49 protein-coding genes, 1 riboswitch and 1 other annotated feature are annotated in these 57,671 nt (G+C 59.8%); of the genes, 22 read left to right on the top strand and 27 right to left on the bottom strand.

Going from position 1 to position 57,671, the window contains the following annotated elements:
• The 4 genes from BUB60_RS17155 to ald all read left to right on the top strand — a co-directional run.
• The coding region (locus BUB60_RS17155) for a sugar ABC transporter ATP-binding protein (RefSeq protein WP_073081934.1) at window positions 1–1,053 on the top strand (1,053 nt) is incomplete at its 5' end.
• Between the two features lie 12 nt (window positions 1,054–1,065).
• The gene (locus BUB60_RS17160; RefSeq protein ID WP_073081937.1) at window positions 1,066–2,058 is read left to right on the top strand and encodes an ABC transporter permease; all 993 of its coding nucleotides are present in this window, start codon (window positions 1,066–1,068) and stop codon (window positions 2,056–2,058) included.
• A 240-nt stretch (window positions 2,059–2,298) separates the two neighbouring features.
• On the top strand, window positions 2,299–2,760 hold the full coding sequence (locus tag BUB60_RS17165; protein WP_073081940.1) for an Lrp/AsnC family transcriptional regulator: 462 nt from the start codon (window positions 2,299–2,301) through the stop codon (window positions 2,758–2,760).
• 18 nt (window positions 2,761–2,778) lie between these two features.
• Entirely contained in the window at window positions 2,779–3,915 is a 1,137-nt protein-coding gene (gene ald, locus BUB60_RS17170) for an alanine dehydrogenase (RefSeq protein WP_073081945.1), read from the top strand.
• A 299-nt stretch (window positions 3,916–4,214) separates the two neighbouring features.
• On the opposite strand, the gene BUB60_RS17175 is transcribed toward ald, so the two are convergent.
• The 13 genes from BUB60_RS17175 to BUB60_RS17235 form a co-directional block, all read right to left on the bottom strand.
• A complete protein-coding gene (locus BUB60_RS17175; protein ID WP_084726583.1) occupies window positions 4,215–5,498 on the bottom strand; it encodes an MFS transporter in 1,284 nt (427 codons plus the stop codon).
• A 2-nt stretch (window positions 5,499–5,500) separates the two neighbouring features.
• Window positions 5,501–6,334, bottom strand: a complete 834-nt coding sequence (locus BUB60_RS17180) for an alkaline phosphatase family protein (protein ID WP_073081948.1) — start codon at window positions 6,332–6,334, stop codon at window positions 5,501–5,503.
• A 196-nt stretch (window positions 6,335–6,530) separates the two neighbouring features.
• Window positions 6,531–7,931: an NAD(P)/FAD-dependent oxidoreductase gene (locus BUB60_RS17185; protein ID WP_073081952.1), complete on the bottom strand. Its 1,401-nt coding sequence runs from the start codon at window positions 7,929–7,931 to the stop codon at window positions 6,531–6,533.
• A gap of 222 nt (window positions 7,932–8,153) precedes the next feature.
• Window positions 8,154–9,203 (bottom strand): XdhC family aldehyde oxidoreductase maturation factor, encoded by a 1,050-nt coding sequence (locus BUB60_RS17190; RefSeq protein ID WP_073081955.1) that lies wholly within the window; start codon window positions 9,201–9,203, stop codon window positions 8,154–8,156.
• Complete coding sequence (locus BUB60_RS17195; RefSeq protein WP_143162398.1) at window positions 9,200–10,531, bottom strand: DVU_1553 family AMP-dependent CoA ligase; 1,332 nt, start codon at window positions 10,529–10,531, stop codon at window positions 9,200–9,202. Before BUB60_RS17195 ends, BUB60_RS17190 begins: the two co-directional genes overlap by 4 nt.
• A 2-nt stretch (window positions 10,532–10,533) precedes the next feature.
• A complete protein-coding gene (locus BUB60_RS17200; protein ID WP_073081958.1) occupies window positions 10,534–10,938 on the bottom strand; it encodes a DVU_1555 family C-GCAxxG-C-C protein in 405 nt (134 codons plus the stop codon).
• 18 nt (window positions 10,939–10,956) lie between these two features.
• The gene (trsM, locus tag BUB60_RS17205) at window positions 10,957–11,622 is read right to left on the bottom strand and encodes a DVU_1556 family methyltransferase (protein ID WP_073081961.1); all 666 of its coding nucleotides are present in this window, start codon (window positions 11,620–11,622) and stop codon (window positions 10,957–10,959) included.
• Window positions 11,619–12,920, bottom strand: coding sequence for a radical SAM (seleno)protein TrsS (gene trsS / locus BUB60_RS17210; protein ID WP_073081966.1), 1,302 nt, complete (start codon window positions 12,918–12,920; stop codon window positions 11,619–11,621). The genes trsM and trsS overlap by 4 nt, the downstream gene beginning before the upstream one ends.
• A 46-nt stretch (window positions 12,921–12,966) precedes the next feature.
• On the bottom strand, window positions 12,967–13,164 hold the full coding sequence (locus BUB60_RS17215) for a DVU_1557 family redox protein (RefSeq protein ID WP_073081969.1): 198 nt from the start codon (window positions 13,162–13,164) through the stop codon (window positions 12,967–12,969).
• 3 nt (window positions 13,165–13,167) lie between these two features.
• On the bottom strand, window positions 13,168–14,190 hold the full coding sequence (locus BUB60_RS17220; RefSeq protein WP_073081972.1) for a heterodisulfide reductase-related iron-sulfur binding cluster: 1,023 nt from the start codon (window positions 14,188–14,190) through the stop codon (window positions 13,168–13,170).
• Window positions 14,187–15,428: an NAD(P)-binding protein gene (locus BUB60_RS17225; RefSeq protein ID WP_073081977.1), complete on the bottom strand. Its 1,242-nt coding sequence runs from the start codon at window positions 15,426–15,428 to the stop codon at window positions 14,187–14,189. Before BUB60_RS17225 ends, BUB60_RS17220 begins: the two co-directional genes overlap by 4 nt.
• 87 nt (window positions 15,429–15,515) lie before the next feature.
• Window positions 15,516–18,347 (bottom strand): molybdopterin-dependent oxidoreductase, encoded by a 2,832-nt coding sequence (locus tag BUB60_RS17230; RefSeq protein WP_073081982.1) that lies wholly within the window; start codon window positions 18,345–18,347, stop codon window positions 15,516–15,518.
• Window positions 18,348–18,721: 374 nt separating this feature from the next.
• Window positions 18,722–19,843 (bottom strand): DVU_1551 family NTP transferase, encoded by a 1,122-nt coding sequence (locus BUB60_RS17235; protein WP_073081986.1) that lies wholly within the window; start codon window positions 19,841–19,843, stop codon window positions 18,722–18,724.
• A 103-nt stretch (window positions 19,844–19,946) separates the two neighbouring features.
• On the opposite strand from BUB60_RS17235, the gene BUB60_RS17240 reads away from it, so the two are divergent.
• The 13 genes from BUB60_RS17240 to BUB60_RS17300 all read left to right on the top strand — a co-directional run bounded on the left by BUB60_RS17240 (window position 19,947) and on the right by BUB60_RS17300 (window position 32,522).
• Window positions 19,947–20,384, top strand: a complete 438-nt coding sequence (locus BUB60_RS17240) for a GNAT family N-acetyltransferase (RefSeq protein ID WP_073081989.1) — start codon at window positions 19,947–19,949, stop codon at window positions 20,382–20,384.
• 53 nt (window positions 20,385–20,437) lie between these two features.
• Window positions 20,438–20,959, top strand: a complete 522-nt coding sequence (locus tag BUB60_RS17245) for a transposase (protein ID WP_073081992.1) — start codon at window positions 20,438–20,440, stop codon at window positions 20,957–20,959.
• Window positions 20,960–21,058: 99 nt separating this feature from the next.
• Window positions 21,059–21,706, top strand: coding sequence for a helix-turn-helix domain-containing protein (locus BUB60_RS17250; RefSeq protein ID WP_073081994.1), 648 nt, complete (start codon window positions 21,059–21,061; stop codon window positions 21,704–21,706).
• Window positions 21,707–21,755: 49 nt separating this feature from the next.
• Window positions 21,756–22,007: a binding site (T-box leader), on the top strand.
• 90 nt (window positions 22,008–22,097) lie between these two features.
• Window positions 22,098–23,561, top strand: coding sequence for an anthranilate synthase component I family protein (locus tag BUB60_RS17255; protein ID WP_073081997.1), 1,464 nt, complete (start codon window positions 22,098–22,100; stop codon window positions 23,559–23,561).
• On the top strand, window positions 23,558–24,142 hold the full coding sequence (locus BUB60_RS17260) for an anthranilate synthase component II (RefSeq protein ID WP_073082000.1): 585 nt from the start codon (window positions 23,558–23,560) through the stop codon (window positions 24,140–24,142). Before BUB60_RS17255 ends, BUB60_RS17260 begins: the two co-directional genes overlap by 4 nt.
• A complete protein-coding gene (gene trpD / locus BUB60_RS17265) occupies window positions 24,135–25,163 on the top strand; it encodes an anthranilate phosphoribosyltransferase (RefSeq protein ID WP_073082003.1) in 1,029 nt (342 codons plus the stop codon). The genes BUB60_RS17260 and trpD overlap by 8 nt, the downstream gene beginning before the upstream one ends.
• Window positions 25,150–25,929, top strand: a complete 780-nt coding sequence (trpC, locus tag BUB60_RS17270) for an indole-3-glycerol phosphate synthase TrpC (RefSeq protein WP_073082006.1) — start codon at window positions 25,150–25,152, stop codon at window positions 25,927–25,929. Before trpD ends, trpC begins: the two co-directional genes overlap by 14 nt.
• A gap of 449 nt (window positions 25,930–26,378) precedes the next feature.
• Window positions 26,379–27,017, top strand: a complete 639-nt coding sequence (locus BUB60_RS17275) for a phosphoribosylanthranilate isomerase (RefSeq protein ID WP_073082009.1) — start codon at window positions 26,379–26,381, stop codon at window positions 27,015–27,017.
• 21 nt (window positions 27,018–27,038) lie between these two features.
• Complete coding sequence (gene trpB, locus BUB60_RS17280; RefSeq protein ID WP_073082013.1) at window positions 27,039–28,220, top strand: tryptophan synthase subunit beta; 1,182 nt, start codon at window positions 27,039–27,041, stop codon at window positions 28,218–28,220.
• Complete coding sequence (gene trpA / locus BUB60_RS17285) at window positions 28,213–28,992, top strand: tryptophan synthase subunit alpha (protein WP_073082017.1); 780 nt, start codon at window positions 28,213–28,215, stop codon at window positions 28,990–28,992. The genes trpB and trpA overlap by 8 nt, the downstream gene beginning before the upstream one ends.
• A gap of 2 nt (window positions 28,993–28,994) precedes the next feature.
• Window positions 28,995–30,011 (top strand): 3-deoxy-7-phosphoheptulonate synthase, encoded by a 1,017-nt coding sequence (gene aroF, locus BUB60_RS17290; protein WP_073082020.1) that lies wholly within the window; start codon window positions 28,995–28,997, stop codon window positions 30,009–30,011.
• A gap of 217 nt (window positions 30,012–30,228) precedes the next feature.
• On the top strand, window positions 30,229–30,948 hold the full coding sequence (locus BUB60_RS17295) for an ABC transporter ATP-binding protein (protein ID WP_073082023.1): 720 nt from the start codon (window positions 30,229–30,231) through the stop codon (window positions 30,946–30,948).
• Window positions 30,948–32,522 carry a putative ABC exporter domain-containing protein gene (locus BUB60_RS17300; RefSeq protein ID WP_073082026.1) on the top strand — a complete coding sequence of 525 codons (1,575 nt, stop codon included), beginning with the start codon at window positions 30,948–30,950 and terminating at the stop codon, window positions 32,520–32,522. The genes BUB60_RS17295 and BUB60_RS17300 overlap by 1 nt, the downstream gene beginning before the upstream one ends.
• 562 nt (window positions 32,523–33,084) lie before the next feature.
• On the opposite strand, the gene BUB60_RS17305 is transcribed toward BUB60_RS17300, so the two are convergent.
• Both BUB60_RS17305 and BUB60_RS17310 read right to left on the bottom strand, forming a co-directional pair.
• Window positions 33,085–33,456 carry a hypothetical protein gene (locus tag BUB60_RS17305; protein WP_242941235.1) on the bottom strand — a complete coding sequence of 124 codons (372 nt, stop codon included), beginning with the start codon at window positions 33,454–33,456 and terminating at the stop codon, window positions 33,085–33,087.
• Window positions 33,453–33,758, bottom strand: a complete 306-nt coding sequence (locus BUB60_RS17310; protein WP_073082029.1) for a DUF2089 family protein — start codon at window positions 33,756–33,758, stop codon at window positions 33,453–33,455. Before BUB60_RS17310 ends, BUB60_RS17305 begins: the two co-directional genes overlap by 4 nt.
• Window positions 33,759–33,934: 176 nt before the next feature.
• On the opposite strand from BUB60_RS17310, the gene BUB60_RS17315 reads away from it, so the two are divergent.
• Window positions 33,935–34,633 (top strand): hypothetical protein, encoded by a 699-nt coding sequence (locus tag BUB60_RS17315; RefSeq protein WP_073082032.1) that lies wholly within the window; start codon window positions 33,935–33,937, stop codon window positions 34,631–34,633.
• A 300-nt stretch (window positions 34,634–34,933) separates the two neighbouring features.
• Here BUB60_RS17315 and BUB60_RS17320 read toward each other — a convergent pair whose 3' ends face one another.
• The 5 genes from BUB60_RS17320 to BUB60_RS17340 all read right to left on the bottom strand — a co-directional run bounded on the left by BUB60_RS17320 (window position 34,934) and on the right by BUB60_RS17340 (window position 42,588).
• Window positions 34,934–39,031: an S-layer homology domain-containing protein gene (locus tag BUB60_RS17320; RefSeq protein WP_073082036.1), complete on the bottom strand. Its 4,098-nt coding sequence runs from the start codon at window positions 39,029–39,031 to the stop codon at window positions 34,934–34,936.
• 18 nt (window positions 39,032–39,049) lie between these two features.
• Window positions 39,050–39,598: a DUF1697 domain-containing protein gene (locus BUB60_RS17325; protein ID WP_073082039.1), complete on the bottom strand. Its 549-nt coding sequence runs from the start codon at window positions 39,596–39,598 to the stop codon at window positions 39,050–39,052.
• A gap of 174 nt (window positions 39,599–39,772) precedes the next feature.
• Window positions 39,773–40,621, bottom strand: coding sequence for a pyridoxamine kinase (locus tag BUB60_RS17330; protein ID WP_073082043.1), 849 nt, complete (start codon window positions 40,619–40,621; stop codon window positions 39,773–39,775).
• A 171-nt stretch (window positions 40,622–40,792) separates the two neighbouring features.
• Window positions 40,793–42,076, bottom strand: a complete 1,284-nt coding sequence (locus BUB60_RS17335; RefSeq protein WP_073082046.1) for an O-acetylhomoserine aminocarboxypropyltransferase/cysteine synthase family protein — start codon at window positions 42,074–42,076, stop codon at window positions 40,793–40,795.
• Window positions 42,077–42,204: 128 nt separating this feature from the next.
• Complete coding sequence (locus BUB60_RS17340) at window positions 42,205–42,588, bottom strand: RidA family protein (protein WP_073082048.1); 384 nt, start codon at window positions 42,586–42,588, stop codon at window positions 42,205–42,207.
• Window positions 42,589–42,738: 150 nt separating this feature from the next.
• Between BUB60_RS17340 and BUB60_RS17345 the strand changes: the two genes are divergently transcribed.
• Window positions 42,739–43,857, top strand: coding sequence for a M20/M25/M40 family metallo-hydrolase (locus BUB60_RS17345; RefSeq protein WP_073082050.1), 1,119 nt, complete (start codon window positions 42,739–42,741; stop codon window positions 43,855–43,857).
• A 557-nt stretch (window positions 43,858–44,414) separates the two neighbouring features.
• Window positions 44,415–46,352 carry an NAD(+) synthase gene (locus tag BUB60_RS17350; protein WP_073082053.1) on the top strand — a complete coding sequence of 646 codons (1,938 nt, stop codon included), beginning with the start codon at window positions 44,415–44,417 and terminating at the stop codon, window positions 46,350–46,352.
• A 428-nt stretch (window positions 46,353–46,780) separates the two neighbouring features.
• Here the strand turns inward: BUB60_RS17350 and msrB are convergent, their stop codons facing one another.
• The 6 genes from msrB to cbiB all read right to left on the bottom strand — a co-directional run bounded on the left by msrB (window position 46,781) and on the right by cbiB (window position 53,681).
• Complete coding sequence (gene msrB, locus BUB60_RS17355; RefSeq protein ID WP_073082056.1) at window positions 46,781–47,731, bottom strand: peptide-methionine (R)-S-oxide reductase MsrB; 951 nt, start codon at window positions 47,729–47,731, stop codon at window positions 46,781–46,783.
• A 120-nt stretch (window positions 47,732–47,851) separates the two neighbouring features.
• Window positions 47,852–49,078, bottom strand: a complete 1,227-nt coding sequence (locus tag BUB60_RS17360; protein ID WP_073082059.1) for an SLC45 family MFS transporter — start codon at window positions 49,076–49,078, stop codon at window positions 47,852–47,854.
• Window positions 49,075–49,815, bottom strand: coding sequence for a glycerophosphodiester phosphodiesterase (locus BUB60_RS17365; RefSeq protein ID WP_200796649.1), 741 nt, complete (start codon window positions 49,813–49,815; stop codon window positions 49,075–49,077). Before BUB60_RS17365 ends, BUB60_RS17360 begins: the two co-directional genes overlap by 4 nt.
• Window positions 49,816–50,156: 341 nt before the next feature.
• On the bottom strand, window positions 50,157–51,647 hold the full coding sequence (locus BUB60_RS17375) for a cobyric acid synthase (protein WP_073082067.1): 1,491 nt from the start codon (window positions 51,645–51,647) through the stop codon (window positions 50,157–50,159).
• 10 nt (window positions 51,648–51,657) lie between these two features.
• Window positions 51,658–52,728 carry a pyridoxal phosphate-dependent aminotransferase gene (locus tag BUB60_RS17380; protein ID WP_073082070.1) on the bottom strand — a complete coding sequence of 357 codons (1,071 nt, stop codon included), beginning with the start codon at window positions 52,726–52,728 and terminating at the stop codon, window positions 51,658–51,660.
• Window positions 52,719–53,681: an adenosylcobinamide-phosphate synthase CbiB gene (cbiB, locus tag BUB60_RS17385; protein ID WP_073082073.1), complete on the bottom strand. Its 963-nt coding sequence runs from the start codon at window positions 53,679–53,681 to the stop codon at window positions 52,719–52,721. Before cbiB ends, BUB60_RS17380 begins: the two co-directional genes overlap by 10 nt.
• A gap of 1,293 nt (window positions 53,682–54,974) precedes the next feature.
• On the opposite strand from cbiB, the gene BUB60_RS19895 reads away from it, so the two are divergent.
• Window positions 54,975–55,160, top strand: coding sequence for a hypothetical protein (locus tag BUB60_RS19895; RefSeq protein ID WP_143162399.1), 186 nt, complete (start codon window positions 54,975–54,977; stop codon window positions 55,158–55,160).
• A gap of 48 nt (window positions 55,161–55,208) precedes the next feature.
• Here the strand turns inward: BUB60_RS19895 and BUB60_RS17390 are convergent, their stop codons facing one another.
• Window positions 55,209–56,576 (bottom strand): cobyrinic acid a,c-diamide synthase CobB, encoded by a 1,368-nt coding sequence (locus tag BUB60_RS17390; RefSeq protein ID WP_073082076.1) that lies wholly within the window; start codon window positions 56,574–56,576, stop codon window positions 55,209–55,211.
• A gap of 102 nt (window positions 56,577–56,678) precedes the next feature.
• Window positions 56,679–56,871: riboswitch (cobalamin riboswitch) on the bottom strand.
• 119 nt (window positions 56,872–56,990) lie between these two features.
• Between BUB60_RS17390 and BUB60_RS17395 the strand changes: the two genes are divergently transcribed.
• The gene (locus BUB60_RS17395) at window positions 56,991–57,560 is read left to right on the top strand and encodes a CBO0543 family protein (RefSeq protein ID WP_073082079.1); all 570 of its coding nucleotides are present in this window, start codon (window positions 56,991–56,993) and stop codon (window positions 57,558–57,560) included.
• Window positions 57,561–57,671 lie beyond the last annotated feature (111 nt).

The raw sequence follows: 57,671 nt of genomic DNA on the forward strand, positions 1-57,671 counted from the left end.
CAGATGGTGGAGATCATGAAGTCGTACCGGCGTGACTCAAAGATCATCGCGTTTGACGAGCCGACGGCGTGCCTGACGGACACGGAGGTGACGATTTTGTTCCGGCTGATCAGACAGCTGAAGGAGCAGGGGAAGATCATCCTGTACGTGTCGCACCGAATGGCGGAAATCTTCCAGACGTCGGACGAGATCGTTGTATTGAAGGACGGGCGGCTGGTGAAGACGTTCAATACGGCGGAGACGAACGAGAAAGAGCTCGTGAAGGCGATGGTCGGGCGCGACATCGGCGATACATATGCGAATCTGAAGCGGAACGACAAGATAGGCGACGTTCTGCTTGAAGTAAATAATCTGGTAACGGACGACGTGCACGACGTAAGCTTCCAGCTTCGAAAGGGCGAGGTACTGGGCTTTGCGGGACTTGTGGGAGCCGGCCGTACGGAGGTTATGCGGGCGATATTCGGGGCGGACCCGATCCTGTCGGGCGAGATCAGGATGGACGGCGAGGCAGTAAACTTCAGGTCGCCGAAAGACGCGATCGAGCACGGGATAGCGCTGTGCCCCGAGGACCGGAAGGAGCAGGGGCTGGTGTTGGGCCGCTCGATCCGGGACAACGTGAGCATGCCGGTGCTTGAAAAGGTCAAGAAGGGTATGTTCCTGGACGAAAAGACGGAGAACGAGCTGGCGTTCGAGGCGGTCAAGAAGTACTCGATCAAGACGCCGACGATCGAGAAGCTGGTGATGGAGCTTTCGGGCGGGAACCAGCAGAAGATCATTCTGGGCCGCTGGACGTCCGAAAAGATGGTGACGCGGATACTGATCCTGGACGAGCCGACGAAGGGCATCGACGTCGGGACGAAGGCGGAGGTCTACCAGATGGTATGCGACTTTGCCAAGCAGGGTATCGGGGTCATCTTTATATCGTCCGAGCTGACCGAAGTATTGAACGTAAGCGACAATATCATTGTCATGCATAACGGGCACATCACGGGCAAAGTGACCAGGCAAGAAGCAACAGAAGAGCGCGTTCTTGAACTCGCTATGCACGATTAGGAGGAGGAAGCCATGGAAAACAGAAATGGAATCAGAAGGATTGTCGGCAGTAAAAACTTTACGCTGGTCGTGGTATGGGCCCTTATTGTGATCCTGTTCCAGATCATCAATAAGAACTACCTTTCGACAGACAATATCAGAAACATCTTCAACTCGGCCTTTGTTTCAGGTACGATCGCGGTCGGTATGTCCTGCCTCCTGATCAGCGGGCAGATCGACCTGTCCGCCGGTAACACGGGCATGATGGCGGGCGTTATCATTGCGTTCCTGCTGCAGACAAAGATGCCTTGGGTCCCGGCCCTGCTTATCACGCTCTGCTTCGGCGCGGCGGTCGGCCTTCTCAACGCGTTCTTCGCAAACGTCCTGAACTTTATGTCGTTCATCTCGACGCTGGCCATAAGCACGGCTTTTGCGGGTCTCTCCCTTGTTCTCACGAACGCGCAGAATATCGCCATCAGCAATAGATCGTTCTGGGAGCTGGGCTCCACGAACGTGCTTTCGATCTTCCCGCTGCCGTTCTTCATCACGATCATCCTTCTGCTTATTTACGGCTTTATTCTCTCCAGCACCAGGTTCGGGCGAAGGATATACATGGCCGGCGGCAACAGAAACGCCGCCCGTCTGGCCGGTATCAATCCGAAGAAAATTACCACGATCCTTTTTGTCAACAACAGCATGATCTCCTGCCTTGCCGGCGCGCTGATGGCGGCCCGCATGCATATGGGTTCTCCGACAGCCATCACCGGCTCCGACCTTGACGCCATCACGGCGGCCGTCCTCGGCGGCGTCGCGTTCATGGGCGGCGGCGGCGGCATGCTCGGCGTTTTCATCGGCCTTATGCTGCTCAACAGCTTCAACAACGGTCTCGTCGTCGTCGGGCTCGACTCCTACTATCAGATCATCGCCAAGGGCGTCCTCCTGATTGCGGCTCTGACTCTCGACTTCTACCGTGAGAAATCCAGACTCAAGGCGCTGAAGGAAAGCAAGAAAGCGATCGCTGCGTAATACCTTCTATCACTTAAACCTGCGCGGGTAACCGCGCAGGTTTTTTTATGCCCGTAAAGCCCCCGGTCCCGTCTATTTAATCTTTTAAGAGAGAATTAATCGAGGCGGCTAATGACGGAAATAATTAAATTAAAAGTGTGATATAGACTAAAGAAATACAGATTTCGTTGAAATATATTTAAAATAATTATGGGCTGTGTTATTGTGGATTTGAAAAACCTTCCGGAAGAGGTTAGACGTATGGACAGCATCGACATCAGGATTTTAAAGCTTTTGGAGAGCAACGCGCGGATGACGGCGTCGGAGATCAGCGGTATCGTGCGCCTGTCGGTGCCGGCGTGCAGCGAGCGGCTGAAAAAGCTGGAGTCCTCCGGCGTCATCAAGCAGTACACCACGATCATCGATAACAGATATCTCAAAAAGACGATGACGGCCATGATGTTCGTCAGCCTGGAGCGGCCCAGGTTCACCGACAAATTTGTCGAGGCCGTGAACGCGGAGGGCGACGTGCTGGAGTGTCACTATCTGGCCGGAGATTTCGATTACCTGCTGAAAATCGTCACCGAAAATACCGACACCCTGGAGCGGCTTCTGAACAGGATCAAAAGCGTCCAGGGCGTCCAGAAGACCAGGACGATCGTGGTTCTGTCAACAGTGAAAAACAATTACTCCGTTTCCCTCGGGGATGGAACGGATGCGTGATCGAGAGGATTATGAGATATGAAAATAGGTATCCCGAAAGAAATCAAAAACAATGAAAACCGGGTCGCCATCACGCCGGCCGGTGTGTACGCGCTCCATAAGCTCGGCCATGACGTCCTGATCGAACAGTCGGCCGGAGAGGGCAGCGGCATCACGGACGGCGCGTATGAGGCCGCGGGCGCGGCGACGCTGCCGGAGGCGGCGGCGGTGTATGACGCCGCTGACCTGATCGTCAAGGTCAAGGAGCCCATTGAGCCCGAATATCAGTATTTCAAAGAGGGCCAGTCCCTTTTCGCGTATCTCCATCTGGCCCCGAATCCCGGCTTGACGGCGCTGCTCCAGAAAAAGAAGATCACCGCCATCGCCTACGAGACGGTGCAGCTGCCCGGCGGCGCGCACCCGCTGCTCTCGCCGATGAGCGAGGTGGCCGGCCGGATGTCGGTCCAGGTTGGAGCCGACCTGCTGCAGAAATACAAGGGTGGCGAGGGGATTTTACTGGGCGGCGTCCCCGGCGTGCGATGCGCGGAGGTGCTCATCATCGGCGGCGGCGTCGTGGGCGCCAACGCCGCGAAAATGGCATCCGGACTCGGCGCCCATGTCACAGTCATGGACCTCAGCAAGGACCGGCTCAATTATCTGGACGATATTTTCGCCGGCCGGGTAGCGACGATGCTGTACGACGAATACAACGCCGCCGAAATGGTAGAAACGGCGGACCTCCTCGTCGGCGCCGTGCTCGTTACCGGCGCGAAAGCGCCCAAAACCGTATCGGAGGACATGGTGAAGAGCATGAAAAAGGGCGCGGTGATCGTGGACGTGGCCATCGACCAGGGCGGCTCCATCGCCACCATCGACAGGGTCACCACCCACGACAACCCCTGTTATGAAAAATACGGCGTGGTCCATTATTCCGTGGCCAACATGCCCGGCGCCGTGCCGAAGACCTCCACCTGGGCCCTGACCGGCGCCACGCTGCCGTATCTGACCCGCCTTGCCGAGAAGGGCGTCGCAAAGGCGCTGCTGGAGGATAAGTCCTTCCTGTCGGGCCTCAATACCCACAACGGCTGCATCACCTGCGCCCCCATCGCCGAGTGCTTCAACCAGGACTGCGTCCCGGCGGAGAAAAGCCTTGCCGGCATGCAGCGGACAGCCTGAATACAAAATAAACGCAAGCCGCCGGTTTTATCGAACCGGCGGCTTGCGTTCGTCCTGTTCCCCGCCACAGAAAAGGCGCGTCTGGAAAGCCGCGCCACGCGCCATGTACCGCTGCATCTGATACATGCAAAGGCTTCCCCTGGGGGAAGCTGTCGGCGCAGCCGACTGATGAGGGCCTTGCCGGCGCAGCACAGCGTCCTCTTCCGGACAGAGGCCACGCCCGATACGGCAAGGTATTCCCCGGTATGCGTGGCGTAGTGGCCGCCGTCCTCGGCGGCCACTACGCATATACGGCAATATCAGCCGAGCACATCGGCGCTGTTTGCGCAACTGGCGGCTTCCTTCTCCTCGTCGGGTTCCTTGACCCGTGCGAAGATGATAAAGCCGGCGACAAAGAGGACCAGGATGCCGAGGATGCCGTAGCGGGAGCTGCCGGTCCAGAGGGTGAGGCCGGCCAGGATCAGCGGCCCCAGGATCGAGGCATACCGGGTCATGATGCTGTAAAAACCGAAGTATTCGTTGTTCCTGTCCTTTTCCGGGATAAGCTTTGCGAAAAACGAGCGGGACAGCGCCTGGATCGTCCCCAGCACGAGAGCCACCACCAGCGCCATGATCCAGAAGTGCAGCGCCGTCGTCATGAAATAGCCGAACACGCACACGCCGGCAAAGACGGCGATGGACACAAGGATGATCGGCTTTGCCCGTGTCGTTTTCACCAAGCGCGCGCAGAGCATGACGGAAACGGCGGCCACAAGCTGTGTGGCCAAAAGCGCCAGCACCATCTGATTGGCGTCGATGCCCTTGTCGGCGCCGATCTCCGTACTCATGGTGATCACGGTGTTCACGCCGTCGATGTAGAAAAAGTATGAGAGCAGAAACAGGCCCATCACCTTGTGATGCGCGATTTTTTTAAACGTGGCCGCGACATTTTTGAGTGTGCCGGAAACCACGTGCTTTGTCTTTTCGATTGAGTAGACCTGCCTGACGTTTTTAAGAAACGGCAGCGTAAACAAAAGCCACCACACCCCGTTGAGCGCCAGTGACAGCTTGACAGCCGTGACGCCGTCGAGCCCGAAGGGCTCGAGCATGATCAGCAGAAGGCTCAAAACAAACGGGATGCTGCCGCCGATATAGCCCATGCCGAAGCCGAAGGAGGACACGTAATCCATCCGCTCGTCCGGAGAGACGTCCACCAGAAACGCGTCGTAGATGATATAGGTGCCGGTATAGCCGATCAGCATGACGAAGTTCGCAATCAGCAGCGCGTAATAATTGTCAAGGAAGACGGAGGCGAACAGCGACAGGATGCCAACGGTGAAAAAGACGTTGAAAAAGCGGTTCTTGTTGCCCTTGAAATCGGCCACGGCGCCGATGACCGGCGCGCAGAGCGCCAGCACCAGCGTGGAGACGGAGTTGACGATGCCCCAGTGGGCGGTGGACATGCTGTCCGCCACGTTATAGTTGTGGCCGATGGATTTGAGATAAATGGGGATGATCGCCGTCAAAAGAAGCGTGACGGCCGAGGAGGACCAGTCGTAAAGCGACCAGCTGAACTCTTCCCTGGTGAGCTTTTTCAGTTTCATGGTCAGCTTTCCTTTAAGCCCGGCAGCGCCGGCTGCAGCATCTTTTTCCCGCGGGGGATGCCCAGCAGGTCGCAGCAGAGGGGCGCCAGCATCCGCTGCGGAATCTCCGTCTCGGAAAAGTCGCCGCCCGCGGCGGCGGGACCCATGATGTACAGCGGCACCAGGCGCTCGTCATCCCCGTTGCCGCCGTGCCAGCCCCAGGGGTTGATACCGTGGTCGCCCGTCACCAGGACGGTGTAGCCGCTGCCCAGCCAGATCGGGATGGTGTTGGAAAGGATATAGTCGATCATGATGACCGATTTGACATAGTCGCTGCTGTCGCTGCCGGACTTATGCCCGGCATCGTCCGTATTCATGGGATGCACCAGCAGGAAGTCAGGGTTAAAGCGCTGGCGGAGCGCCTCGGCGTCGGCGATGAGATGGGAGTCCGGATAAGCGCCCGTCACGTCCTTGAAGTAAAACAGGCCGTTCTGGATCGGCAGGTCCGCGTCCAGCTGCAGCCGGTCCGTGACAGGATTGAACGGCGCCCTGTTATAAAGCTCCGAAAACCAGCAGTAGGCGGCCGCCGCCGTGGTCAGGCCGTTTTCCCTGGCCAGGCCGAAGAGGTTTTCCTCTTTGGACAGCCGCGATACCTCGTTGGAGAAAATGCCGTGCTCCAGGACGGGCATGCCCGTCATCAGCGTCTCGTAAATCGGCCGCGACATGGACGGCAGCTCCGACCGGACGCGGTACCGCGAGGCGGCCCCCATTTCCAGAAGATGCTCCATAAACCCCATATGGCGGAACGCGGTGTCGCACCGCAGCCCGTCCACCAGTACAAAAATCAGCTTTTTCATATAAACCTCCCTTTCGGAGCAAGGCTCCCATACCATAATAAAATACCGCTGCCATGAAACAAGCAGCGGCATGTTAATTGTATGTAAGATTTAGGGGAGTTGCCGCAAGGCGGATTCCGTATCCGCCCCGCTTCGCGCCGCGCCGATAAAAGGCGGACGGCCATTGACCGTCCGCCTATAGTTATGCGCCGGCGCGCTATTCGCCTGCTTTGAGCTTTCCCGCCACGGAGCGGGCGGCGATGACGCCGCTGGCCGCGGCCTGCGCCAAGCCCCGGGTGATGCCGGCGCCGTCACCGATGGCGTAAAAGTTCCGGAGCTTTGTCTCCAGCTCGGCGGTGAGCTGGGGGCGGGAGGAGTAGAACTTGACCTCCACGCCGTAAAGGAGCGTGTCATAATTGGCTGTGCCCGGCGCGATCTTGTCCAGCGCGTAGATCATTTCGATGATGTTGTCCATGTGGCGCTTAGGCAAAACGAGGCTCAGGTCGCCCGGCGTGGCCTGCAGCGTCGGCTTCACGAAGCTCTTGGAGAGCCGGTGCTCGTTGGTGCGCGTGCCGCGCAGAAGGTCGCCGAAGCGCTGGATCAGCACGCCGCCGCCCAGCATGTTGCTCAGCGAGGCGATGTGCTTGCCGTATTTATACGGCTCCTTGAACGGCTGGGTAAAACGGTTGGATACCAGGAGCGCAAAGTTCGTGTTCTCGCTCTGCAGCTTGGGGTCGGAGTAGCTGTGGCCGTTGACGGTCATCAGCCCATCCACGTTTTCGGTGACCACGTGGCCATAGGGATTCATGCAGAACGTCCGCACCGAGTCGCCGTACTGCTTCGTCCTGTAGACGAGCTTGGATTCATACACCACGTCCGTGATGTGCTCGAAGACCTTGGCCGGCAGCTCCACGCGTACGCCGATGTCCACCTGGTTGTTCAAAAGGTCCAGCCCCAGCTGATTGCACTGCTCGGCAAACCATTCCGCGCCGGACCGCCCCGGCGCGGCGATCAGGTAGCGGCATTGGATATCCTCGGCCTTGGTTTCCAGCAGGTAGCCGTCGGGCAGGACCTTGATGCCGCTGATCGAGGTGCCGAACCGGAAGGTCACCCGCGTTTTCATGTGGTCGTAGATATTTTTCAGGATGCGGAGGTTGTTCTCCGTCCCCAGATGCTTTACCCTGGCCTGCAGGAGATGCAGGTCGTTCTCCAGCGCCTTTTTCTCCAGCTTCCGCGCCGCCTCGCTCTCCGTGGAGTAGACGACCTCCGTGGCGCCGAAGGAGACGTTGACGTCGTCCACGTACCGGATGAGGTCCATGATCTCCTCTTCCGGCAGGTAATCCCGGAGCCAGCCGCCGAACTCCGTTGTAAAGTTGTATTTGCCGTCGGAGTATGCTCCCGCCCCGCCGAAGCCGCGCATGATCGCGCAGGTGGCGCAGGACACGCAGTCCTTTGTCTTGTGCGCCACGATCGGACAGCTGCGCCGGTCGATATCCTCGCCCTCCTCCAGCAAAATCACCTTCAGTCCGGGATTCAGCTTTGAAAGCTCATATCCGGCGTAGATGCCCGCGATGCCGCAGCCGATGATGCCGACGTCCCAAATCGTTTCCGTGCTCATAACAGTACCTCTTGTATCTTAAGCAATATGTTTACCGGGGCCATTCGCGCCCGAAGAGCGCGAGGCCTTTAATTCTGCCCATGTTGGCGCACAGCGCTCACATGCGCGATATAATGGATTCCAAGAATTTATTATATCATGCGTCGCGCCGGGAATAAATACGCAAATCGGCGCCCCGCCCCTCAGTGCTTCCCGGGGCGGGGCGCAATGTTGAAAGGCCGCTCAGCCGCCGCGTTTTCTGGCCGCCCGCACCTTGATAAGCTCCGCCGTGATGGAAACGGCGATCTCCTCCGGCGTGTCGGCGCTGATGTCGATGCCGATGGGCGAGTACACCCTGGCGATATCATCGGGTGTATACCCGTCGTCCAAAAGGTGCCGGTAGATGGTGTCGCGCTTTTTCCGGCTGGCGATCATGCCGATATATCCGGCGCTTGTCCTGAGGGCCCGCCGCAGGACGAGCTCGTCGTATATGTGGCCGCGCGTGACGATGACGATGTAGCTGTCCGGCCCGAACGCAAGGGTGTCAAACGGCGCGTCCAGCTTTTTTGGGACGATGATGTCGTCGGCCTCCGGGAGGCGCGCGGCGTTTGCAAACTCGCGCCTGTCGTCGATGACGACCGTTTCAAAGCCCACCGTGTGGACGACGTGCGCCAGCTTCTCGCCGCAGTGCCCGGCGCCGAAGATATAAACAGTGCCGTCCGACCCCACGGGGAAAAGATACGCCGCGTGCTGCTCCAGATTCGTAAAAACGTCGTACCCGCTGTTTCCCGACCGCAGCTGCGCCAGGATATCGGGGCCGAAAACCTCCGCGCCCGCCAGCGTCCCGTCGGGCAGGACAAGGCAGATGTTGCGCCGCGCCAGGCTTTCCGAAGCGGGGATCAGCGCCGCCAAGTGCGAGAGCTGATTGGAGCTTGAAGCCCTGCGCAGCTGTTCAAAAAAAGCCATATCGGCGGGCTCGTCGGCGCTGATGTAGTCGATCAGCACCTTCGCCCGGCCACCGCAGACCGCGCCGATGGCTGCCGCGCCCTTTTCCTCCAGGACAAATTCGGCCACGGCCGCCCGCTTGTCGGCCAGGGCCTTTATCGCCGCGTTGACGGTGTTCGCCTCCAGAACGCCCCCGCCGATGGTGCCGGAGATTGTTTTGTCGGGCCTCACGAGCATGGCCGAGCCGGCTTCGCGGGGCGTGGAGCCGCTGCTTTCCAGGACGAGCGCCTGCGCGAAGCTGACGCCGGAGGCGAGCATTTCCATCGCTGCTTCAGCAATTTTTTTCATAGCGAACCTGACCTTTTTTCATGATTTCTTTGATCGGCGATGCGCCGTTTCAAGGTTCCCGTGGTGAAAAAGTCAACGGCGCCGGCGCCGATGGAAAGCGTCAGCCGGCCCTCGCTGAGGAGGCCGCCCAGCAGCGGCTCCAGCTTTTGGGCGAGCATGTCCGCGTCAAAATGCCCGGCGCTTTCAACGGTGATGTTCAGGCAGTCGCGGCCGTCCCGTGCCGTCATTTCCGCCGAAAACGCGGTGACGGACGGCTCGGCCAGGAGAATCTCGTCCAGCTGTGTGATCGAAAGCGTCCGGCCCCCGGGGAGCGAAACGGCCTCGCTGATCCGCCCGGAGACATGGTCCAGCCGCCGGAGCACCGAGCCGCAGGGGCAGGGCTCCGTCAAAAAACGGGACCGGTCGCCCGTCCTGTATCGGAGGAGCGGCATCCCCCGCCGCGTCAGCGTGGAAAAGACGATCTCGCCATATTCCCCGTCGGGCACCGGCCGCCCGGTAACGGGGTCGACGATCTCAAAAAGCAGGTCCGCCTCGCGCAGATGGTACCCATGCCGTGCCGCGCACTCCACGCCGCCGCCGAGCCCCGTCTCCGTCATGCCGTAATGGCCGTAGACCGGAGCCCCCCAGATTTCCTCCAGCCGGGCGGATACGGCCCTGGGCACATAGTCCGCGCTCAAAAGGACGCTCCTGAGCCGGCCCTTTAACGCCTTCGGGCCCTCCGCGTCGTATTTCGCCAGCGCCAGCATCTGCGACGGGATGGCGACGACGCAGGTGATATTTTCCTCGATCAGCGCCTTCAGAGCGTCGCTGCTGTCCCGAACAGGGCCGTAGATGACGGATGCGCAGTCAAAACGCGCCAGGCCCCTTTGCAAAAGGTCGCCGATGCTGCCCTCGGTGCTCCCGGGCATGAAGATCATCACCCTGTCGCCGCTGTCCGCCATCGTCGTCATGCCGTGGTGGAAAAAATCCACGGTGAGCTCCTGGTCGGCCCCTGTAAAGAAAATCCGTTTCGGCCTGCCTGTTGTCCCGGAGGTGGACAGCGTGACGATCCGGCCGATGTCCCGGGGCGGCACGCAGAGAAAATCCTCGGGGCGCAGCCCAATATCTCCGGCGGACGTGAAGGGCAGGCGCGGCAGGTCCTCCATCGTTACCACGGACTCCGGGGAAACATCGTGCAGGCGCTGGCGGTAGAACCGGCTCTTTTCTTTCATGAGGCGGAGCGTTTCCCGCAGGGCGTCCAGCTGATATTGCCGGAGCCGCGCCGGGTCGGGAGGATTTGGGATACCGGCCCTTTCGGAGATCCAGGGCTCCAGCGGCGTCAGCTTCACCGTTATATGGCGTGGCCGGCTTCGGCCAGAAGCTCCCGGCATTTTTCGTAGGTCTGCTCCAGAATTCCGGGGCAGCGTTCGTATCTGTTCATCGGGTTGTCGTCCAGTATCTTGGCGCAGGTGACCCCGCCGTAAGCGGACCCAAAGGTCATTTCAAACCACTCCACCAGCCGCGCGATCATGTGCTCCTCCGCCGCTCTCGGGTCCACCATGGACAAGAGGCAGGCGCCGCCGGCCAGCGTCCCGCAGACGAGGCCGGAATAAAGGCCCTTGCAGAGCCCGCGCATGGCGTCGATGAGCTCCGGATTTTCGTCCTCCAGCGCGTCCAGGGCGAGCGCCACCATGATCTGGCTGCAGCAGTAGCCCTGCGCGTTGAGCCTTGCTATTTCTTTTGAAGTATTGGTCAAAACGCATTCACCCGTCTTTTAATTTTTTCGTGCGATGATCAGCGTATAGCTGAGCTCCGACAGTTTTGGGCGCGCCCCCGCCCGGGGCGCGCATAAGAGCGACCCGGTGTCAAAATCGGCATGGCTCTGCTCCCGCAGCTCCGCCAGATACGTTTTCAGCGCAGGCGTGTGGTCCTCGCTGACGGCAACGTCAAAGCCGGTCTTCTTGAGCAGCCGTGTCAGGCCCTCCGCCGTCGTCAGCGGGGCGGCGGCCGGCGCCTCGGCGCGCAGAAAAACGTCGGAGATGATCAGCGTGCCCGTTGTCTTCAGGGCCCGCGCGCATTCCGAAAGGATGGCCTCCGTCCGGCCGATGACGGAGAGGGCGCACTCGATGACGACGCCGTCCAGGCAGCCGTCCTCAAAGGGGAGCGTCCCGCAGTCCCAGCGGATGAGCCGCAGCCCCGGGTATCTTTTGAGCCCGGCGTCGACCAGCGCGGAGGATATCTCCAGCCCTATCATGCTGAGCCGGTGCTTCGACGAGAGGAAGGCCGCCGTGACGCCGGCCCCGCAGCCGATGTCGGCCACCAGCATCCCCGGGGTGAGCTCGGCCAGCCGCGCCGCCCGGTCGGTCAGGCGCAGGCCGCCCGGATGCATCGAGGCGTCCTGCAGGGCGTTTAAAAACGGTGTTTCGTAGATATTGCTCATGTACCGGCCCTATTCCCGTCCATAGACGTCAGATAACTCCGGCAGAAGGGAATCACGCGCCCGTCGCGGAAAACGTGCAGGCTGCACGTCCTGAGCCGCTCGAGATCAAGCGTGTAGGCGTCCTGAAAGGCCATTGCCGAAATGGTAAAGCCATGGGAGCGGACGCGCTTCAAAAACGTGTCCATATCGCGGTAGTCGGCGCCCTCGGGGTCCGGCGCGCCGTCGTCGGTCCGCGTCCACCGGCGGGAGACGAAGCTCCTGTTTTTGAGGTGGGCGTCATCGCCGCAGCAGGAGGATTTTTTGTTGTTGGTCAGCCGCAGCAGCATGCCCTTGGGCAGGACCACAAAGTCCCCATGAAAGCCGCACCGCGGATGGTCGCAGCAGGAGGGGGCAAAATCGGAAACCTTGATCGTCCCGCCGGTCTGCCGCTCGACGGCGCACAGTACCTCGGGCAGCGTGATCCTGTCCTTGTTTTCCGGCGCCTTCGGATACCGCCCGAAATAGCTCACCGGCTGAAAGTGGACGCCGCGGACGGCGGGGGAGCCCCTCAGGGCAAAATTCACGATATCGCCGATGTTGTGGTCGTTGACGCCCGGCACCACCGTCGGCACGAGGGTGACGCCGAGCCTTAACTCGCCGCAGACCCTGATCGCCGCTTTTTTCTCGGCCAGGAGCGGCCTGCCGCGGAGCTTTTCGTAAATGCCGTCCTCCGTGCCGTCAAACTGCATGAAGACAAAGGACAGCCCGGCGTCCTTCAGCGCCTTTGCAAAGGCCGGGTCGGCCCCCAGGCGGAGGCCGTTGGAGTTGAGCTGGATGTTTTCGCAGCCGGCTTTTTTCGCCGCCGCCACGATCTCCGGGAGATCATGGCGGACGGTGGGCTCGCCGCCGGAGAGCTGCACAAAGGTGTTGCCCTGCCGTACCAGCTGCCGGAAGATATCGTACAGCGCGCCGACGGTGGGCTCGCCGCTCCCGCCGCCCGCGTCGGCAAAGCAGACGGGGCATTTGAGGTTGCACCGGGCGGTGACCTCCACCAGGGCGCAGCAGGTTTTGCGCAGGTGCGCGGGGCACAGGCCGCAGGACGCGGGGCAGTCCGGCGCGCCGTCGTCCTCCGGCGGGACGTAATCGCCCCAGGCTTCAAAAGACGGCGCGTCTCCGCGCCAGACGACGGCGGAAAAGCGCCCGTGCTCCGGGCAGGTCTTTTCAAGAAAATACTCCTGTCCGTCCCTGACGATGTCGGCGGGCAGCCGCTTCAGGCAGACGGGACAGACGCTCTGCGTGTGTCGGATTATTTGGCTCATAATATTGTCCTCAAGCGTTTTTCAACGCGACAGGCCTATGGACGGATTATTTATCCTCCATCTGCTGCTCCACCTCGGCCATCCGGCCCTCGGCCAGGTCCCTCGGGATAAAGACGTTGCCGCACTTGGGGCAGCGCTGGACCTCGTGGGTAAAGGTGCGCCCGAGATAGCTGAATACCGTCTTCTTAACGACGAGCGGGACGCCGCATTTGCCGCATTTCCACGTTTTTTCGTTTGAATCCACGGCTCAGTCCTCCCTCGAAAAGCGCATCCGGTGGCTGTAAGCGTCCAGGACCTCGTATTTGCCCGGAGAAAGCTCCCGGTACTGCACCCAGTAGGTGAGCGCCGACTTGACCATGCTGCACTGGCTGATGCCGTCGGCCTCGTCGACGAACTTATCCCCCGTCTTCTCCGCCTGCCAGATCGCCTCCTTGAGATCGTCGGAAACAATGAGCCTGCGGTCCATTTCCTCCAGGAGCTTGCCCGGAATGACCAGCTCGAGGCTGTCCCACGCCTGGGACCGGGGCGCGAAGTCTTCGCCGGAGAGCTTTTTCATGATGTCCTTCTTGACCTCCAAGGTGTTCTCCTTCTTCTCGTGCAGGCTGGGCACCGGCGTGTCCGGGTCCAGCGAAAAGACCATATCCAGAATGTGCGCGCACTTTTTGCCTTTCAGCTTGAAGATTTCCCGGCAGTTGGCGCAGTAGACGATGTAGGGCAGGTCTCCGGCCCCGGCGCGGTTTGCTGTGATCTCCTCATAGAGCTCGGGATTTGCAAGGCGCATATGGCCGCCAAAGCCGCAGCAGCGGTTCGGCTCTTTGAGCTCCGTCAGCCCGGCGCCCGATTTTTCGGCCAGCTTTCGCACGCCCTCTTCCATTTCCTTGTCGTCCCTGGCCGCGCAGGGGTCGAACACGGTGGCCTCGTTAAAGGGGCGGGACGGCGTGAGGTTATCGTCCTCGGCCAAGAGCGCGTACAGCGACACCTGCTCGATTTCCGGGAGAAACTCCCGGAACATTTTCTCGCAGTAGGCGCAGGCGAAAATGAGCTTCGGCCGGCCCAGCGCGTTCCAGCTTTTTTTGATATCGTCCAGGTGCGCGTCCAGCCGCTTTTTTTCGCCCGCCCAGTAGGCCGGGGCGCCGCAGCAGTTTAAGATGATGCCCGCGTTGTATTTGCCAAGCAGGTAGTCGTACGATTTCAGCACGTGCTGGGGATTGGCCGCCCCCAGCTTGCAGCCGGGGAAGAAGGCGTAATTGCACGTTTGTTTTTCGTTCATGCTTTTTTACCCTTTGGGGCGGACGCGTAGGCGCCCTCCGTGGAATTGAAATCCATTTCTCTCAGCCAGTAATCGTGGAAGGCGGGGACCTGGAGCCCCTGCGCCACCCGGTCCGTCCTGGAAAACTGCAGCAGGTCGCCCATATCCACGTTCACCGGGCAGACGGCCTTGCAGTGGCCGCAGATATTGCAGGAATATGTTTCCCTGGTGAGCGTGTGGGTGGAGACGAGGGAATTGGCGCTGGAATCGGTAAAGACCTCCAGGCCAAGCTTTTTCGGCTTTTTGCGAAAGCTTTTGAGCATCTCGCAGGAGGCCTCGCAGTAGTCGCAGTCGCACTGGAAGCACCGGGCGGCCTCGGCCTTGGCCTCCTCCTCGGTATATACCTCTCCCTCGGATTTCTGAACGAGAGGCTTTTTCGCCTCACCGTCGTGGCGCAGGTACCGCTCGCAGTTTGTCCGGTCGGGGCCGGGCGCTCTGCTGGCCTTACCGGCCAAAAGGTAGCTCTCGATGATTTTTGAGGCCTCGTTCCCCAGCGCGATGGCTTCCATCAGGTCCTCGCCGGTGAGCTCGCCGCCGAGAAACACCTTTGGGTTTGACGTGGTGAGCAGCGCCCTGTCCCAGCTGTCCAGGAGCCCGAAGTCGGCGCCGCTCCTGCCCGTGGCCACGTAGACGGCGTCATAATCGTCCAGCGCGCCGAGGCCGGTGATTTCCGTGTCATACCGGAACTCGGCCTCCACGCCGGAGAACTGCAGCATGAAGTCCTCTTCAAACTCGGAAAACCTGGGGTGCCGCCGCAGGCTGCCGCCCCAGCCGGGCGCCTTGTCGAACACCGTGACGATATAGCGCTTCTGCGCGAGGCTGAGCGCGCAGGCCAGGCCCGCCGGACCCGCCCCGACGACGGCGATGCGCTGGGTTTTCGGCGGGATGACGTAAAGCTCCGCCTTGCGGTTTTTGGCGTATCTGACGCAGGCCGTTTCCAGGTCGCTCATGGCCAGCGCCTCGTCCCCGAGCTGGGTCCGCTGGCAGTGGCCGCGGCAGGGCTGCGGGCACAAGGCCGCAACCACCGCCGGGAAAACGACGGCGTTTCTGAGGAGCTTGTATGCCGGCGCCCAGCGGCCTTTTGAGACCTTTTCCAGATAGGAGCGGATATCGAGGCTGAAAGGGCAGGCAAACGAGCAGGAAGCCGGTTCCCCGTTAAAGCAGCGCGCCACATAGGCGTTCGATTCTTCCAGTTTCATATGCGTCAGTCCTTCCGTTAACCCGGCGCAGGGCGCGCCTTGCTGACGCGCCCTGCAGATTTGTTTATAGCTTATTGAAGCTGCCGCTTACATCGGGTTGGCGCGGATGAGCTCGAGCTCTTCCTCAAAGTCGGTGCCGAGGAAGTATTTCGGCGGCGTGATGTCCTCGCCGCGCTGCTTCTTGTCATAGGCGGCCTTGACCTTGTCGGGCGTGGCCGGCAGGGCGTATACCCGGGCGCCGCAGGCGCTGCTGATGGCGTTGATGACGGCCATGTGGCCGGAGCACTGGAAGTTCTCCGAGCAGCCGGCGGAGCCGTGCGGCCCAAGGGGACGCGGCGTTTCCTGATAGATGATGTTGAAGTCGTCCGGGATCATGTCAATGGTCGGGACGCCGCAGCCGGCGATGTTGCCGTGCTTCTTCTCGGCGTTGTAGTCCTCGCTGAGCGCGAAGCCGATGCTGTGGGACAGCCCCCCGTAAGCCTGACCGTCAACGGCCAGCTTGTTGCCGATAACGCCCACGTCCGCCGCGGTGGTGTAACGGAGAACCTGCGTCTTGCCGGTATTCACGTCGACCTCCACCAGAGCGCAGTTGACCGCGTACATGAACTCCGAGTTCTTCTCGCCCTCGCCGTTGTTGGGGTTGAGTCCGGGGTCGATCTTGTGACTCATGTGGTCGGTGTGGCCCAGATACTTCGTCGGAATGCCTTCCTTTACCATCTCGTCATAGGTGCGCCAGGTGCCGTCCGGCTTGCGCATGGCGTCCATGAGCTTGTTGGCCGCGTCGATGGTGGCGTTGCCGGCCATGAAGTGCTGGCGGCTGGCCGCGGACAGGCCGGTCTTCGGGCAAGTCCCGGTGTCGTTCAGGACGAGCCGCACCTTGTCGGGTGTGAGGCCCAGGGGCTCCAGAGCCTTTAAGGTGTGCGTCAGGGTGCCGATGTCGCCGCCCTGGCCCACGTCCTGCCAGGTGTTATAGTGGGTGATCGTGCCGTCGGGGTTCAATTCCAGCGCGACCTCGGCCGCGTCGAACATACCCGTTGTGCAGAGGAAGCCGCCCAGGCTGAGCCCGACGCCGAGATGGCGGCCTTCTTTTTTCGCCGCCTCCGCCTCGGCCTTGTACTTGTCGTAAACGGGCTTGATTTTGTTCATCAGCTGGGGATAGATGTCGTAGTTCTTATAGGGCCTGGAGTTGATGGTGGTGTCGCCGGGCTTGGCGAGGTTTTTATAGCGGAACTCCCACGGGTCCATGCCGAGCTTCTCGGCGGCCATGTCGATGAGCGCCTCGGACATCGTGTAGATCTGGGGCGCGCCGAAGCCGCGATACGCCGTCTGGAAGCCGTTGTTGGACATGCCGGCGCGGGCCAGAGCCTTGATGTTGGGGATATTGTAGCCGTGGAAGGGGATGGACACGAAGTTGCCGAAGATGATGCTGGCGACGACGGTATAGGCGCCGTGGTCCAGCGCCACGTCGAATTCGACGGCGGAGATCTTGCCGTCCTTGTCGCAGGACAGGCGGGCGTTGGAGTAAGAAGCGCCGCGCTTGCCGGTGGTATGGTTATACTCCTCGTAGTTGAGCGTCAGCGTGCAGGGGATGCCCAGGTTCTGGACGGCCGTGGCCACCAGGGAGTAGGTGTTGGCGGTGATCGTGTTGCCGAAGGAGCCGCCGGTGGGATTCTGGATGATGCGCAGCTTATCCTCCGGCTGACCGGTGGCCGCGGAGATTTCGCCGCGGTTGTCGTGCAGCGCCTGGGAGCGGCACTGGATCACGAGCTCGCCGTCCGCGCCGTAATAGCCCTGGACGGTGTCCGGCTCGATGGGCAGGTGCGGCTCGCGGGAAGAATAGAAGCTGCCCTCCACCGTGATGTCGGCGTCGTCGATGATCTCGGAAGCGTCCTCGCCCTTAAAGAGCGGCTGTTCCATATAGAAGTTGGGCAGCTGCTCCTGGAGCTGGATGGCGTTGGGCATGACGGCCTCGGGATAGGACATATACGCCGGCAGGATCTCCAGGTTCTGCTTGACCTTTTTGGCGGCCGCCCGGGCGTGCTCTTCCGTGTCGGCGGCCACCAGCGCCACAACGTCGCCCCGGCGGTTGATCTTTTTGCCGCAGATGACGGGGAACTCCAGAATGCCGTGGGCCTTCATGCGGGGGTGGATCTGGGGGACAGGGAGGCTGTTGGAGCCCTTGACGTCTCCCGCTGTCATGACCTTCATGACGCCGGGCATCGTTTCGGCCTCCGAGGTGTCGATGCTGAGGATCTTGGCGTGGTGGACCTCGGAGATGACGACGGCCAGATGCGCCGTGCCTTCCGGCATTTTGAGCTTGATATCGTCGCCGTAATCGGCCAGGCCGCAAACCTTGGGCAGCGCCGCCGGCCTCGGCAGGGCCGTGCCGTAAAAGTCCTTATACTTGGTGGTATCGAATGTAATATCCTCCATGGTGGCCTCGCCGCGCACGACCTTGGCGGCGGCCATGACGGAGTCGACCAGAGGCTTGTACCCCGTGCAGCGGCAGACGTTTTTGTGCTCCTTGAACCAGGCGCGGACCTCTTCGCGGGTCGGGCTTTGATTCTTTAAAAGCAGGCCGTAAGCCGAGACGATAAAGCCGGGCGAGCAGAAGCCGCACTGTACGCCGCCGTAGGTGATCCAGGCCTGCTGCAGGGGATGCAGGTGCTGCGGCGTGCCGATGCCCTCGATGGTGATGATCTCGCTGAATTCGGGGACCTTCTTCATCTTCCTGTTGCAGGACCTGATGACTTCACCGTTCAAAATGACGGAGCAGGCGCCGCAGACGCCGATACCGCATCCGATCTTTGTGCCGGTGAGACCCATCCTGCGGAGCACGACGGCAAGGCTGTCCTTATCGGGATCGCAGACAACCGGCCTTTCCACGCCGTTGATGGATACTCTCAATCTCGTTACCATATTAAAATCCTCTCCGTTTTATAATTGGGCGGCAAAGACCGGTAAAATGGGGATATCTTCCCGGTTTTTGTCTTGGGGGTGCCCTTGCTGATTACATACATAATAGTGCGTAAACGTCGTACCAATTTAGATAAATTGTATCAAAAGTGCGTTCAAATGTAAATGGCAAACAACTACTTAAAATTGACGGGTTAATTCTATGCACTTTATCATAAATAACGGCGTAATTCGTTGCGTACTACCGAATTATTGACAATGGGCAGCGGGGAGATGGTGCGGAAGTATGTGCAAAATAACGGAAAAATCTCTCCGGCAGATTGCCATTTTCATAACGAAATTGTTTTAGAATACAAAAAAATAAAAAAATTTTACAATCATTCAGCCGGTATATCCATGTCCCGATAGGTGACACCGTACCGCTCCCGGAGCATATCCAGGATCTGCTGCGCGCGGTCCATGCGTTTCATGGCCATTGCCAGCGCCTCCGGGTTCCCGGCAAAGCGGGCTTGCAGCGCCTGGCGGGTCCTCCCGACCGGCGCGCGGGCGCCGGCCCGGCAGAGCTTGTCCGCCAGATAAAGCAGGGCCGCCTCGTCCGGCTGCGGGACGTAGTCCTCCGGCAGGTCCATGTGGATATCAACGAGCCGGGCCGCGGCGGGATACCCCTCGCAAAGCAGAAGCTTGGCGCCGGCATTGGCGTGCTCGGGCTCCGCCCGGGCAATGTCATGCAGGAGGCAGGCGGCGGAGAGGAGGCCCTCGTCGATGAGTCCGCCCTTTTCCCGGAGCAGTCCGCTCAGGCGCAGCGCCAGCGCGTTCACCTCCCGGCAGTGGGCGGCCACGTTGTCAGGCATCTTGTATTTTTCCATGAGGCGCGCGCAGGTATCCGCGTCGGGATAGACCGGCAGGCCGAGATAACGGAGCAGCGCCTCGTAATCGGCCGGCGTGTCCATATCCGTCACGGTGCCGCCGTCGTCCGTCTCCACCTCCGCCGCGGGGAACCGCGACAGATAGCCGCGCATGCCGTCCGCGCCGTCGTAGTCCCGGAGCCCGGCGGCAAAGCCGCGGGGGATCAGCGGCGGGTGGCCGCGCCGGCCGTTATATGTTGGATACACGACGGTTTTGCCGTTGTCCAGAATAAAGGCGGCGATGATTTTCTCCAGTGTCTCCGGCCGCACGGCGCAGTGGTCCACCGGCAGGAGAAAAAAGCCGTCCAGGTCCGCCGGCAGGGAATGGATACCGGCCTTCACCGAGGTGAACATCCCTTCAGAAAAGCGGCTGTTAAAAATGTGCCGGACGTTTTTGGCGCGGCACCTGTCCAGCTCGGCCTCCACGTCCTCGTGGCGATATCCCGTGACGACGGAGATGGTGTGGACCTTCTCCAGCTTGCCCAGGCCGACGGCGCGGTGCAGCGCGCTTTCCTCTCCCACCGGGAGCAATGGCTTCAAAACGCCCATGCGCTGGGAATACCCGGCGGAAAGGATGATCAGGCCGATTTTCATGATCTCGCCTCCAGTCCTGTAAATATTATCATATTTCGCTCTTTTTGAAAACTGCCGCCGGTGCTATAATTGTGATACTTTATTAGTATTGACGGAGGGCGCGATGGAAATCAGAGAAGTCCTGAGGGGCGATTTGCCCGGGCTGCTGCGGCTGTATGAGCAATTCGATAAAGGCGCCGCGGCCGAAATGGGCGGGCCTGCCGAAAATATCTGGCGCGGCATCCTGGCCGACAAGAATCATCATGTCCTCGCCGCGTTTTCGGGCGGCCGCCTTGTCTCCTCCTGCGTGCTCGTCGTCGTCCCGAACCTGACCCACGGCGGCCGGCCCTACGGACTCATCGAAAACGTCATCACCGACGAGGACTGCCGCCAACAGGGGTATGCTACGGCCCTGCTGGATTATGCGGCGGCGCTGGCCCAAAGCGCCGGGTGCTACAAGCTGATGCTGATGACGGGCTCGAAAAAGGAGAGCACGCTCCGGTTTTACGAAAAGGCCGGGTACAACAAAACCGACAAAACAGCCTTTATCCGCTGGCTGTGACGGCCCCGGCGAGCCGCGTACATGAAGACAGGAATTTAGAAAGAGACAAGCACATGGATAACGGGAAAATTGAGGCACCGTTTCGAAAGCAGTTGCGTCTGAAAGGTTACAACTACTCTCAGGCGGGATATTACTTTGTGACGATATGTACCCTCCATCGACGCGAAATATTGGGTCACGCCGTAGGGGGCGATGCCCACATCGCCCCGTCGGTCCTTTTGAGTGAAATTGGAGCAATTACAGAGAAGTATATAAAAAATATAGATTCAAAATATGAGAATGTGTATGTCGATAAATACGCCATTATGCCGAATCATATCCACATGATTATTGAACTGAAAGACGGGGCGATGTGGGCATCGCCCCCTACGAATACCATAATACCAAAGATTATCCGGACGTTGAAGACACTGGTGACAAAAGAGGCCGGTACATCAATTTTCCAGAAATCCTATTATGACCACATCATACGTGACGAGGCCGACTATTTTACCAAATGGAACTATATCGACACAAATCCCGCCAAATGGGCGGATGACGAATACTGCGAGGCTGTGCCGCATCCCATGAAATAACCGTTGCAACCGCCGGTTGACAATACGCCAGGTGTGACTGGTTGTGATGCAACTGCGGTTTTGCTATTATGACACTGTCAAAAGAAAGGAGTGTCGGTTTTGAATATTGCAGACAAAATTCAAAATTTAAGAAAAATAAAAGGTATTTCGCAGGAAGAGCTTGCGGACAAGGTTGGCATATCCAGACAAGCCGTTTCAAAATGGGAAAGTGCGCAAAGCACACCCGATATTGAGAAAATCATTTTGATGAGTGATTATTTTGAGGTGACCACAGATTACCTCTTAAAAGGAATCGAACCAAAGAAAGAAGAATTTAAGAAAAAGCCGGACGCTGGAATCTTTTCAATTACCGGCACGGCATTTAACTTTATAGGATTAATCGTGTCGGTGATGATATGGCATGAGAAGCAAGCGGCGTCCGCCGTGGCAGCCGGACTCATCCTTATGGCAATAGGCTGCGTGAGCTTTGCCGTCGGGCAGACCATAGGGGCTGACGAAACAAAGGTCAAGGCAAAGAGATATTATTGGCTGATTAATTTGTGGGCGCTGATGTTCATTCCCCTATCGCTTTGCTTCAATGTGCTGGATGGTTTCTTTGGCGGATATACAGGTTTGATTGCGCCTTATCCGTTATTGGGAAATTCATTCGTCACCTATGGCCTGTGCTGGCTGGCATACTTCGGAATTTGTATCGCGGGAGATTTAATCCTGATAAAGAAAGGTAAAGCGTTCGGAACAAAAAAATGATTGACATTTCGCGGGCCCTGCCATATGATAAAGCATAACAAGTGCATAGATTAAACCTTTGAGCAAGAAGAGTACAAAAAGTCTGGTGCATCCAGAGAGCCGCTATGTGGTGGGAATGCGGCAACACGGATTTTTTCGAATGGGCTTGCGAGGGTGGCTCAAAACCGGCCTCCGGGAGTAGACGCCGACGGGAATCCTGTCCGTTATCAGTAGGGCGCGTATGATGGTACGCGGAAGAGCGGATGATTTATTTCATCAATTTGGGTGGCACCGCAGAAGTTTTAAGGCTTTTGTCCCATGTGGGGACGAGGGCTTTTTTTATTTCTCCGGTTCCGCCCTTTATTTTTTGAGAAAGGAGTTTTCATCCCATCAATGAAAATGTGTGACAATAATGATCCGACCGTCCTGTGAAACAATCGAAGAGCTGGCCAAGACCTACAATACCATCCCCGTCAGCCGGGAGATTTACGCCGACGTCACCACGCCGATCCTCCTGCTGCGGAAGCTTGCCTCGATCAGCAGCCGCTACTATCTGCTGGAGAGCGTCGAGGGCGGCGAGAAATGGGGGCGGTACTCCTTTCTCGGCTACGACCCCGTCCTGCGCGTCACGTGCAAAGACGGCGCCGTCACCATCGAAGGCGGGGAGACCAAAACAGTCGTGACCGACAAGCCCCTCGCCGCCCTGCGGGAATTGCTGTCGGGCTACCGCGCTCCGCGGCTGCCGGACCTGCCGCCCTTCACCGGCGGCTTCGTCGGCTACTTCGCGTATTCCATGATCGGGTACGCCGAGCCCGTTTTGAAGCTCAAAAAGGGAGATACGAACGACTTTGACCTCATGCTGTTCGACAAGGTGATCGCCTACGACCACCTAAAGCAGAAGATCTGCGTGATCGTCAACATGAGTACCGGCCGCCTGATGGAAAACTACGGCAAGGCCGTGGCGGAGCTGGACAGCATCGTCCGCCTGATCGGAGAGCCCGCGCCGCCCGCGCCCGCCCCCCGCGCCGGGAGGCAGGCGGAATTTACCTGCAGCGTCACCAGGGAGGCCTACCGCGCCCAGGTGGAGAAGACGAAGAAATACATCGTCGACGGCGACATTTTCCAGGCGGTCATCTCCCGGCGGTTCGAGGCCCCCTTTGAAGGGAGCCTCCTGGACGCCTACCGTGTGCTGCGCACCACAAACCCGTCGCCGTATATGGTGTTCATGCACCTGGACGACCTGGAAATCATGAGCACCTCGCCGGAAACGCTGGTGCGGCTCCAAAACGGCCGGCTCGCCACCTTTCCCGTGGCCGGCTCGCGCCCCCGGGGCGCCGACGACGCGGCGGACAAAGCCCTGGAGGAGGAGCTCCTCCGGGATGAAAAGGAGCTCTCCGAGCACAACATGCTGGTGGACCTGGCCCGCAACGACCTGGGCCGAATCTCAAATTTCTCCTCCGTCAAGGTGATGGACTATATGATGATCCACCGGTATTCAAAGATCATGCACATCGCCTCCCGGGTCGAGAGCGATATCCGGGAAGACCGGGACGCGCTGGACGCCGTCGAGGCTGTCCTCCCGGCCGGGACGCTCTCCGGCGCGCCTAAAATCCGCGCCTGCGAGATCATTGAGGAGATCGAGGGCCTGCCCCGGGGCATCTACGGCGGGGCGCTGGGGTATATCGATTTCGCCGGCAACCTGGACACCTGCATCGCCATCCGCATGGCGGTCAAAAAAGACGGCAAAGTCACCGTCCAGGCCGGCGGCGGTATCGTGGCCGACAGCGTGCCGGACCTGGAGTACGAGGAGTCCGGCAACAAGGCCAGAGCGGTGATGAACGCCGTCATGAACGCGGGGGAGGTGAACGCGGGATGATCTTGATGATCGACAATTACGACAGCTTCACCTACAACCTGGTGCAGCTCATCGGCGGTATCGATCCCGATATCAGGGTCGTGAGAAACGACGCGCTGACAGTCCCGGAGATCGAGCGCCTGCAGCCCAGCCACATCATCCTCTCCCCGGGCCCCGGCTACCCGAAGGACGCCGGCGTCTGCGAGGACGTCATCCGGGCGCTGGGCGGCAAATTCCCGGTCCTGGGCGTCTGCCTGGGGCATCAGGCCATCTGCGAGGTGTATGGCGCCGAGATCACCCACGCCGTCAGATTGATGCACGGCAAAAAGAGCGACATTTTTATCGATACCGGGAGCCCTGTTTTCGCGGGCCTGCCCGAAAAAATCGAGGCCGCCCGGTATCATTCGCTGATCGCCAGGCGGGATACCGTGCCCGACGCCCTGAAAATCATCGCCCAGGACGGGATGGGGGAGATCATGGCGGTCTCCCACCGGGAGCTTGATGTTATCGGCCTGCAGTTCCATCCCGAGTCGGTCCTGACGCCGCAGGGCGGCGTTATCATCCGCAACTTTTTAAAGATCGGAGGGTCTTCACATGATTAAAGAGGCCATTAAAACCGCGGTGGAGGGGGTGAGCCTCCCCTTTGAAACGGCCAGGGAGGCCATGGACGAGATCATGCGCGGCGAGGCCACGCCCGCCCAGATCGCCGCTTTCCTGACGGCGCTCCGCATGAAGGGCGAGTCCATCGACGAGATCACCGCCTGCGCAACAGTCATGCGCGAAAAGTGCACCCGCCTGCCGTTCGACCGGGAGGTCATGGACATCGTGGGTACCGGCGGCGACGAGGCCCACACGTTCAATATATCAACGGTCACGTCCTTCGTCGTGGCCACGGCGGGCGTGCCGGTGGCCAAGCACGGCAACCGCAGCGTGTCCAGCAAGTGCGGCGCCGCCGACTTCCTGGAGGCCCTGGGCGCGAAGATCACCCTCACCGCCGAGGAGAGCGCCCGGGTGCTGGCGGAAACCGACATGTGCTTCATGTTCGCCCCCAACTATCACGCCTCCATGAAATACGCCGCGCCCGTCCGCAAGGAGATCGGCGCGCGCACCATCTTCAACATCCTGGGCCCGCTGTCGAACCCGGCGTTCGCCTCCATGATGCTGCTGGGCGTCTACGACAAAAGCCTTGTGGAGCCGCTGGCCCGCGTACTGTCGAACCTGGGAGTCCGGCGCGCCATGGTGGTGAACGGCGACGACGGGCTCGACGAGATTTCCCTCACAACGACCACCACCGTCTGCGAAGTGGACGGCGGCGCGCTCGCCCGCTACAGCCTGGACCCGCGGACTTTCGGCCTGGCGCTTGCCGCCCGGGCCGACCTTGTCGGCGGCGACCCCGCCGAGAACGCGGCCATCGCCCGCCGGATTTTAGGCGGCGAAACAGGGCCGAAGCGCGACGTGGTGCTGCTGAACGCGGCCTCCTGCCTGTATCTGGCCGGGAGGGCGCCCAGCATCATGGTCGGCGTTGCTCAGGCCGCCGCGCTTATCGACAGCGGCGCGGCACAAAAGAAAATGGAACAGTTCATCCGGGCGACAAACGAGGTGGCGGCGCATGATCCTCGATAAACTCGCCGACGCCACCCGCCGCCGCGTCGAAGCGCTCAAAGCGCAGACGCCGCCGGAAGAGCTCAAAAGCCGGGCGCTGGCGATGGACAGGGGCGCATTCCCCTTTGAAGCCGCCCTGCGCGCGCCGGATATCGCCGTGATCTGCGAGGTCAAGCGCGCCTCGCCGTCCAAGGGCGTCATCGCCGGGGAATTCCCGTACCTGGACATTGCGCGGGACTACGAAAAGGCGGGGGCGGACGCCGTCTCTGTTTTGACGGAGCCGGACTATTTTCTCGGCCACCCCGATTATCTGAGCGGGATCAGGGCGCAGGTGGGCCTGCCCCTTCTGCGGAAGGATTTTATCCTGGACGACTGCCAGCTCTATGAATCAAAGCTCATCGGCGCCGACGCCGTCCTGCTCATCTGCGCGCTGCTGGACACCGAAACGCTGAAAAGCTATATCGGCATCTGCGACAGCCTCGGCCTGTCGGCCCTGGTGGAGGCCCACGACGCGCCGGAAATCCGCTCGGCCCTCGCCGCCGGAGCGCGCATCGTCGGCGTCAACAACCGCGACCTCAGGACGTTCCAGGTGGACTTGGGCAACAGCGTCCGGCTGCGCCCCCTGGTACCCGGCGATATCCTGTTCGTGGCCGAGAGCGGCATCAAAACGGCGGAAGACGTCGGCCTGCTCCGCCGCGCCGGGGTCAACGCCGTCCTCATCGGCGAAACGCTCATGCGCAGCGGCGATAAAAAAGCGGCGCTGCGGGAGCTGAGAGGTATGGCGTGATATATCTATCAGATATATATCTGATAGATATATTGTAACTCTGGGCGGACGGGCGATTGATAATCGCCCCTACGGGGTGTGTCCGCGTATATTGCGGGGGCCAGAGGTGCCGGCGGCCCTTAGGTTTCGTTCGTTTCCGCCGTCGTGCTGTGGGAAACGGAATGGCACAGGAGACATTCCCAAGGCGCAAAACCTTGCCGATGCCTGTAGGGGCGATTATTAATCGCCCGTCCCGCCCGTCAAAGGCACAGCACGTAGGGGCCGCCGCCGTGCTCCGCGCGGGCCGCCGTCCCACGCCCTTCCGTAGGGGCAGACCTTGTGTCTGCCCTCCCCGATACGCCGTGCAGCAATGTTACAGGGCGGACACAAGGTCCGCCCCTACGACGCCAAACGCCGCGGACCAACCTCGGCGGTACCGCAATCAGCAACGTATAAAGAAGGATAACAGCATGACTAAAATCAAAATCTGCGGCCTGACGCGACCCCAGGACATCGACGCCGTCAACGAGGCGCGGCCGGATTATATCGGCTTCGTCTTCGCCGAGAGCCGGAGAAAGGTAACGCCGGAGCAGGCCGCCGGGCTGAAGAGGCGCCTGGACGGGCGCATCAGGGCGGTCGGCGTCTTCGTGAACGCCGGCCCGGACGAGATCGCGCGCGTCGTCAGGGACGGCACCATCGACCTTGTCCAGCTGCACGGCGACGAGGACGCGGCGTATATCGAAGACCTGAAGCGCCGGGTCGGGATACCCGTCATCAAGGCCGTCCGCGTCCAAAGCCCCGGGCAGGTGCTGGCGGCGCAGGCGCTGCCCTGCGACTATCTCCTGCTGGACACCTACCAAAAGGATGCCTACGGCGGGACGGGGAAGACGTTTGACCACGGGCTCATCCCGCCGCTTCAAAAGCCCTTTTTTCTGGCCGGCGGGCTGAACGCCGGGAATATTAAGGAAGCCGCCGCGCTGGGCCCCTGGTGCCTGGACGTCAGCGGCGGCGCGGAAACGGACGGCGTCAAGGACGCGGCGAAAATAATAGAAATTGTCAGGATCGTGAAGACGGGTGAACACCGTTCGCCTTCCGTGGTAAATAATTAATGCTCTGGGGAGGATCAACATATGAAGGGACGATTCGGCGCCCACGGCGGGCAATACGTGCCGGAGACGCTCATGAACGCGCTCATCGAGATCGAAAAGGCGTATGATTTTTATAAAAACGACGCGGCGTTCAACGCGGAGCTGAACGACCTGCTGGCAAATTACGCCGGCCGGCCGTCACTGCTCTACGATGCCGCGCGGATGACGAAGGATCTGGGCGGGGCGAAGATTTATTTAAAGCGCGAGGACCTGAACCACACCGGCTCCCACAAGCTCAACAACGTGCTGGGGCAGGCGCTGCTGGCCAAAAAAATGGGCAAGACCCGCGTCACCGCCGAAACGGGCGCCGGCCAGCACGGCGTGGCCACGGCAACGGCCGCGGCCCTCATGGACATGGAGTGCGAGATATTCATGGGCCGGGAGGACACGGAGCGCCAGGCGCTCAACGTCTACCGCATGGAGCTCCTGGGCGCCAGGGTCCATCCGGTGACGAGCGGGACAATGACGCTCAAGGACGCCGTCAACGAGGCGCTCCGGGAGTGGACGGCCCGCATCGGCGACACCCATTATATTTTCGGCTCCGTCATGGGCCCCCACCCGTTCCCGACGCTGGTGCGCGACTTTCAGAGCGTCATCGGCAGAGAAGTGAAGGCGCAGCTTTTGGCGCGGGAGGGGAAGCTGCCGGATGCCTGCGTGGCCTGCGTCGGCGGGGGCAGCAACGCCATCGGACTCTTCTATGATTTCATCGGCGACCCGTCGGTGCGGCTCATCGGCTGCGAGGCGGCGGGGCTCGGCGCGGACACGGCGCGGACGGCGGCCACCATCGCCACCGGCACCCCGGGCATCTTCCACGGCATGAAGAGCTATTTCTGCCAGGACGAGTTCGGCCAGATCGCCCCGGTCTATTCCATCTCGGCGGGGCTCGATTATCCCGGCATCGGCCCGGAGCACGCCCATCTTCACGATATCGGGCGCGCCGAGTACGTGCCGGTGACGGATGACGAGGCCGTGGACGCCTTTGAATACCTCTCCCGGCTGGAGGGGATCATCCCCGCCATCGAGAGCGCCCACGCCGTGGCTTACGCGCGCAAGCTGGCCCCGGCGATGGGGAAGGAGCAAATTATTGTCATCAACCTCTCCGGGCGCGGGGACAAGGACGTGGCCGCCATCGCGCGGTACAAGGGGGTGGACCTCCATGAGTAGGCTCGGCGATGTTTTCAAGAATAAAAAAGCCTTTATTCCCTTCGTCACGGCCGGGGACCCGAAGCTTGAGACGACGGAAAAGCTGGTGCTCGCCATGGCGGAGGCGGGCGCGGACCTCGTCGAGCTGGGCATCCCGTTTTCCGACCCCGTCGCCGAGGGCGTGGTCATCCAGCGGGCCGACGAGCGCGCCCTGGCCGCCGGCACGACGACGGATAAAATCTTCGAGTCCGTCCGGCGTATCCGGCAAAAGACGGACGTGCCGCTGGCGCTCATGACGTACATCAACCCCATTTTCGCCTATGGGCCCGGGAAATTCATGAAAAACTGCCGGGATGCGGGCGTCGACGCCGTCATCGTCCCGGACCTGCCCTTTGAGGAGAAGGGTGAGATCAAAGCCTTCTGCGGCGCATACGGCGTCACCCTCGTCTCGCTCATCGCGCCCACCTCCAACGAGCGCGTCGCCATGATCGCCCGGGAGGCCGAGGGGTTTGTCTATGTGGTGTCGTCCCTGGGCGTCACGGGCGTGCGGAGCGAGATCGTCACGGACCTTGCCGCCATGATCGCGCTCGTCAAGGCGGCAAAGGATATCCCCTGCGCCGTGGGCTTCGGCATCTCGACGCCGGAGCAGGCGCGGAAGATCGCCGCCGTGGCCGACGGGGCTATCGTCGGCAGCGCCATCGTCAAAATCGTCGAGCAGTACGGGGAAGCGTCCGTTGACCCGGTGCGCGATTACGTGCGCGAAATGAAGCGCGCCGTTGCCGGGGAGGCCTGAGCATGGTGTTCGTCCTTAAGAAAAACGCGGCGGAGGACAAGATCGCCGCGTTTGTGAAAAAAATCGAAGGGGCCGGGTTCACGACGTTTTTGAGCACCGGTACGGAGCACACCGTCGTCTGCCTCATCGGCAACACGGCCAGGCTGGACGTGGACTTTATCGTCCAGACGAACGAGATCGTGGAGTACGGCAAGCGCGTGACCGAGCCGTACAAGGCCGTCAACAGGACGGTCCACCCGGCGGACACGCTGGTCACCGTCGGCGGCGTAACGATCGGGGAGGGGTACTTCCAGGTCATCGCCGGCCCCTGCTCGGTGGAGAGCGAGGCGCAGATCATCGGGGTCGCCCGGTCGGTCAAGGAGAGCGGAGCCACGCTCCTGCGGGGCGGGGCGTTCAAGCCGCGCACCTCGCCGTATTCCTTCCAGGGCCTGCAGGAGAGGGGATTGGAGTATCTCCTGGCCGCAAAGCGCGCCACCGGCCTGCCTATCGTCACCGAGGTGATGAACCAGACCCAGTTGCCGCTCTTCGGGGACGTGGACGTCCTCCAGATCGGCGCGCGCAACATGCAGAATTACGATCTGCTTAAGGAGGTCGGGCGGTGCAGAAAGCCGGTGGTGTTAAAGCGCGGCTTTTCCAGCACCATCGAGGAATTTTTGATGAGCGCGGAATACATCGTGGCCGAGGGAAACCCCAACGTCATCCTCTGCGAGCGGGGCATCCGCACCTTTGAGACGATGACGCGCAACACCCTGGACCTCTCCGCCGTGCCGCTCCTCAAGCAGAAGTCCCACCTGCCCGTCATCGTCGACCCCAGCCACGCCGCCGGCATCCGCAGCCTCGTCCCCGCCCTGTCGAAGGCCGCCGTCGCCGTCGGCGCCGACGGCCTTATGATCGAAGCCCACAACGACCCGGCAAACGCCCTCTCCGACGGCGCCCAGTCCCTGGACCTCGACCAATTCCGCGACCTCTGCGGCGAGATACGCAGAAGGGCAGAGTTCGAGGGGAAAAAAGTAAAATAAGCTGAAATAAAATTAAGTAATGGAAAGGCAAAAGCCTTTCCATTACTTTTTACCGGCAAAATAGAATGGTTTTTTGAAGATGAAAAGCATTGGATGGACCGCGGATACGTTACGATGAAAACGCTCGTTTTTTGACTTTTTTCCGGAACAATATGGATGGCCGGGCGACACTATGGTAAAATGTTCTACACGCAGAGTTAACGCAGGGAGGAAACACATGCTTACAATTGATCATGTGACAAAAAGATACGGCAAGACAATTGCAAATAATGACATCAGCTTTTCGGTTGACAGCGGTCAGATTGCAATACTTCTCGGTCCAAACGGCGCTGGAAAATCCACCATTATCAAAAGCATCGCGGGCCTTCTCCGCTTTGCGGGAAAAATTGAGGTGGACGGCCACCCGAACAAAACGCTGGAGGCGAAGCGGTCCCTCGGATATATTCCTGAAATGCCGGCGACTTACGATTTGCTGACGGTTGGCGAGCACCTGGAATTTATCCGGCGCGCCTACCGTGTTGAGGATGATGGGTACGGGCAGCGGCTCCTGGAGCGTTTCGAGCTCTGGGATAAAAAGGATAAGCTGGGCAAGGAGCTCTCCAAGGGCATGCTGCAGAAGCTGTCCATCTGCTGCGCCCTTTTACATAAGCCGAAGGTGCTTGTTTTCGACGAGCCGATGGTCGGGCTCGACCCGCACGCCATCAAGGAGCTCAAGCTGCTGTTCCGGGAGCTGAAAGCGGAGGGCGCCGCGGTCCTCATTAGCACGCACATGATTGACAGCGTTGAGGATTATTGGGACATCGCCCACATTATGGTGGGCGGCAGCTTCGCCGCCACCAAGAGGAACACCCCGGAGGAGATCAAGGCGCAGAGCCTGGAAGATCTATTCTTCCAGATCACCGAGGGAAAAGAAACGGGCGGCGGGGTGAAGGTCTGATGAGTAACCCGCTGTCTTATCTTTTGCTGACGAAGCTGAAAAATCAGATCAAAAGCTTTTTCAAAAGCCCGGTAAAAATCATCTGTCTGATTTTTTTCATTGCGATGATCGTGGTGACGGTTATCAGCGGCAACGCTGCCGATGCGGCCGGCAAGGTCTTCGGGGATATCCGGGAGCTGACCGCGGGTATCACGGTATTTTATTCCGTGATGTTCGTGCTGATGTCGTATAAGGGGTTCGGCAACGGCGCAAGTATGTTTTCAATGTCGGACGTCAATTTTATTTTCCCGGCGCCCTTCCATCAGCGGAAAGTGCTGTTTTACGGTCTGTTTCAGCAGATAGGGGCCTCGCTTCTGCTGGGATTGTTCATTCTCTTCCAATATTCGTGGATGCATAACGCCTTTAATATCAGCTACGGAACTTTGCTGATCATCCTGCTGGGCTATGCCATGACCGTATTTTTCGCGCAGATTGTCGCCATGGCGATCTACGCCTTCACCAGCGCCGATGACGGCAAAAAGCGCCTTGTGAGGACAGTATACTTCATCATCATCGCCGTGTTCGCGGTCTATATCGCCGTCCTTGCGCTCGGGGACCAGACGCAGCTTGTTGCCAATGCGGTAAAGGCCGTCAACGGCAGGCTTGTCGGGCTCTTTCCCGTGTCGGGGTGGATCGGAAGCGCCGTTGCGGGTTTCATCGTTGGAAATGCGTTTAATACCGTCCTGGGACTTGCGCTCTGCGCCGTTTTTCTTATCGCGCTTGTCTGCCTGATCACCTACGGTAAACAGGATTTTTATGAAGACGTTCTCAAAAGCTCGGAGGTTGCGCAATCGGCTATCACCGCGCGCAAGGAAGGACGTATCGCCGACGCGTCGCCCAGCCGTGTCAAGGTCGGGAAAACCGGTATCGAAAAAGGGTTCGGCGCGAGCGTGCTCTATTATAAACATCGTCTGGAAAACAGACGCTCCCGCGTATTTTTTCTTGAGCCGACGAGGCTGACGTTTGCCGTCATGACGATTATCCTGGCTGTTTTCATGAAGCGTGCCGGTATTTCCGCCATATTCGCAACGGCGGTATTCTTTCAGATTTTCACCACTGCGCTTGGCCGGTTCAATAAAGAGCTGACGAAGCCGTTTATCTACATGCTTCCGGAGCCGCCGCTGAAGAAAATGTTGTTCGCCCTGGCGGAGGTGCTCCCGTCGACAATCGCCGAAGCACTGATTATATTCATTCCGGTTGCGCTGATCGTGGGGGCAAGCCCTCTCGATACGGTGCTGTGTATCGTCGCCCGCCTCTCCTATGCGTTTTTGATTACGGTAGGTAATATCGTTGTCGAGCGCCTCTGGGGCGGCAGCGGCTCAAAAATGGCGGTGATGCTCCTATACTTTGCCATCCTGCTTGTCATGGCCGCGCCCGGCATCGCCCTGGCTGTTATCCCCGCGATATTAAACCCGGACGCCATGCAGAACGCGACGGTATTTCTGGCGCTCACCGTCGGCAATCTCCCGGTCTCCCTCCTCGGCTTGTATCTCTGCCGGAATATGCTGCAGTACGCCGAGCTGAACGACCGGTAAGTGATTAAAGGCAATGAGACAAAAAAGTGAGGTGCGCCGTTGCGATATGCGATATCACCTACGGCGTCGGCAGGAGTCCGGCCGTATGGGTCGCTGGCGCGGTGGCGGGGAACTTTCTGATCCCGTTCATTTCAGCCAATAATTCCGCCATTATGTGGTCTAACGTGCCGGTTGAGCTTCAGGGGCGCGTTTTCGCGGCCCGGAATACGCCGACGTGTGGAGTTCGGGGGGAAAAAGTGAAATAAAATTTTGGCAGCAAAGCGCCGCAGGACAAAGTGATGTTCCTGCGGCGCTGTTTTATTTGCGAGAAGAACGGGAACGGCGGCGTCTCTGGAAAGACGTACCCTACAGGCTCGCCCCCGCGGTGCTATGCCACTATTCCGACAGGACAAGCCATGACCCCAAATCAAGCCGCACCTGTGTATAAGCAATCCAAAGTTAATTAATAAAATTAAAATTAAATTAAAAATAAAAGTAAAACTAAATTTAATAAAAATATTGAAATACTTAAAGCGATGGCATATAATGGATTAAAAAGGATAAAATGGATTTTAATTGAAGATCAATCCAAGTCCTGAATATTCATTTTCTCGATATTTTGCCTTTTTCGTAACTTGTCACGGCAGACGAAATAAATGATAAGCATAGTTGCAGTAGGTATGCTTCCTGTGAGTATAGTATAAATTATATTCACGCCCAAATGCCAACCAAATGCTTCTGTGCCGGTTCCTCCTGTAAATATTGAAATGATAGAGGCAATAAAGAACATGGTTGGAAGAATCAAACCTGGCCATTTCGTTTTTTTCTTTGACAAGAATATTTGTAAAAAAATTGAGCCTATGAAAAGTAACAGAAGCAAAATGGTAGGGATATAAGTTATGAACAAAGAAATATTCGGTTCCACATAGTAGTCCAGTTCCGCATAGTAGCTCATTTTATTTCTTCCTCCAATCCTTTTTTATAATGTGAAATCAATAGTTTTGCTGTATGATAATCGAATTTATCATTAACAGCCAAACGTTTAATAAGCGCAATATATGAGTCGGTTTCTCCCTCATCACTTATTTTTATCTTTTGAATTAGTCTGTCAAGTCGAAGTCTGACGGTAGGATAAGTTACACCATAATAATTAGCAATTTCTTTAAGAGAACCCGACGCCAAAATAAATCGTTTGATAAATGAGATATCCTCATCTTCGAGATTACTCATCCATTCGGGAACTACATCTATTGCCATTGCTCCCCCTCCCTTACATTTACAATAATATTATATACAAAAACAATGTTAAAGTCAATGTTTAATAAAATTAAAATAATAATTAAATTAATAGACATGAAAGTTAATATTTTGTGGGTGCATTTTGTTTAAAATTTCAGTATAAAAGTAGAACAACTAATTATGGAGGTATACACATGAAAAAGTCAATAAAAAAATGTTTAGCACTTATTATGTCTGTATGTGTTGGAATTTCCTTACTTACAGTATCGGCGCAAGCAATCGGAACCACGTCTACACCAGAGCAATTAAAGCAACTAGAAAATATCTCAAGTGAATATGGCATATCCATAAAAGAAATTAAAAATAGCGACAAACAGGAATATGCAGCGAAATATGACAATATTCAAGACTTTGAAGCAGCTTTACAGGCAGGCAAAGTTGGAGTTTCTATTGTAACTCCTGGACAGAAACCCACAAAAGCGATTGAACATTCTGACGAGAAAGAAATAGGAAATACATCTCAAATAACGCCGTTATTTAGCGGGACTATGACTGTGCACCTAGTTAGCGGAGGTTTATATGAGATAAACGCATCGATGGGCTATACATATGATATGATTGGCGATTTCAAATACTACACCGGCTTTACTGCATTTACTCCCTATTTCGAAGGGATACACCCAGGTATCACGTTTGATTTAATTAGCTGGTATGGTACGCCAATCAGTGATTTTTGGTTTGAAGATGATGGCCAATTTATCTATGTCCCGGCAAGCAGTGCAAGAATGTACTTCTATCAGTGGGAAGGAAATGTTAATACGACGGTAAGTATAGGCGGGATTAGCTATGTCATATCCCAATATGCATGGAGCTGGGGTCAGGGTGGAGGCTGATTTTACTTAAGCTTTATGAAATAAAAATATTTAGTATTTACCCCATAAAATAGAGACACATCTAGTAAAGGTTAAGAAACAAAATGCACCCTAATCCTGAGTACAGACATTTTTGCCGCAATACACGTTATTTGCGACTAGAATATAGAGAAGTTCGAAGAGTTACCATCTTCGGACTTTTCTATTTATACGGGTGATCAATCACCGAGCTCACAAGAAACACCAGAGAGAATTCGGATGGACGAGGGAAAAATATCGGGGCGGATTCCATATCCGCCCCGACACAACTCGCATTATTCCTTACATGACCAGCACCTTGTAGAGGATCGTGGCCATTTCCGCCCGGGTGATCATGGCCTGCGGGCTGAGCTTGCCGCCGCTGCCGGTGAGGGCGCCGGCCTTGACGAGGGAGGCCATGGACGAGACGGCGTAATCCGAGATCTGGTCGGTGTCGGAGAAGGCCGAGAGGTCGCTGATGGTGCCCTGCGGGACGGAGATGCCCATGGCATCGAGCGTCCTGGCGAGGATGACCACCGCGTCCTGCCTGGAGATGGCCGCCGTGGGGTAGAACTGCCCCCCGCTGCCGCCGCTGACGATGCCGTAGGATTTAGCCGCGGCGATGGCGTCGTAATAGTAGGTGCCCAACGGCACGTCGGGGAAATTATTGTAGCTGGAGCTGTCCAGGTCGAACGCGCGCGTCACCATGAGGACGAAGTCGGCGCGGGTCATGGCATCCGTCGGGTGGTAGTTCCCGTCCGGCGCGCCCTGGATGATGCCGTTTAGATACAGGTAGGATACGGCGGGGACGGCCCAGTCGTAGCCCGTCTTCATATCCGGGAAGGGCGTGGAATTGCCGACGTTGATGACGAGCTTGCCGGTAAAGGCGGACCCGGCCACGGTATAGCCGGTATAAGCGATGGTGACGGTCCCGATAAAGCCCGTTTTGGGGACGAAGGAGATGTCGGACAAGCGCGGCGAGGTCGACCTGTAGTAATTGCTTGACCCCGAGACCGCCGCGGTGTAGGAGTCCGGCGACGTATAACCGAGGAGCAGCTGCCCCTGGTCCGCGGGCGGCAGCGTGAAGACGATGTAGTTGAGCGTCGAGCCCGTCCTGTCCAGGAACGTGGCGTTGAAATCCTCCCCGTTGAGCGGGATGGGCGTGTTCGGCGCCGTCGCGTAAGTCACCACGTCGATGCTGCTGCTTTTGACCGTGATGGAAACGGTGCCGGACATGACGCCGGTCGTGCCGTACGCCGTGTAGTTGATGGTCACAACGCCCGCAAAGCTGCTGTTCGGGACAAAGGCGATATTTGATATGCCGGGGTAGGAATTGGCATAGTAGGCGGTGGACGCCGTGACGGCGGTGTTCGAGGTATATGACGGGTTATAGCTGTAGTAAAGCGTGCCGTAAGACTGGTACGGCAGCGTGAAGGTGACGTAGGTGAGCGCGCCGCCCTGATAGCCGGGGTTGTAGGCGTTATAGGCCCTGGCGAAGTCGGCGGCGCTGAACGTCACGGGAGTCAGCGCGTTTGTCGCGTAGCTGACGGTGCCCGAGGCGGAGCCGCTCACGGTGATCCTGATTTTCCCCAGATACGAAGCGCCGGTCGTCGAATAGCCCGTGTAGGACATGGTAAAGGTGCCGTTGTAGCCGCTGGCCGGCACGAAGGTGACGCCGGAAATGTACGGCGCGCCGATCATATAGAACTTTTTGTCGGCGGTGACGGCGGAGTCGTAGCTGGACGGCGAGACATAGTTGTAGTAGAGCCTGCCGTAGGTGGCGGAAGGCAGCTCAAAGGTCACGTAGGACAGCGTCTTTCCGCCGCTCAGCAGGCCGAAGGCGCCCATAAAGTCGCCGGCGTTCATCGTGACCGGCTGGCCCGACAGCGCGTCATACGAGATCAGCTGAGAGCTTTCGGCAACGAAGAATTTCAGCTTGCCGTTAAACACCGTGCCGGAGGTATTGTAGGCCTTGTACAGCACGGTGACCGTCCCCACGAAGTCCTTGGCCGGCACAAAGGTGAGGCTCGAGAGGTCGGGAGTGCTGCCGTCGGTGTATTTCGTCGCCGCGGCCGCCTTTGTGCCCGTCTGCTTGTCGGGGGCGTACTGCTCGTACAGCGTGCCGCTGGCGGCCGCCGGGAGCGTAAAGGTGATATACGACAGCGGCGTACCGGTGACGTGGAGGAACTCGGTGGAAAAATCCCTGCCCGAGAGGGCGATATAGCCGTTTTCATTCAGGGAATAGTTGACGATGCCGCCGGGGCTGTCGAGGACGGAAACGATGAGCTTGCCGCTGTAGGCCGCGCCGGTTGAGGTGTAGCCCGTGAAATAAATCGGCACATAGCCGGTGACGTCGTGGGCCGGCACAAACGTCACCATCGACAGGTACGGCGCGGAATGTGTGTAGTAGGCGCTGCCGGAGGCCGCCAGGGAGCTGTAGCGCCCGGGGGCGGTGTAATTGTAATACAGCGTGCCGTAGGTTGAGGACGGGAGCGAAAACGTGACGTAGGTCAGGTCCTTGCCCGTGGCGGCCAGGAACGAGGACTGGAAGGCGCTGGCGTCAAGCGGCAGGAAGGAGTTCTTGTCCGTCTGCAGGCTGAACGTCCCGCCGGCGCTGTTGGTGACGCTGACCGATATCGTCCCCGTGATGAAAGCGCCGCTGTCGGTATAGGCGCTGTACTTGATCGGCGCCGTCCCGATGAAGTCGGCCGCCGGGACGAACGTGATATTGGCCAGGTTCGGATTTTTGTTCAGATAGTATTTCGTCGACGCCGAGACGGCGGTGCCGGTCTTGGCGGTAAGATCGTAGTTCAGGTAAAGCGTGCCCGTGTTCTTGTCCGGCAGGGTGAACGTCACGTAGGACAGGACGAGTCCCTTTGTCAGCGAGGCAAACTGCGCGCTGACGGAGGACGCGGGGAGGGCCACCGGGATGTTCATGTCCGTGGCGCAGGAGACGACGCTGTCGGAGGCAAAGTTCATCGTGTAGGTGACGGGGGCAGCCGCCCAGGCTGCCGTGGCGACCTTTTGGTCGGCCGTGGCCGTCCAGCTGAAGGACACGGCCGCCGCCTTTGACGCGGCCTTTGTCACCAGGCGTAGGGAGCTCACATAGGCGGCGGGGATGACGGCGTTTGTGCTCAGGGCCGCGTTTGCCGCGATCGCCGGGTAGCCGTAGGTGTCGTTTTTCGGGAGCGCGGTGGCCAGGGTCAGCGTGGCGTCCGCCGCCGTGGGGATGGCGGTGATCTTGATATAGGTCAGCGGGACCGACGCGGGCGTGTATTTGAAATCGGACAGAGAGACGTTTCCGGTGCCGCCGCGCGGTACCGGGACGCCGGAGGTGAACGGCGTGAGCGTCAGTGACGGCGAGGTGATGTTGATCGTCCCGGTGCTCTGCACCAAGGGCCAGCCGTTCGTGGTCACGCCCCATTTGAACGTGGCGCTGCGGATACCGTCGCCGGACGCGGCGGCCTGGAATCTCAGCAGCGGGAGCTGGGACGCGGCAATGGTTTTCATCCCCGTGAAAGCCGCCCCGTCAAAAAACCAGGTGCCGTTGGCGGTGTCGGTGGGCTCGATCATGATCGAGGTCAGCACGCCGCCGTTCAGGTTGCAGTGGCTTGTAAAATACGCCTCCGTAAACGTCAGGATGGCGCCGCCGGTGACATCGCTGCTGATGGTGGAGGTGATGACCGGCGCCGCGGAATTGACGAACGTCAGCACGACGTTTCCGATGGGGCGCGCGCCGCCGGTGTCGGTGGATTCATAGGCCTTAACGTCATAGGATACGGTCCCCGTCGATGTGGCGCGGAAGGAAATCGTGGAGGAACCGGAGATGCGGGTGCCGAATTTATAGGGCTGCCCGTCGACCTCCAGCGTCCCGAAGAGGGGGTTGCTGCCGGAAATGGAGATGGCACCGAGGGGATCGCCGTTATTTTGGGTGTAATAAGCCCTGAAGCTGTCAAGGCTGACGGACGTTGAAACATCCGACACGGTTTTGACGCCCGAAAAGGCGGGCGTGACCTTTGCCGCCTTGACGATGCTGACGGTGTATGTCGTCTTATGCTTCGGCGTGGTGTCGTCCTCCGTGGTGTAATTGTAGGTAACGACGACCTGCACGGCCGAGCCCCCCACCCGAGCCTCGCCGCCGGAGGCCACGACGGATTTATAGATCGTCGTATCGTATGTAATGCCGAGCCCGTTTGAGAGGTTCACCGAGGTATCGGTGGAGGTGTACGGGACGGTCAGGGTGATGCTGCGCGTCGCGCCGCTGATGTTCACGGTATTCGTCAACGAATGCCCGAGGGACGTCAGGACGGAATCGTTGTCGGCCGCCGCCGCGGGCGGCACGAGACCGATGAGTAAGACGGCAGCAATCAGGCAGGCGGTCACATTTTTAAGCAGTTTCAAGCAGATACCTCCGTTTCATCATGCACGCATGGCTGCGTAAATCTTGTCGATCGTATTGATATTGCGGGACGTCAGCAGGCTTTTGTATTTCCTGTCGCCCAGGGCCTTTTGGCCAAAGGCGCTCGCCAGCGTTTCTCCGGCGGGGACGACCCAGAAAGCGCCGGTGTTGATGGGGACAAACGTCTCGCTTTCCCGGTGGGGGAGCCCCTCGAAAACCCCGGCCAGCTCCCGGACGGCCCCGGGCGCGTCGCACAGGAGATAATACAGATGGCAGCCGGCCGGCGCGCCGGCGTCTTTGGCCGCGGACAGGACGTCGGCCAGCTCCGCCGCGCCGCGGAGGAAGACATGGGCATCGTATTTGAAATACCCGCCGAGGCCTGCCTCGATGGCCGGCCGCAGCGCGGCCCTGTCGCCGCCGTCATCCGTCATGATCACATTTCCGGTGGCGAGGATCGTTTCGGCCTCGGGAAAGGACATGGCGGCAAAAGCCTTTTTCAGCGCGTCCATCTTTATCCGCACGCCGCCCACGTTGACGCCGCGCAGGAACACGCAGTATTTTTCGGGCATGGCAGCCTCCTCAGGCAAATTTTTCATTATTATACCATCATTAGACGAAAATAGACAAGTAATGTGCCATACCCAATACGGCGCCCTAAAATAATTATCGGAAGAAAATCCGGATAATAAATGCCATACCGCGATTTAACAGCGGTATGGCATTTGTTATAAAGATGACCGTGTTTATTTGTTCAGAATATTTGCCAATTCCCCAAGCCCGGCCTCAAAGTTGACGCCGAAGCGGTTGTCCGTGCCGGCGGCTTTGGTGCGCTCGATGCTTTTGTAGGTGAACTCGACGGCAATGGCCGCCGAGGCGCTCAGGCCGTGGCCGGTCAGGAGCGCGGCCACCAGCGCCGAGGCGAAGACGTCGCCCGTGCCGTGATAAAAGCCCTCCACCCGGGGCGAAAAAGCATAGTCGAGCTTGCCCGCCGCCGTATCCAGGCTGGCCGCGCCCAGCTGCGCGTCCCCTAAAGAGACGCCGGTCAGGACCACCTGCTTCGGCCCGAAGGCCGCCAGCGCCGACAAAAGGTCCTCGATGAACGCGGTGTCGTACGGGCCGGGGCGGTACGGCCGTCCGGTCAGAAGACAGGCCTCGGTGATATTGGGGACGACGATATCCGCCTTCCGGCAGAGCTTTTTCATGCCCTCGGGGAAATCGGCGCTGAAATTGGCGTAGAGCCTGCCGTTGTCGGCCATGACGGGGTCCACGACGATGAGCCCGTCCGGCGTTTTGAGCTTGTCGAAAATCTCCGAGACGATATCGATCTGCTTAAAGGAGCCGAGGTAGCCCGTATAGACGGCGTCAAAGCGGAGGTCCAGCGCCTGCCAGTGGGACGCCACCGGCAGGATGTCGTCCGTCAGGTCCCGGTAGGTGTAGCCGTCAAAGCCGCCGGTGTGCGTGGAGAGCACGGCGGTGGGGATGGCGCACGTCTCAATGCCCGCGCTGGAGATGATGGGCAGCGCCACCGTGAGGGAGCATTTCCCGAAGCAGGAGATATCGTGGATCGCCGCCACCCTTTTTTGCCTGGACATGAGGTCACTCCAATACGAATTGATTGCTACAGTTTACCCCTCGGAGCGACAAAAATCAAGGAATATCATTCCTTACGTATCATTCCCGCGCAGGCGGGAATCCATTCGTTAACGTGAAGCGACGTGGATTCCCGCCTGCGCGGGAATGACAGGGGGGTACGGTTTCGTTTATCAGCCGAGCGCCTGGGAGAGGTCCTCCAGCAGGTCGTCGATGTGCTCGGTGCCGATGGACAGGCGGACGGAATTGGGCCTGATCCCGGAGTCCAGCAGCTCCTCGGCGGTCATCTGGGAATGGGTCGTGCTGCCGGGATGGATGACGAGGGACTTGGAGTCGGCCACGTTGGCCAGCTGCGAGAAAAGCTCCAGCCTGTCGATGAAAGCCCGGGCCTCCTCGGCGCCGCCCTTCACCTCAAAGGTGAAAATGGAGCCGCCGCCGGCGGGAAAATATTTTTTATACAGATTGTAATACGGGCTGTCCGGCAGGGAGGGATGGTTGACGCGGTCCACCTTCGGGTGGCTTTTCAGGAACTCCACCACCTTGGCGGTGTTGTCGTTGTGGCGCTCGACGCGGAGCGACAGCGTCTCCAGCCCCTGCAGGAACAAAAATGCATTGAAGGGGCTCATGGCGGCGCCCATGTCGCGCAGGAGCGTGACGCGCGCCTTGGTGATGTACGCGGCCGGGCCGGCCACGTCGGTGAAGACCGCCCCGTGGTAGCTGGGGTTGGGCTCGGTGAGGCTGGGGAAGCGGCCGGAGCCGGCCCAGTCAAAGGTGCCGCCGTCCACGAGGACGCCGCCGATGGACGTGCCGTGGCCGCCGATGAACTTCGTGGCCGAGTGGACGACGATGTCCGCGCCATACTCAAACGGGCGCAGCAGATAGGGTGTGGCAAAGGTGTTGTCGACGATGAGCGGGATGCCGTGCTTGTGCGCCGTTTTCGCCAGCGCCTCGATGTCGATGATGCTGCAGTTGGGGTTGCCCATCGATTCGATGAAGATGGCCTTTGTGTTGTCCCGAATGGCGTTTTCAAAGCTGCCGGGCTCGTCGGGATTGACGAATGTCGTGCTGATGCCGATATCCTCGAAGGTGTGGGCAAAAAGATTGAAGGTGCCGCCGTAGAGCGTGTTGGCCGAGACGATATGGTCGCCGGTGCGGGCGATGTTCTGGATCGCGTACGACACGGCCGCCGAGCCGCTGGCCAGGGCCAGGGCGCCGACGCCGCCCTCCAGCGCGGCCACGCGTTTTTCGAAAACATCGTTGGTCGGGTTCATGATGCGGGTGTAGATGTTCCCGCCCTCCGTCAGCGCGAACCGGCCGGCGGCCTGCGCCGTGTTCTCAAAAACATACGAGGTGGTCTGATAGATCGGGACGGCCCTGGAGCCGGTCGCCGGGTCCGGCGTCTCCTGGCCCGCGTGCAGCTGCAGTGTTTCAAAACGTCTTTTTTTATGCTCCGCCATATGCTCACTCTTTTCTTTTTTTTGTTATTACATATTAATCATATATTATTAATATGAATTAAATATAGCACGTCTGCCGCCGATGTCAAGAGGCAGATGAAAATTTTGGCAGACGACACCCATGGCCCTTACCGCGCCACGGCGACCGCCTCGATCTCAACAAGGACGTCCTTCGGCAGGCGGGACACCTCCACGCACGACCGGGCGGGGAACGGCGCCTTGAAAAAGCCGGCGTACACCTCGTTGACCCGGGCAAACGCGTTCATGTCCCGGATGAACACCGTCGTCTTGACCACCCGGTCAAGCCCGGTGCCGGCCGCTTCCAGCACGGCCTCCAGGTTTTTGAGGGCCTGGGCGGCCTGGGCCGCCACGTCGCCCGGCACGACGGCGCCGCTTGCGGGGTCAAGCGGGATCTGGCCCGACGCGTAGATAAAGTCCCCGGCCCTGACCGCCTGGGAATACGGCCCCACGGCGGCGGGCGACTTCTCCGTTCTGATCTCAAAAATATCCATGATTTCACCTTTTCTCGACAAAAATTTGCTGTAATTATTAATATATCTATGATATCATTTTAAATCAATAAAAGTAAGTGTTTTTGCTTTTTTATTCGGCGGGCCGCGGCTTTACGGCGGCAGCCGCCACAGCGGCGGCTGAGGTGCAGGATGGGTACGAATCAGGTGCGTATCATCGACGAATTCACAAAGCTTGTCGCCATCGACAGCCCCTCCTACGGCGAGAGGCAGCTGGGCGACTACGTCAAGAACAGGCTGCAGGCCCTCGGCCTTCTGGTGATCGAGGACGGCACCGGCGACACGATCGGCGGCAGCTGCGGCAATATTTACGGCTTTCTCAAGGGGGACCAGGACAAAAAGCCGCTGCTGTTCTGCGCCCATATGGACACGGTGGAGCCGTCCCGGGGGAAAGAGGCCGTTCTCGGCGCGGACGGCGTTATCAGGAGCGGCGGCAAGACCGTCCTGGGGGCCGACGACATGTCCGGCGTCGCGGCCATTCTGGAGGCGCTGACGGTTATCAAGGAAAAGAATCTGCCCCATCGGCCCGTCGAGGTCCTGTTCACCGTGGCCGAGGAGGTGTACACAAAGGGCAGCGGGGCCTTTGATTTCGCCAAGGTCATGGCGGAGGAGGCCTATGTGCTGGACCTGTCCGGCCCCGTCGGGACGGCGGCTTATGCCGCGCCCAGCATCCTGTCCTTCACGATCACCATCCACGGCAAGGCGTCCCACGCGGGCTTCGCGCCCCAGAAGGGTATTCACGCCATCTCGGCGGCCGCCGACGCCATCGCCATGCTGCCCATGGGCCGGCTGGACGAAGAGACCTCCCTCAATATCGGGACGATCACCGGCGGCCTGGGGACGAACATCATCCCGGACAAATGCGTCGTCCGCGGCGAGGTGCGCAGCTTAAACCACGAAAAGGCCAAAAAGCAGGCGGAGCTTGTGCGAAAGCAGTTCGAGCTGTCGGCCAGCGCCATCCGCGCCACCGTGGACTTCCAGCTGGAGACGGCCTCCGTGGCCTACGAGACGCCGGTGGACCACCCTGTCGTCAAGCGGTTTGAAAGCGCCTGCAACGCCCTGCAGCTGCCGGTGTCCCTCGTCAGGACCTTCGGCGGCAGCGACCAGAACGTCATCGCCCAACAGGGCATCCGCGGCATCGTCCTCGCCAACGCCATGAACCGCGTTCACGCCCTGGACGAGTACACCACCGTGGAGGAGCTCCTCCGCGCCGCCGACCTGACGTTGGCGCTGATGACGAGCGAAGAGTAAAATCACAGGCTGTGCATACATACGTCGGGGCGGATTCCACATCCGCCCCATTTTTCTGCTTTGCCGCGCCGACAGGAGCGGGCGAACACAGTTCGCCCGCCTTTGCCCCGCGCCGCTATTACCCCGGTCACGCCGGATGAACCCCCGCCTTGCGATGCCCAAAGTATATTGCAATGCCCCAAAGCCCTGTCATTCCCGCGAAGGCGGGAATCCACGTTCCCCCGTCCCTCTTGCCTCGGGCTTGCCGCGCCGGCAGGAGCGGGCGAACACAGTTCGCCCGCCTTTGTCCCGCGCCGCTATTACCCCGGTCACGCCGGATGGAACCCCCCTTGCGATGCCCCAAAGTATCTTGCAATGCCCCCAAAGCCCTGTCATTCCCGCGAAGGCGGGAATCCACGTTCCCCCGTCCCTCTTGCCTCGGGGCTCTGCCGCGCCGACAGGAGCGGCGGGCCGGGTCGTCCCGCCCTACGCATTCTTTTGTGTCAAAACTGCCATGCTGACATAATGCCGCCGGACGTGATATAATATAAAAAACCGCAAAAAGCCGGAGGTCACTTATGATATTGGAGAAGTACGGATACTTGAGGGTCGCGGCGGCCGTGCCGCGGGTCACGGTCGGAAACGCGGCGCACAACGCGCGGGAGATCGTCGGCCTCGTCAAAAAAGGCGCGGAGGAGCATATCAAGGTCATGGCGTTTCCGGAGCTCTCCGTGACGGGCTATACCTGCTCGGACCTTTTTCATCAGCGGAGCCTGCTGAACGGCGCCGCGGCGGCGCTGCGGACGATATTGGACGAGACGGCGGATGTCGACATGCTCGTCGCCGTCGGCATGCCCGTGGAGGCAGACAATCAGCTGTTCAACTGCGCCGTCGTCCTCCACGCCGGAAAAATCCTGGGCGCCGTCCCCAAGACGTTTATCCCGAACTACAACGAGTTTTATGAAAAGCGCTGGTTCGCCTCCTCGGTGAACCGGGTGAGCGATACGGTGCGGCTGTGCGGCGCCGACGTGCCCTTTGGCGAGAATATCCTGTTTAAAAACGTGAATTCGGCGCTGATCGTGGGCCTGGAAATTTGCGAGGACCTGTGGATGCCGATCCCGCCCAGCTCCCGCCACGCCCTCTTCGGGGCCAATCTGCTCCTCAACCTGTCGGCCAGCAATGAGACGGTGACGAAGTCGGACTACCGCCGCGAGCTCGTCCGGCAGCAATCGGCCCGCTGCTACGCCGGCTACGTCTACTGCTCGGCCGGGCAGGGCGAGTCCACCACGGACGTCGTGTTCAACGGCCACGCGCTGATCGCCGTGAATGACAGCATCGTCAGGGAATCCTCTTATACGGAGGAATCAACATATATTTTCGCGGACATGGATATCGAAAAGCTCATGAGCGACCGGCGGAAATTCAACACCTTCATGGGCAGGGCGGAGACGGGCGATTACCGCACCGTCGCGTTTGACATGAAGGACGGCGGCGACGTCAGGGAGAGCTTCAAAGTCGACCCGCAGCCGTTCATCCCCCGGGACAGGGACGAGAAGTTCGGCCGCTGCCGGGAAATCTTCAAGCTCCAGTCCGTGGGCCTTTTGGAGCGGATGCGGAAAACGGGGATCAAAAAAGCCGTCATTGGCCTGTCCGGCGGCCTGGACTCCACGCTGGCGCTGCTGGTGACGAGCGAGGCCGTCCGGGCGTTGAAGCTGCCGCCGGAGAGCATCATCGGCGTCACCATGCCGGGGCTCGGCACCACGGACCGCACCTATCAAAACGCGCTGACCCTGATGCGTGAGCTGGGCGTGACAAAGCGGGAAATCTCCATAAAGGAAGCCAGCCTCCTGCATTACCGGGATATCGGCCACGCGCCGGACGTTTACGACGTCACCTTTGAAAACGTCCAGGCCCGGGAGCGGACGCAGATTCTCATGGACGTGGCCAACCAGGAGGGCGGCCTCGTCATCGGCACGGGCGACCTGTCCGAGCTGGCCCTGGGCTGGTGCACCTACAACGGGGACCACATGAGCCATTACGGCGTCAACTGCGGCGTGCCGAAGTCGCTGGTGAAGCATCTGGTGTCCTGGTACGCCGAAACGGCGGAAAACAAGGCCGTCTCCGCGGCGCTTTACGATATTCTGGAAACGCCCATCAGCCCCGAGCTGCTGCCCGCCGACGACGAGGGCCAGATCGCCCAGAAGACGGAGGACGTGGTTGGCCCCTATGAGCTGCACGACTTTTACCTGTACCATTTCCTGCGCAACGGCTTCGCCCCGGCGAAGATTTTAAAGCTGGCGTCCATCGCCTTCGACGGTAAATATGAGCCGGAAACCATCAAAAAGTGGCTTAACAACTTTTACAGGCGGTTTTTCTCCCAGCAGTTCAAGCGCTCCTGTCTGCCGGACGGCGTCAAGGTCGGTTCCGTCTGCCTGTCCCCCCGCGGCGACTGGCGCATGCCCAGCGACGCTTCCGCCGCCGAGCTCCTGCAGGAGCTGGAGGAAGCGGAGGCGTAAAGACAAGACTTAGGCTTACAGGTAAGACGGCTCGTGGTGTTTTATTTGCTGAAAAGATCAACGGGGCGATGTGGGCATCGCCCCCTACGAAGTTCAATGAGAAAACATTGGGCGGGCTTTATGCCCGCCCGTTCCTATGATATGGGAGCCTCCCGCGGAAAGGTGCGTCAAGGATGCCGCGCCCTACGCAAAAGAGGAGAATGGCGTCTTTCCCCGGCTCCCTCAGACGAGGGAGCTGTCGCCCGCAGGCGACTGAAGGAGGGCGCCTTGCCGCGCGCCCGGGGCACGCCTTTCGGCGCTGTGCTCCCGTCGCCCTCCGGCGAAAGGGAGGGATAACGCGTACCATGAGTGCGGTGTATCTCTCCTTCCGTCATTTGCTGCGCAAATGCCACCTCCCTCGTCCGAGGGAGGCAACGGGAGGCGCATATTTATTCCACCAAATCGACCAGATACCCGTACCCCTCGCGCGCCATGTCTTCCCTCGGAATAAAGCGCAGCGAGGCGCTGTTGATGCAGTAGCGGAGGCCGCCTTTGTCACGGGGGCCGTCGGGGAAAACGTGGCCCAAGTGCGCGTCGCCGGCGCGGCTTCGGACCTCGGTGCGGACCATGCCGTGGGTCTCGTCGCTTTTTTCGCGGACCACGTCCGGGTCGATGGGCTTTGAAAAGCTCGGCCAGCCGCAGCCGGACTCGAACTTGTCCGTGGAGGAAAAGAGCGGCTCGCCGGTCGTCACGTCCACATAGATGCCGGGCCTGTACTGATCCCAGAACTCGTTTTTGAACGGCGGCTCGGTGGCGCTGTGCTGCGTGACCTCGAACTGGACGGGGGACAGGCTGCCCCGGAGCGTTTCCCTGTCCGGGGCGGCGTAGCCGGACGGGCTGACCACGGCCTCCGCCGCCCTTTTGAACTTGCCGGGCCCGATATGGCAGTAGCCGCTGGGGTTTTTGTCCAAATATTTTTGGTGATATTCCTCGGCGGGATAGAAGCTTTCCAGCGGCCGCACCTCGACGGCCACCGGCCGGCCGCGCTTTTCCTGCAATTTGTCGATTGACCGCCGGATGACGGGCAGGTCGGCCTCATCGGCGTAATAGACGCCCGTCCTGTACTGGACGCCCCTGTCGTTCCCCTGCCGGTTGACGGACGTGGGGTCGATCGCCTCATAAAAGAGCGACAGGAGAAAATCAAGCGGCAGGACGCCGGGGTCGTAGACGACCCGGACCGTTTCGGCGTGGCCCGTGTCCCTGCGGCAGACGTCCTCGTAGGTTGGGTTCTCCGTTTTCCCGTTGGCATAGCCGACCTGGGTTTCGAGGACGCCGCGGATGGACGCGAGATATTTTTCCGCGCCCCAGAAGCAGCCGCCGGCCAGATAAATTTCCGCCATAATGACCTTCCTCCCAATATCTCGATTCGGAAAAAGTGTTGCCCTGTTCCGATTTGGAGTATACCATAAACGTTTGCGCGGCGGTATAAAAATATACCGCCGCGCTCATAAAAAATGCCGTTATGACTGGGATTCCGCCGCCGCTTCCACGCGGCTGGCCGCCGGGGCTTTGACGAACAGGATGCAGACGAGGGCCAATATGAATCCGGTGACGGAATATTTGAAAAGGACCCCGTATCCCAGCCGGTCGATCAAAAGGCCGGCCAGCGGCGGGGAGGCGATGGCGGCCAGGGAGGAAAAGAGGTAGTACAGGCCCGTGTATGTCCCGATGCTCTCCGGCCGCGCCATGCTGACGACGAAGGGGTAGGAGTTGATGTTGATCAAGGCCCAGCCGGCCCCGCCGACGATGAAGAGGTAGCCGATGGTGTCGATGCTGTTCGTGAAGAACACCGCCGCAAAAACGGCCACGATGATGGAAATGCCGATGACGATGGTTTTCTTCTTTCCGATCCACGTGCCGATAATGCCGGCGGGAATCGCAAACACGACCATGGAGAGCGAGAAGTACGTCAGCTTGCTGGCGGCCGCCGCTTCGCCCACGTGCAGGTACTCTTTGCCGTAGAGCGTAAAAAAGGTCGAAACGGAATTGAACGCCACAAACCAGAAAAAGATCGCCAGCAGCAGCATCAACACGTTTGTCAGGCTCTTTTTATCGGAAAAGATCTGCCGCAGGCTGATTTTCTCCGGCGCGTTTTCCCGGGCGGCAACGGTCAGCGAATCGCGTTTTTCCCTGATGTTGAAGAACAGGACGACAAGGCTGATGAGCAGGAGCAGCCCCGCCATGTAGTAGGGGTACGCCGGATTGGCGCCGTACAGCTTTGAGCCGACAAGAAAGGCGATGACGGACCCGACGCCGCCCATCAGGTTGATCACGCCGTTTGCCTTGCTGCGCAGCGGCTCGGGCGTGATATCGGGCATCAGGGCAATGGTCGGGGACCGGAAGGAGGCCATGATGAGGTTATACAGGACGATGATGACGATCAGGGATATGAGGTCCCGGTGGTTGGGTATCAGGCTGACGAAAACCGCCGCCAGCGGCATGCAGATCAGAATAAACGGCATCCTTTTGCCGAATTTCGTGTTCGTCCTGTCGCTGAGGGCGCCGATCGCCGGCTGCAGGAACAGGCCGATATAGTTGTCCAGCGTCATGAGGAAACCGATCAGCCACACCTTGTCGATGAACTTGTTCAGAAAGATGGGAACGTAGGAGTCGTACAGCGCGGCGCAGAGGGAGATGGCGAAAAACCCGAAGCCGAGGATAAACGTTTTCTTGTAATTGAGCTTCATAGGGCCTTGTCCCCGTCTTTTATCCGGCGCAGCACGTCGCAGTAATTGGTGATGATGCTGTCAACGCCCAGGCCGATCATGTTCCGCATATCCCGGGGCGCGTCCACGGTGTAGGGGTTGATAAGCAGGCCGCTGTCCTTCATGCCGCCGATCGTCTCGCTCCGGACGGAATAAAACAGCGGGTGGAGCGCGTCTGCCCCGATGCTTTTGGCGTATACCCAGGGATTCACCATGCCGCACATGTAGAGGATGCCCGTTTTTATGGCCCCGTCGATTTCCTTGCAGGCGACCAGGGAATAGTGATTGAAGCTGGAGATGATGACGTTTTCGGTCACGCCGTACGCCCGCAGCAGGGCGATGAGCTCCTGCTCGATGCCCGGATAGAGCACCACCCCGCTTTTGATCTCGATGTTGACGAGGAGGTCCCTGCCGGAGACAAATTCCAGAAACTCCCGCAGCGTCGGGATTCTTTCGCCTTTGAACTCCGGGGAAAACCAGCCGCCCGCGTCCAGCGCCCGGAGCTCTCCCAGCGTATGCGTTGCCACGAGCCCCGTCCCGTCCGTGGTGCGCTCCAGCAGTTCGTCGTGGATCAGCACCAGCTCGCCGTCCTTCGTCATCTGGACGTCCGTTTCGAGGCCGTCGGCGCCGCTTTCCAGCGCCAGCTTAAAGGATGCCATCGTGTTTTCCGGGGCCAGATGCGGCACGCCCCTGTGTCCGATAATTGCCGGAAACATCATTAAACCCTCCGCTCCGTTTTGATTTCCGCCGGTAAAGCAGGTGTTTTTTTTATTATATCGGCAGGACGGAGGGCTTTCCGCCAGTTTTTGTTAAATGTACGATAAATGTACATGAATCCCGATAACGAAGAGGGCCGCCATGCAGCATGGCGGCCCTTGTGTGCTTTGATTGCGGCATATCTAATAGATATATATCTGTTAGATATGTCGCGTAGGGGCGAACTGTGTTCGCCTGTCCCTGTCGGCGCGGCATCACCCCGACAGAGGGACGGGGGGACGTGGATTCCCGCCTTCGCGGGAATGACAATGTGCCTCCAGGGGAAGGCTTTTTAAAGAACGTCTTATTTGCTTATCCCCATGATCTCGTAGATTTTCTTGAAATCGAGGCTTTCCCGCAGGGCGCTGGCCAAAAGGTCGTATTGGGCGTTTTTGTAGTCGTCGAAGCTGACGCCGGCGTCAAAATCGACGCTGAGCCCTTTGCTTTCCAGCAGCAGCCGGACCAGCGTGGCGCCGGGCGCGCCGTCGAACAGGCCGTGCAGGTAGCTGCCGAAGACGTTTTGATACACGGCCCCGTCCGGCTGGCCGTCCGACAAAACGCAGAAGGGGACCGCGCCGCCGCTCAAAGCGGTCCTGCCCATGTGGATCTCGTATCCGGTCACCCCAATGCCGGCCAGGCCGCCGTAATACCCTCCCAGCGGGCAGACGGCGCCGGTGACGCGGGTGCGGACCTTTTTCGGCTCGAAAATCGTGTCCGCGGGCAAAAGGCCGAGGCCGGCCATATCGCCGCCCTCTTCCACGCCGTCGGGGTCGGAGAGCGTCCGGCCCAGCATCTGGTAGCCGCCGCAGATGCCGATAACGGGCGTGCCGCCGCCGGCCAGGCTTTTAATGGCGTCCGCGAGGCCCGTGTCCTGCAGCCATTTGAGGTCGCCCATCGTATTTTTCGTGCCCGGCAGGATCACCAGGTCGGGGCCGCCCAGCTCCTCCGCGCGGGTCACATACCGCAGCCCGACGGGTTCCAGCCGGGACAGGGCGTTGAAGTCGGTGAAATTCGAGATGCGGGGCAGGCGGATAACGGCGATGTCTAGCGGCTTGCCGGAGACCTTCTGGCTGAACCGCTCCGTCACGCTGTCCTCGTCGTCCAGGTCGAGATTCAGGTAGGGGACGACGCCGAGCACCGGGATGCCCACCAGGTCCTCCAGCTGCTTGAGGCCCGGCTTCAAAAGCGCCGCGTCGCCCCGGAACTTGTTGATGACGATGCCCCGGATGCGCTGCTGCTCCTCCGGGCTCAGCAGCTTGACCGTGCCGTAAATACTGGCGAAGACGCCGCCCCTGTCGATGTCGCCCACCAGCAGCACGGGAGCGTCGGCGATCTTCGCCATGCCCATGTTGACGAAGTCGTCCTGATTGAGGTTGATCTCCGCCGGGCTGCCGGCGCCCTCCAGGACGACGACGTCGTTTTGCGCGGCCAGCGTGTTGTAGGATTTTGTGATGACCGGGCGGAGGCGGCTTTTGAACTCGTAGTAATTCCCGGCCGTCATCGTGCCGGCCACCTCGCCGCTGACGATGACCTGGCTGCCCATGTCGTTCGTCGGCTTTAAAAGGACGGGGTTCATCAGAACGGACGGCTCGATGCTGGCGGCTTCCGCCTGCATCACCTGCGCCCGGCCCATCTCCAGTCCCTCGTGGGTGATAAAGCTGTTGAGGGCCATGTTCTGGCTTTTGAACGGCGCGACCTTGTAGCCGTCCTGCGCGAAAACGCGGCAGAGCCCGGCGCAGAGGAGGCTTTTTCCGGCGCTGGACGCCGTGCCCTGGACCATGATCGGTTTTGCCATATGATTCACCTTATTTCGTTGTGGTCTGCCCGAGCAGGCCGGACAGCGCTTCAATGAGTTTTATATTTTCCCCGTGGGGCCGGACAGCGATGCGCCAGCAGCCGGACGCGAGGCCGGCATAATTGCCGCAGTCGCGGATGAGGATGCCCCGCGCCCGCAGGTTTTCCGCCAGCCTCGGGACATCGGCGCGAAAGAAGATATAATTGGCCTCGCCTGAGAGCGCCGCGAGGCCGAGGCGGCGCAGCTCCCGGAGGAGATATTCCCGCTCCGTTTTGACGAGCGCCCGGGCCCTGGCGACGTAGCCGTCCTCCCGGAGGGCGGCCAGCCCCGCGGCCTGAGCCAGGGACGACACCGCCCAGGGCTGCCCGGCGTTCTTCATCGCCTCCAGGAGCGGCAGGTTTTTCGTCATGCAGTAACCGAGGCGGACGCCCGCCATGCCGTAAAGCTTCGTAAAGGCGTCCAGAATGAGGAGCTTATCGGCATCCTTGAGGCAGCCTCTGAGCGTGTGCTTTTCCGGTTCGTCCAGAAAGCCGTTGAAGCACTCGTCCACAACAAGCAGCGTACCGCTGTCCTCGCAGGCGGCCAGAATCCGGCGGAGCAGCGGGGGGGCCACGGTGAGGCCGGTGGGGTTGTTGGGGTTGCAGATAAAGAGCATGTCGAGGCCCGGCGTGATCCGCGCCAGAAGCGCCTCGGTGAGGGCAAAGCCGGCCTCCGGGGCCAGCGCATGGCGGAGGACGCGGCAGCCGGCCGTCTCCAGCGCCAGCTCATATTCGGCAAAGGTGGGCGCGGTGACGAGGGCCGTTTTCGGTTTGGCGGCCAGCGCCAGCCGGAAGATCAGGTCGGCCGCGCCGTTGCCGCAGAGAATGCAGCTGTCCGGGAGGGCGAGCCTTTCGGACAGCGCCGCGCGCAAACGCCGGCAGAGCGGGTCCGGGTACCGGTCGGCGCCGGCCGCGGCCGCCGCGATGGCCGGGGGGACGCCGTCCGGGATGCCCAGTGGGTTGCAGTTGGCCGAAAAATCCAGCGGTTCACTGCCGTATTCGAGAATATACCCTTCCATATCCCCGCCGTGTATCAGAGCCATATAATCACCGCCTTAACAAGCATACAGACAATAAAAAAGAGAAACGCCGTGGCGTAGAGGAGCCGGTTTACCCGCCCGATGTCCTCCGGCTCCACCGGGCGGTCGTCGTCGCCGATGGTCGGCTTGCGCACGAGCTGGCCGAAATAATAGTTGTCGCCGCCAAGCCTCACGTGCAGCGCCCCGGCGCAGGCGGCCTCCGTATGGGCCGAGTTGGGGCTTTTGTGATTCAGCCGGTCGCGTTTAAAGATGCGCCAGGCATTTTTGCCGTCAAAGCCCGACAGAAACGCCGCCAGGACCATGAATACCCCGGCCAGCCGGGCGGGAAGGAGGTTGACGGCGTCGTCGGTCTTCGCCGCCGCCCGGCCGAAATAGAGGTACGTGTCGTTTTTGTAGCCCACCATGCTGTCCATGGTGTTGAGCGCCTTGTACAGCAGCCCCAGCGGCGCCCCGCCGACGGCCAGGAACAGCAGCGGGGCGATGATCCCGTCGCCGGTGTTCTCCGCCACGGTCTCCACCGCGGCGCGGGTAACGCCCTGCGCGTCCAGGCTTTCCGTGTCGCGCCCCACGATCTCCGCCACGGCGCGCCGCGCCGCCGGCAGATTATCTTCCCTGAGCGGCTTATACACCGTCATGCTCGCCACGCTCAGGGAGCGGAGGGAGATGCACTGCCAGACGAGGATGCTTTCCACCGCCACGCGCAGATAGACCGACACCATCTGGCAGAGGACGAGCACCCCGATACCCGCGCCCAGCGAGACGATACTCATAATAATTACAAGGCAGACCCCCGCCGCCAGCGCGCCGCCCTGCGTTTTCGGGAAGCTTTTGCGCAGCACCCGCTCGAAAAACGCAATCAGCCTGCCGTACCCCAGCACGATATGCGGCCACCCGATGGGGTCGCCGATAATGAGGTCCAGTATGAAGCCGATAATCAAGGCCGTCAGTGAAAGCATGGGATTCCTCCATGATTGAATAATGCCCACCCGCCCGCCCGATAGAGGTATAGGGCTTCGCCCTATGACCCATTGAAGGTGCGGCTGCGGGGCTGCGCCCGTGCCGGAGGCGGGGATTGGTATTTTGCTTTGAACATATACGGTAGGGCGGGGGCTTGCTCCCGCCGTTCTTGTTGGCGCCGGGGCTGGGTGACATGTCCGAGGCCCCAGGACGGAAGATGCGGCTGCGCAAACGCTATAGTTTACCGCACGCCGTAGGGCGGGACGACCCGGCCCGCCGTCGATCCGGCCACCCGTCCCCCGGAGTGCGGCGCGGTGGGACGCCGAGGGCGGCGTCGCGTTCCCCTGCGCCCGCTGCGCGCGGCCGCCGTTCCCCGCCGTAGGGGCAGACCTTGTGTCTGCCCTCCCCGATGCGCAGTGCAGCAATGTTACAGGGCTGAAGGGTATGGCGTGATATATCTATAAGATATATATCTAATAGATATATTGCAAACTCTGGGCGGACGGGCGATTGATAATCGCCCCTACGGGGTGTGTCCGCGTGTATTGCGGGGGCCGGACGTGCCGGGGGCCCTTGGCGCTTCGTTCGTTTCCGCCGTCGTGCTGCGGGAAACGGAATGGCATCGGAGACATTCCCAAGGTGCAAAACCTTGCCGATGCCTGTAGGGGCGATTATCAATCGCCCGTCCCGCCCGGCGAACACAGTTCGTCCCTACGGCATGGATTGTCATCGCAGGGGCGAGCTGTGTTCGCCCGTTCCTGTCGGCGCGGCAGAGCCCGGAGACAGAGGGACGGGGAACGTGGATTCCCGCCTTCGCGGGAATGACAAGGCTTTGGGGCATTGCAAGATACTTTGGGCGTCGCAGGGCGGGGTTTATCCTGGGTGACCGGGGTAATAGCGGCGCGAGACAAAGGCAGGCGAACACAGTTCGCCCCTATGGCATGGATTGTTGTCTTCGTAGGGGCGAACTGTGTTCGCCCGCTCCTGTCGGCGCGGCGTCGAGCCGTGGATAAGGACCGACGGCGGGCCAGGGTCGTCCCGCCCTACGAGGATGTCATTGAATTGCGTGCCGTTACGGGTAAGAGCCGATGGGGCGATGTGGGCATCGCCCCCTACGGTTTACCACGTGATTTGCACCACAAAATCGCACCGCGGCAGGCCGCCGAAGGCCGGTAAACGGGGCTTCGCCCTTTAAGGCTTAGGCTGGTAACAGGATAACGAAAGTCCATTCTCCCACGCACAGACCCCTAGGTTTCGGGGAGGAGGATTCCAAAGGAGGAGGCGGAGCGAGCGTGAGCGAGCCGCGCCGGTATCGGCGCGTAAAATCGAGTGCCAGCGAGATTTATGCCGAGGCGGAATTTATTTCCGCCCGGCAGATTAAATTAACAGGGGCCCCCATGCGGCTTGCCGTGTGGGGAGAAAAAGCCTCCTCCTTTGGCGTATCTTTTGGTTACTTTTCTGCACGAGCAGAAAAGTGACCCTGCGGAGCTTTTACGTCCCCCCCGCCCGCAGGCGGAACCCCCACGCTAAACCGCCCGTTCCGCATACCTGGCGGCGGCCTTAACGAAATTTTCCGCGAAGGTGGGGTTGCCATAAAAGTAAAGGTGGGGGAAGCCGGCGAAGAGGGTTTCGGTAGCCACGACGCAGGGCCAGGATTTTCCCCTGGGCTTTGCCGCGGTGCACTGCCCGCCCGTAACGGTGGAGTCCCAGTAGTGGAACTCGTGGGCGGGGACCGATGCCCCGGCGGCGCACAGCATGGTGTCTTCCCGCGCCGTCAGCGTGACGTAGCCGAAGCGCTGCAGGCGCGATGTCTTGAATCCCCGCCCGGCGATAACGCCGGCCATGGGGAAAGCCTGTCCGCTGTCGTCCTCCAGCGACTCGTGGAGATAGAGGTAGCCGCCGCATTCGGCAAAGGCGGGCATGCCGCCCGACACGGCCCTGCGGACGCTGTCCAGCATGGCGGCGTTCTGGCTCAGCTGCCCGGCGTAGAGCTCGGGGTAGCCGCCGCCCAGGTACACACCGGAAACGCCGTCGGGCAGCCCGCTGTCCCGCAGCGGACTGAAGGGGACGAGCTCGGCGCCGGCCCGGGTGAGGAGATTCAGGTTGTCCTCGTAATAAAAGCAGAAAGCCTCGTCCCGCGCCACGGCGATGCGGGGCTTGCTATTGAGGTGCATGCCGGCCTCCGGCAAAGAACCGCCCACAGAGGGCGCGGCGGCCGCGATTTCAAGGAGCGCGCCGATATCCACGGCCGCTTCGGCCGCGTCGCCGAGCTTTTCCAGCTTCTGCTGCAGATCGCCTATCTCCTGGGCGGTGACGAGCCCCAGGTGGCGGCTGCCGATGGCGCAGTCCTCCAGCCGGGGGAGATGGCCCAGCACCGGCAGGCCCGTTTCGCGCTCCAGCATGGCCTTCGTCATGTCAAACAGCGGCTTTGAGCAATCGTTCAGGATGACGCCGGCGATGCGGCTGTCGCTGCGGAAGTCCTTAAAGCCCTTGATTGTCGCGGCGATGGAGAGGAACGCGCCGCGGGCGGAGACGACGAGGATCACCGGCGTCTCGGTGGCGGCGGCGAGCGCGTAGCTGCTGGCCTCGGTGCCCGTGCCGGAGCCGTCGTAATAGCCCATGACGCCCTCGATGACGGCGGCGCCGCGGCCGGCGGCGTGCCCGGCAAAGAGCCCGCGCACGGTCTCGGCGGGCGTGAAGAACAAATCGAGGTTATAGCTCGGGATGCCGAGCACGGCGCGGTGGAACATGGGGTCTATGTAATCCGGGCCGCACTTGAAGCTGACGGGGTCGAGGCCGCGCCTCTTAAGCGCCGACAGGAGCGCCAGCGTGACGGTGGTTTTGCCCGCCCCGCTGGACGGCGCGGCGACCATAAATCTCGGAATTGCTGCCATAATGCACCTCCTGCGGCAGAAAACAAAACGCCTCTCCGGGACGGAGAAGCGTGAAAAAGCAAAGACCTGCTTTTATCACCCCGGCCGAAAGTCCCGTCGGCTCAGATGTAAATCGCAGCGTCTGTATTCTGGCTCGAGCGTCCTGGCCGTCGTTTCGCCTTCCCATGATGACCACAGTGACCGGGGCTTCCCCCTTGAAACGAGGCTGTTACTCTTACAGCGGCGGCTCCGCGCGGGATTTTCACCCGACTTCCTTCGGCAGGGTCCCCTGCCGAGCGCAGCGATTTCATATTGTGTGTTTATGGTAAGGGGAAAAAGCGGATTTGTCAAGTGGCGGATATGCCGCGCGCCGTGTCCATGCACATAAATATTGAGGAACTGTGCAAGCTGTTTAGATGGTTGAGGTGAATCGTCATGAAATTTGATCAGGAGCTGCTTGGAAAAATCGATGAAATCATCGATCAGTACATCAAGGCGCACGACGACCTGGAGAAGGTCTGGAGAGAGAAGATCGTTTTTACATGGCACTGGTGGCTCGACGTGGCGCTGGCCGTGCTGCCGTGGGTCTTATGGCTTATTGTACGCGACAGGAAGAGGACGCACAGCCTTTTGTACGCCGGCCTGTTTACAATGCTCGTGGCGGCGCTGCTGGACGTGGCGGGCGTGTCCCAGGGCGGCTGGAACTACAACACCCTGCTGCTGCCGTATTTCCCCGAGTATGTGCCGTGGGACCTGACGGTCATGCCGGTCACGGCCATGCTGTTCTATCAGTTTTTGTCCAGGGTGAACCCCTGGCTCAAGGGCGTGGTGTTCGGCCTTATGGCCGCCTATGTGGTCGAGCCGGTCTTCATCTGGCTCGGCATGTACGAGCCGGGCGGCTGGGAGCACCATTATTCCCTGCCTATCTACTTTGCCATCTATATGGCCGGCCATTGGCTGTACACCCGCAGCCTCCGCGAATGTGAAAAACGCCATACAAATTGAATAAAAATTTGGTAAAAAATTTCAAACTTTTATAATAATCTTTCACCTGTCCTGAATATTGTCATATCAGATGCCGCCGGCGGCGGGCGTCAGATGGGCATGCCGTCCGTG

This window comes from Sporobacter termitidis DSM 10068 (assembly GCF_900130065.1).
GTDB classification, from domain to species: Bacteria; Bacillota; Clostridia; order Oscillospirales; family Oscillospiraceae; genus Sporobacter; species Sporobacter termitidis.

Coding starts and splice junctions, on each gene's coding strand:
- BUB60_RS17160 (WP_073081937.1), top strand. CDS start 1,066: ATGGAAAACAGAAATGGAATCAGAAGGATTGTCGGCAGTAAAAACTTT.
- BUB60_RS17165 (WP_073081940.1), top strand. CDS start 2,299: ATGGACAGCATCGACATCAGGATTTTAAAGCTTTTGGAGAGCAACGCG.
- ald (WP_073081945.1), top strand. CDS start 2,779: ATGAAAATAGGTATCCCGAAAGAAATCAAAAACAATGAAAACCGGGTC.
- BUB60_RS17175 (WP_084726583.1), bottom strand. CDS start 5,498: ATGAAACTGAAAAAGCTCACCAGGGAAGAGTTCAGCTGGTCGCTTTAC.
- BUB60_RS17180 (WP_073081948.1), bottom strand. CDS start 6,334: ATGAAAAAGCTGATTTTTGTACTGGTGGACGGGCTGCGGTGCGACACC.
- BUB60_RS17185 (WP_073081952.1), bottom strand. CDS start 7,931: ATGAGCACGGAAACGATTTGGGACGTCGGCATCATCGGCTGCGGCATC.
- BUB60_RS17190 (WP_073081955.1), bottom strand. CDS start 9,203: ATGAAAAAAATTGCTGAAGCAGCGATGGAAATGCTCGCCTCCGGCGTC.
- trsM (WP_073081961.1), bottom strand. CDS start 11,622: ATGAGCAATATCTACGAAACACCGTTTTTAAACGCCCTGCAGGACGCC.
- trsS (WP_073081966.1), bottom strand. CDS start 12,920: ATGAGCCAAATAATCCGACACACGCAGAGCGTCTGTCCCGTCTGCCTG.
- BUB60_RS17220 (WP_073081972.1), bottom strand. CDS start 14,190: ATGAACGAAAAACAAACGTGCAATTACGCCTTCTTCCCCGGCTGCAAG.
- BUB60_RS17225 (WP_073081977.1), bottom strand. CDS start 15,428: ATGAAACTGGAAGAATCGAACGCCTATGTGGCGCGCTGCTTTAACGGG.
- BUB60_RS17230 (WP_073081982.1), bottom strand. CDS start 18,347: ATGGTAACGAGATTGAGAGTATCCATCAACGGCGTGGAAAGGCCGGTT.
- BUB60_RS17235 (WP_073081986.1), bottom strand. CDS start 19,843: ATGAAAATCGGCCTGATCATCCTTTCCGCCGGGTATTCCCAGCGCATG.
- BUB60_RS17240 (WP_073081989.1), top strand. CDS start 19,947: ATGGAAATCAGAGAAGTCCTGAGGGGCGATTTGCCCGGGCTGCTGCGG.
- BUB60_RS17245 (WP_073081992.1), top strand. CDS start 20,438: ATGGATAACGGGAAAATTGAGGCACCGTTTCGAAAGCAGTTGCGTCTG.
- BUB60_RS17255 (WP_073081997.1), top strand. CDS start 22,098: ATGATCCGACCGTCCTGTGAAACAATCGAAGAGCTGGCCAAGACCTAC.
- BUB60_RS17260 (WP_073082000.1), top strand. CDS start 23,558: ATGATCTTGATGATCGACAATTACGACAGCTTCACCTACAACCTGGTG.
- trpD (WP_073082003.1), top strand. CDS start 24,135: ATGATTAAAGAGGCCATTAAAACCGCGGTGGAGGGGGTGAGCCTCCCC.
- trpC (WP_073082006.1), top strand. CDS start 25,150: ATGATCCTCGATAAACTCGCCGACGCCACCCGCCGCCGCGTCGAAGCG.
- BUB60_RS17275 (WP_073082009.1), top strand. CDS start 26,379: ATGACTAAAATCAAAATCTGCGGCCTGACGCGACCCCAGGACATCGAC.
- trpB (WP_073082013.1), top strand. CDS start 27,039: ATGAAGGGACGATTCGGCGCCCACGGCGGGCAATACGTGCCGGAGACG.
- trpA (WP_073082017.1), top strand. CDS start 28,213: ATGAGTAGGCTCGGCGATGTTTTCAAGAATAAAAAAGCCTTTATTCCC.
- aroF (WP_073082020.1), top strand. CDS start 28,995: ATGGTGTTCGTCCTTAAGAAAAACGCGGCGGAGGACAAGATCGCCGCG.
- BUB60_RS17295 (WP_073082023.1), top strand. CDS start 30,229: ATGCTTACAATTGATCATGTGACAAAAAGATACGGCAAGACAATTGCA.
- BUB60_RS17300 (WP_073082026.1), top strand. CDS start 30,948: ATGAGTAACCCGCTGTCTTATCTTTTGCTGACGAAGCTGAAAAATCAG.
- BUB60_RS17305 (WP_242941235.1), bottom strand. CDS start 33,456: ATGAGCTACTATGCGGAACTGGACTACTATGTGGAACCGAATATTTCT.
- BUB60_RS17310 (WP_073082029.1), bottom strand. CDS start 33,758: ATGGCAATAGATGTAGTTCCCGAATGGATGAGTAATCTCGAAGATGAG.
- BUB60_RS17315 (WP_073082032.1), top strand. CDS start 33,935: ATGAAAAAGTCAATAAAAAAATGTTTAGCACTTATTATGTCTGTATGT.
- BUB60_RS17325 (WP_073082039.1), bottom strand. CDS start 39,598: ATGCCCGAAAAATACTGCGTGTTCCTGCGCGGCGTCAACGTGGGCGGC.
- BUB60_RS17330 (WP_073082043.1), bottom strand. CDS start 40,621: ATGTCCAGGCAAAAAAGGGTGGCGGCGATCCACGATATCTCCTGCTTC.
- BUB60_RS17335 (WP_073082046.1), bottom strand. CDS start 42,076: ATGGCGGAGCATAAAAAAAGACGTTTTGAAACACTGCAGCTGCACGCG.
- BUB60_RS17340 (WP_073082048.1), bottom strand. CDS start 42,588: ATGGATATTTTTGAGATCAGAACGGAGAAGTCGCCCGCCGCCGTGGGG.
- BUB60_RS17345 (WP_073082050.1), top strand. CDS start 42,739: ATGGGTACGAATCAGGTGCGTATCATCGACGAATTCACAAAGCTTGTC.
- BUB60_RS17350 (WP_073082053.1), top strand. CDS start 44,415: ATGATATTGGAGAAGTACGGATACTTGAGGGTCGCGGCGGCCGTGCCG.
- msrB (WP_073082056.1), bottom strand. CDS start 47,731: ATGGCGGAAATTTATCTGGCCGGCGGCTGCTTCTGGGGCGCGGAAAAA.
- BUB60_RS17360 (WP_073082059.1), bottom strand. CDS start 49,078: ATGAAGCTCAATTACAAGAAAACGTTTATCCTCGGCTTCGGGTTTTTC.
- BUB60_RS17365 (WP_200796649.1), bottom strand. CDS start 49,815: ATGATGTTTCCGGCAATTATCGGACACAGGGGCGTGCCGCATCTGGCC.
- BUB60_RS17375 (WP_073082067.1), bottom strand. CDS start 51,647: ATGGCAAAACCGATCATGGTCCAGGGCACGGCGTCCAGCGCCGGAAAA.
- BUB60_RS17380 (WP_073082070.1), bottom strand. CDS start 52,728: ATGGCTCTGATACACGGCGGGGATATGGAAGGGTATATTCTCGAATAC.
- cbiB (WP_073082073.1), bottom strand. CDS start 53,681: ATGCTTTCACTGACGGCCTTGATTATCGGCTTCATACTGGACCTCATT.
- BUB60_RS17390 (WP_073082076.1), bottom strand. CDS start 56,576: ATGGCAGCAATTCCGAGATTTATGGTCGCCGCGCCGTCCAGCGGGGCG.
- BUB60_RS17395 (WP_073082079.1), top strand. CDS start 56,991: ATGAAATTTGATCAGGAGCTGCTTGGAAAAATCGATGAAATCATCGAT.